Consider the following 57,671-nt stretch of genomic DNA (forward strand, 5'->3'; position numbering starts at 1 on the left):
GTTGCTGTTGCCCAGCTTGTCGCTGCTGAGCTTGTCGTCCTTGTGGACATTGTTCCAGAAATAGGCGCCTTCGAACGACATCTTGATGCGCGCATCGATGACCGCCGGGTCCGATGGTTGCGCCTCTCCGGCATGAGCCGTGGCCACGCCGATGGTTGTCACGGAGGCAGCCGATGCCGCCACCGTTGCTAAAAGTTTGCCCTGTACTTGAGCCCGCATGCTTATCCCCACCCCAGATTCTCGCGGCTGCCAATATTGCAGAGACTCGGATAACGGCCTATTGCCGAGAGGATGCCCCGACACTTTGCCGCGTCAGTGTAACATCTTTGCAACAGCAATAAAAAGCACAATGACTAGAGATAGTTAGCGCCAGACGATGACAAACGGGGGCTTCGTGGACAATCCAGCGCAAATTGAAGGCTTTCTGAACAATCTTGCCTACGCGCTCTTTGCCCAGAGCGGCCAGATCACCCCCGAGCCTCGTGAAATCGGCAATCTCGCGGTCTTCGACCACCCAGACGCGGTCGACAGGATCGCCAAGGCCCCCAACCTGTTTCGCAAGAACTTCTCGCTGATTTCCGCCCTCGGCTTCAGCCGCTTCAACACCAATGACGAGGAGTGGGCGACAAGGCGCTCAATCACGCAAGACAGTTACCTCGCTGCGGCGAAGCCCGCCCAGGTGCAAAGCGTGTCCGATATCTTCGCCTCGTGCTTCAGCGTCTGCGAAACGTCCCTGGCCGGCATCCAGGAGGCGCTGTTCGCTGGCGCCCTGACCATCTTCTATCAGGCGTTCAGACTTGTGGCTGAGCCCCGGCCGACGGCGGCATTGCTCGACCGGACCCGCGAGGTGCTGCGCCGCCTGCAATATTACTCCTGGGTCACGCCGACCGATGCTGAGCGCACCAGCGTCATCAGCGGCGCCCGCGCGGTCATAGCCGAGTTCGGAGCGCAGCTGATGGCGGACCCACGATCGGCGGCGCAAATGCGCCGCTTCTCCGAGAAATCGGGCGGGATCGACAGCTTCTCGCCCATCGAAGAGTTCGTGATGAACCTTTTCGCGGGCGTCGAAACCACCGTGACGACGGTGCTGTGGGTGATCGACAGGCTCGGCGCCAACCAGAAAGTACAGGAGCGTATCCACGACGAGATCGCCGGCGCCAAGGCCGACACGCCGTTCACCGACTGCTTCATCAACGAAACGATGCGGTATTTTCCGCCCATTCCGTTCCTGACGCGCGAGGTGAGCGCCGACACGGTAATCGACGGCGTGGCGCTGAGGGCCGGACAACTCATCATGCTTTCCATCGTTGGCGCGCACCAGCATCCCGAGTTCTGGGAGAACCCGCGGACATTCGATGCCAGCCGCAAGGAATTCATCGACAATAGTTTCGACCGTCGCGCCTTCATCCCGTTCCTGACCGGGCCGCGCATGTGCGGCGGCGCACGCCTTGGCCGGCTCGAGGTCGAGCAAGCGGTTCGCGCGGTGGTGCGGCAGTTCGCATTCGCCCGCACCGACGACATTATCCGCTTCGACTATGCGCTGGCATTGCGCCCGGCGAGCGGCATGGCGGTCGTGGTGTCAAGGCGCTGACAAGGGCCGGTCCGGTTCGCCAGGCATGTCGCGCCACAGGTCCCGGATCAGGCTTCCGAATTGCCTTGCGATGATCCTCTTCATGTCCGCATCGTGCTGATAGCGCGCGCTTGCCTCGATGGCGGCCTTGTCCAGATCATGGGCCGGAAACCAATTTCGCATCGTCGCTCGCACATTCTCGTACGGGCTGGCGACAAAATCCTCATAGACGACATCGACTACCCTCATGGGATCAATGGTCGAGAGGTAGTTCCGCCACATGACCTCAGAGTCGGCGATATGGCGAACCGTATCGATGACCGCCTTCTGGCTTATCGTCTTCAACTTCGGGATTCCCGGCAGCGTATCTCCGCCATCGAACGGTTGCCCGGTATAGAGCATCGCAAGCAGGCTGACGGTCTGTTCAACCTTGTTGCGTCGGGACAGGAACACATAAAATGACCTTGTATCGTCCTGGCCGATCGCGTTGCGCGCGAAGTTCAGATTGCCTGCGAACAGCTTTGCCGCGAACACGCCATTGACCGAGCGTCTTGCCAGAAGTTGCCGTCCGTATGACGCTGCCGCGCGATCGAGTGCCGGGACGTCGATGGCATCGTGGCCGGTCCAGCGGCGCAGGAGCGGCAGCGCAAACTGCCACTGGAAGTACTCGGTGGGCAGACCGAGCCCGAAATGCTTCAGCACCCGACAGTAGGAATGGCCGGCAGTTCGCGGCGTCGTGCAAATCAGGATCTTGATCGGATTGCCATCCGACCCAGCTTGATCGAAAGCAGCCGATAGCAGCTTGCCGTATGCTTCCTCGAAGTGCATTGCCGATCCCCAAAGGCAGCGCCAGTTCAAACGGCGGACAGGAAACCCAGGATCAAGAAAGCCTGATCAATCGTCATCAGCGAGGGCGGGCTGTCCGCATCAATGTTGTCGACGATACAGATGTCTGGCCGGACGCGACGCGTCCGCTCCAAGGCGCTCCTGTCGATGAATTCGCTCTTTCGCCCATACATTAGCAACATCCGCGCATCCAGCTTGGCCACCATGGGAAACAGATCGTATGCACGTCCGGTCATTGTCGCGAAATTTTCGGTCGCGGCCGGATCATAGGCCAGCCGAACGCCGTCGGTGCCGCTGGCGATGCGGTTCTCGATATAGCGGCTTAGAACCACTTCCTCGACGGAGCCCATCGCGGCGCTTGCGGCACGCAGATAGTCCCTCGCCGCGGCGCGCGTCTCGAAGGTCAGCGTGCTTTCCCGGATGACCCCGTCTCTCAGGGCGTCGACCTTCGGGCCGCCGATCATGGGAACATCATTGAGGACTATCCGATCGACACGGCCACGGTTTGCATGGAGGAACAGCGTCAGGATCAGCCCGCCCCATGATGTGCCGATGAAGTGGTTCTCCTTGCCGGCAAACCGACCGAGCGCGCGCAAGCACCTGGAATAGAGATCGATGTCGTAACCCGCACCAAGAAACGCGCTGCGCCCACGCCCAAGCAGATCGGGGCAGATCACCAGATAGCCGTTGCGGCAAAGAAAGGTCGCGAGATAATCGAAATCGGCGCCGTTCCCAGTAAAACCGTGGAGGCAATAGACAGTCCCACGAGACTGGCCGGCCGGCTGCCAAATGCGCACGAACATCGACGCATAACGGTCGCCGAGGCGGATCAGAATCTCCTGGGTGAGCCCCTCGCCGGGCGCGGCCTGGTCCATCATGCATCCCGCTTGCGCACGGCGCGTTTCATGGCGCCACGGGCATCGATGAAGTCGCGCTTCCAGTAGACCGACTTGTCGAGGTTGAGCAGTTTCGCCTCCTTGATCAGCGGCAGGATGTGCGAGGACGAGCGCGTGGCCATAACGGTTGCGGCAATTGCGCTGCCGCCAGGATCGGGATTGAGCGGGCCATTGTTCGCGACCCATGTTTCGGCGATCTCGCGGCTGGTCACGACCCAGCCGACGTAGGCGACGATCGCATCGTCAATGGCGCCGACGAGATGCGATTGCTGCTCGATCTGGTAGCGCAACGACTTCACCATCTGGCCAAATTCGTAGCCGTCGAAGGGCGGATGGTGCGCAATGAAGTTGCAGACCAGACCAAGCGAGAACGGGTTGAACGGAACGCGGGTGAAAAGAAGCTTGCTCATGCGGACTCAAGATGTTTCAAACGGGCGCGAGATTATGATGAGGAACCGGGGCGAGCTAGAGGGAAAAGAGCGAGGCGAATAGCTGTGTCGTCGCGATCTTGACTGCAAGAGTGGCTACTGCCGACGGGAGAGCATCATGAGAAAGCTCATCATCACGGAGTTCATCAGCGTCGACGGCATCGCCGAGGTCGAGAAGTTGCCGAACGTCACCTGGAACGACGAGATGAACGCGTTCAAGGAGGACGAACTCGCCGACAGCGGCGCCATGCTTCTCGGCCGCACGACCTACGAGATCTTTGCCGGTTCATGGCCCTCCGAAACCGGTGACTTCGCCGACCGCTTCAACGCGCTGCCGAAATATGTCGCCTCGACCAGCCTGCAGGCGATCGACTGGCAACCGGCGCAATTGCTCGCAGGCCCCCTGCCCGAAGCGGTCGCCAGCCTGAAGCAGACAAACGGCGGCAACATCTATGTGCATGGCAGCTTGAGCATTGCGCGGCAGTTGCTCAGCCATGGCCTCGTCGATCGCCTGAGGCTGCTCGTCTATCCGGGCGCCGTCGGCCAGGGCAAGCCGTTGTTCCCGACCGAGGAGCCGCTCGCGCTGGAGCTGATCTCGGCCGTCCCGTTCAGCAATGGCGTGGTGGCGCTGGAGTATGCGCCGGTCGCGAAGGGTTAGTAGCCTGCTCCAAAGGCTGGGCATCGCCGGGCCAGGAAGCAGCGCGGCGCCGCGGACGTGAAGGCTCCGCTCTGTCTATTGCTTTAGGAAAGCTGCCGTCATCGAACGATCGGGGGCAAGGAGCCCCCGATTGCTGTTCGGACGAGATTTACGCCAGCTCGTCAGATGAGGAAGACGCTGGCGTCCGGATGCGTCTGGTTGTTCATCGCATCGAAGGCGTTGGCGATATCGTTGATCCCCGGTTGACCGGTCAGGCCGAAATTGGAGGTCGGGGCGTTGGTGTCGTTAAGGACGTCCCGCACCGCGGCGATCACCTCGCCCGGTTGCAGCGTGTGGTCGTCGTTCGTGTCAATCTGATTGAGAATTGCGATGATGGCCGGGTTCGAACTGGTCGCCGCGGAGAAACTGAAATTGAGTTCCGGTTTACCGCCGGGGCCGTCGGGCACGGCAGTGACGGCAGCGGAGAGATACGCCGCCGCCGAGGAGCGTTCGAGGTGGTTCACCCCACCGCCCTTGGCTCCCAACGCATCCGCGATCGAGGGCGTTCCTGGAATCTTCGACAGGTTCTGGAACTCGAAGATGGTCTCGAAGGAAGTGTTGGAGTTCCAGCCCGAGTGGAACTCGCCTAGCTCCTGGGTCAAGATATCGAGGTGGTTCTTCCAGAAGCCCGGCGTCAGGCCCTGGCCGGCCGGCGGCAGGAAGTTTGTGAAGTCGTTGCCGGTGTCGGTGCCACCGCTGCCGGGATTGTCGACCGTCTGCACGAGGATCCCGGTCTGCTGCGAGCCGTCCGGCACGACCTCGTAGATGTTCTTGCCGACATCGGCCAGCGTCAGTCCGCCGATCGACCAGGCGCCGCCGGCCCCCGTCGTCGTCGAGCGGTCGCCGGCGCTGAGATCGCCGCTGTTGTCGTCGTCGATGAAGATGGTCACCGGATCATGCGACCAGGCGGTGTCGTCGGCGCTTGTGCCGTCGCCGGTCAGGTCCTCGTACTTGGTGCCACTGATCGAGAAGTCGAGGAAGTTGGTGAAGTCGTTGCCGCTGTCGGTGCCGCCGCTGCCGGGGTTGCCGACGGTCTGCACCAGGGTGCCGGTCTGCTGCGAGCCGTCCGGCACGACCTCGTAGATGTTCTTGCCGACATCGGCCAGCGTCAGACCGCCGATCGACCAGTTGCCGGAGGCGTCGGTCGTCGTCGAGCGGTCGCCGGCGCTGAGATCGCCGCTGTTGTCGTCGTCGATGAAGATCGTCACCGGATCATGCGACCAGGCGGTGTCGTCGGCGCTTGTGCCGTCGCCGGTCAGGTCCTCGTACTTGGTGCCACTGATCGAGAAGTCATGGAAATTGGCGAAGTCCATCCCCGACTGGTCCTCGCCTGACAGGCCATCGATCGTGTAGCCCGCTTGGCCGAGCGTCTGCACATAGCCGCCCGGCAGTTGTTCATAGACCTTCAACCCATCAAAGGTGGCGTCCAAGCCGGTGAACGACCACGTGCCGTTGGCCGCCGTTGTCGTCGTGAGATCATCGGCGCTCAAGTCGCCGCTATTGTCCTTGTCGATGAAGATCGTCACGCCGCCGAGGCCGGCATCGCCCGTCGTCTGGCTGTCGCCATTGGCATCCAGGTATTTCGTGCCCGAAATCCCGAACGTCACCAGGTTGTTGGGATTCGTGCCCCATTCCTCGAAGCCCGAGCCTGTCTGCCAGTCGCCAGCCTGGCCGCCAAACGCCGAGTAGACGTAAACATATTGATGATCGGCATCCTGGAGAAATTCGCTGTCTTTGATCAAGACGCGGATGTCGCTGTCGCCGCTGCCCGAAGACAGGCTGGAATTCAGCGCAACCCAAACATCGCCGCTGGCATCCAGATTGTAGACGAGATGCTCGCCGGTTACGCCGAAACCGCTGCCTGGAGTGTATGGGGTGTTCTCGGAAACCGGCACGTGCCCCATGCCCAGATTTCCAGAGGTCTCCTGGTAAATCTGCAGGCTGTCCAGCGAAATGAATTCGCCGTTGCTGCCATTTTGTTCGTTGGAGTCAAGCAGAAATTCCCGATAGGCCACGCCGTCGACTATGACGATAGGAATATCGCTTAAAAGCAAGGCCTTGTTGTGCTGCGCGCTCGTGTTCTCGTTGTACTGCGGGCTGAGAACATCGCCATAGGTGCCGCCGCGATCGTAGTTGTAGCCCTGCTCCGTAGGGGGATTGTTCGGGCCCTGAACTTGGACAAAGGCATCGAAGGTGCCAGTCCCTGACGATTGTCCGAAGTCTGTTTTGACTTGATAGACTTGGAACTTTGCGTCGCCGACATTGAAGCCAGCGAGTGTCGTGGCATTTCGCACCGTCAAGTCGGCTGCCGCGCCGGAAGCGTCTGGGGGAGGAGGAGGAGCATCGGTGAAGTTCACGGTCGCGACCCGGCCGTCTGCCTGGTCTGTCGCTGTGAGCACGAACGCCTGGTTCGCCGCGTCGCTGTTGACGTACCACGAGGTCTGGATCTTGCCGTTGACTGTACCATCGAGATCGCCGGCGCCGCCATCGGTGACGACCCAGGGCGTACCAGTCCCGGTCAGATCATAGGTGAGCACATCGTCCGCGGTGCCGAGAACGCCGTCGGCGCCGGCGCTGACATGGGCAACCGAAAATGTGAGCGAGCCGCCGTCCCCGACGTCGGTGGCGGTGATCCCCACGGTCTCGCCGGGCGCGTAGTCCGCGTCCGCCTGGTCTATCGTAACCGCAAGCGGCGGAACGGGGTCGGAAGAAGCCGGATCGGTGCTTCCGGTCTCGGTGGAATCAAGGGTTGCGAGCAGATCGTTGGTCAGATTGTCGCTGATATCGCTAGACGTCATTTCATTTCCCCTAGCTTCGTATTCGGTTGCTGATCGTGGCTGCTGTTTTCTCTTGGCTGCTGTTTTCCCGCCGTGGCGGGCTCACTCTCTGAAGGCTCGGGTGATCTGGTCCCGCAATGGCTTGACCAGGTAGGAGATCACCGAACGGTCCTCGGTCTTGATGAAGGATTCCACCGGCATGCCGGGCACCAGCTTGACCTCGCCGAGGCGCGCGACTTCCGCGGCGGTCGTCCTGATACGCACGGTGTAATAGCTGGCACCAGTGCGCTGATCGGTGGCGATGTCGGGCGAGGTCCTTTCGACCACGCCGTCGATTTGCGGCGTCGTGCGGGTGTTGAATGCCGAAAAGCGCAGCGAGGCCGACTGGCCGACCCATAGCTTGTCGATGTCGCTGGGGGCGATCTTGGCCTCCACCGCCAGGCTGTCATTGTCCGGTACGACCTGCATGATCGTCTGTCCGGGCGTGATCACGCCGCCGATCGTATAGGCGAGCGACTGCTGCACGACGCCGTCCTGCGGGGCGCGGATGTCGACACGCTTCAACTGGTCCTCGGCGGCGACCTTGCGCTCGATGAGCTCGCCCATCTTGCCGTCGATGTCGCGCAGGTCCCGGTTCACTTCGGTGCTGAGGTCGAGGTCGATCTGGATGATCTGCAGCTTGATCTCGGCGATGCGCCCTTGCGCCTGCGCCAGCGCGGCGATGAGCTGGCCGCGTTCGCCATCGAGGCGTGTCGCCTCGCGCTCGGTCGAGGTCAGGCGATCGATGGAGATGAGCTTCTTGCCCCAAAGCGTGCGCACGGAAGCGAGCTCCTTTTGCACCAGCTGGATTTCCTTGCTTTTGGCTTCCATCTGCGCGGTGTCGCCGGCGATCTCCTTCTCGAGCTGGACGATGCGTTCGCCGAGCTGGCCCTTCTGGCCGGCGCGGGAGGTGCGCCGCGTGTCGAAGTGCTGCGTCTCGCCGGAGATCGCCTCGGCGACGTCGGGATCGGCCGAGCGATCGAGGAGGTCCCGGGGAAACTCGATGCCGTCCGTGCCCCGGCGCTCGGCATCGAGACGGGCCTTGCGCGCCATGAGCTGGTCGAGCGCCTTGCTCACCACCGCAAGATTGGCGGCCGGCACGGTGCGGTCGAGACTCAGCAAAAGGTCACCGGCCTTCACGCGGTCACCGTCGCGAGCGTCGATCTCGGCCACGACGCCCCCGGTCGCATGCTGCACGTTCTTGACGTGCGAACCGACGACCAGCGTGCCTGGAGCGATCACCGCGCCGGCGATCTCGGTGACCGAGGCCCAGCCGCCCACACCACCTCCAAGCAGGAGCACGGCGCCGAGCCCAAGGCGAGTGTAGAAACGGATCGAAGCGTGGGCGTTGCCGGGCGCGGCCATGTCAGTTCCCTCCCCCGGTCCGGGCGGCGACCGCGGGGGTCGTTTCCGCGGATGCCCGCTGCGGCGGGTTGCTTGACGGGACCGAGCGCAGCATCGGGAACATCTTGGCGAAGACCTCCTCCTTCGGTCCGAATTCGTGCACGCGCCCCTGCTTCATCGCCATGATGAAATCGACGGCGGTCAGCACGTTCGGGCGATGGGCGACGATGACGACAACGCCGCCGCGCTCGCGAACGCCGAGCATCGCGCGGATCAAGGCCTGCTCGCCGTCCATGTCGAGGTTGGAATTCGGCTCGTCGAGCACGACCAGGAACGGATCGCGATAGAGCGCGCGAGCCAATGCGATGCGCTGGCGCTGGCCGGCCGAAAGCGCCTCGCCATGCTCACCGATCTCGGTTTCATAACCCTGGCGGAAGCCGACGATCAGGTCATGCGCGCCGGCGGCCTTGGCCGCGGCGATGATTGCTGCCGGGTCGGCGTCCATCTCGAAGCGGGAGATGTTTTCGGCGACCGTGCCGGCAAACAGCTCCACATCCTGCGGCAGGTAGCCGATATGGCGGCCGCGCGCCTGCGACGACCATTGGTCGAGGTCGGCGCCATCGAGCTTGACGCGGCCGCCGACGGATTGCCAGGCCCCGACCAGAGCCCGCACCAAGGTGGACTTGCCCGAGCCGCTCGGCCCGATGATGCCGAGCCCATGGCCGGCTTCCATGGCGAAGCTGGCGTCCTGCACCAGCAGCCGCTGCAGGCCCGGAGCCGTAATGGCGGCATTCTGCATCACCACGCTGGCGCTGGGGGCCGGCAGCAATAGGGGTTCGGTTTCGGCGGGCATGACCGCCAGCACCTTGGTCAGGCGTTGCCAGCCCTGGCGCGCGCCGACGAAACCTTTCCAGTTGGCGATCGCCAGATCGACCGGCGCCAGCGCCCGGCCGCTGAGGATGGAAGCGGCGATGATGACGCCCGCCGATGCCTCCTGCTCGATCACCAGCCAAGCGCCGATGCCGAGCATCGACGACTGCAGCAGCATGCGCAGCACTTTCGACACCGCGCCGAAGCTGCCGGCAACGTCGCTGACCTTGCGCTGGTCGGCGATGAATTCGACGTTGGCATCCTGCCAGCGCGACGCCAGCCCGCCAGCCATGCCCATGGCGGCGACCACTTCGGCATTGCGGGTGCCTGCAGCGATGAGCCCGCCGCGCCGGTTGCCGCTCAAGGTTGCGGCCGATACCGGTTGTCGCGTCAGCCGCTCGGCAAGCAGGGTCAGCACGACCAGCACGACCGCGCCGAGCAGCGCCGCGGCGCCAAGCACCCAGTGGAACATGAAGATGATGATCAGGTAGAGGGGCAGCCATGGCAGGTCGAAAAGCGCCGTCGGTCCCATGCCTGACAGGAAGCCGCGCACGCTGTCGAGATCGCGCATCGGCTGCAGGCTGTCAGCCCCGCGCGCGGCCTTCAGCGGCAATCTCAGCATCGAGGTATAGACGCGATGGCCAAGCGCCTCGTCGAGCGCCCCGCCGATGCGCACCAGCACCCGCGCCCGCACGAAATCGAGGAAACCCTGCCCACAATAAAGGATGACGAGCAATATCGAGATGCCGACAAGCGTCGGCAGGCTGCGGCTCGGCAGCACGCGATCATAGACCTCGAGCATGTAGAGCGAGCCGGCAAGCATCAGCACGTTGAGCATGCCGCTGAACAGTCCGACCGCAATGAAGGCCGACCGGCAACTGGCAAGCGCAGCGGCCAGTTCGGAGGGAGCGGGATTGGCCTTCCGCGCGGCCGGCCTCGCCGATGGCTTGCCCGGCGCGGCGGTCCGACCGGGTGGGTCGCCAACGGGTTTTTGCCTGCCGTCGCCGCGGGCGCGAAACATGGCCAGGCTGCCGATACCCGCCATCGCCACCGCGACGAGCGTCCAGCCCATCGACGCAAGCCCGCTGAAGCCGGACAGAAAGAAACCGGCGACGCAAACGACGACGGCGAAGCCGAAAAGCCTGACCTTCGCCTGCGCCGAAGCAAACGCTGCTTTGCTCAACAACCCGAGCGACGCCTTACTGAACCCCGCAGTCACGACTTGCCTCTCCCATCAGGGACGAGTCAGCTGCGCGCAACGGCGCGCAACGCGGCTGACTGGCCATGGCAACAGCGCCGAGATTCAGCGCTCAAGTCCGAGAGGGAGGAGGATCGGCGTTGCGTCTGGCAACCCGCGGCAGCGGCCGGCGAACTGCAAAACGCGACAGCGCCTCACGACGACTGGCGGCTCGATGGTGATGCGGCGGCGACTGATATGTCGCCGCGCGGTTCCCTTCCCTGTAGCGCCGTAACTCGTTGTTGCCGGTCGGGAGATTGTTTACGCTACTATATTAGAACATTATTAACTCTATCTGGGCGTGCGTCAACGGGCATTTCGACGAAGATTCGGCCCGGTGAAGTTGAAGTATATGGGAGTATAACGCCGGGCGAAGCGGACGGAGCTGATTCGCTCACACCACCTTCTTGCCGCGCTTGCCGCCGTGCTCTGCAACCGCCTTCTCGACGGCGCGTTTCAGTTCATCCTTGATCTCGACCGTCTCGGCCATCAGCGTCTCGATCTTCAGGAAATCGAGCACGCGGTATTTCGAGACGGCCGGGCGGATGAGGATGTCGGGCGGACACTGCCTCAGCTTGTTGGCGATGATCGACTGCATCATCAGTTGCGTGGCGCCGTACATCAAATCGACGGTGGTCGGGTGCCTGCGCTCGGCCTCGCTCGGCGCGCCGACGACGTCGATGGCGATGACGATGTCGGCGTCCTTTTCGATGAGGTCGAACGGCACCGGGTTGTAGATGCCGCCGTCGATCAGCACGCGGCCATCGCGGGTCACCGGCCGGAACACCGCCGGAATGGCCGCCGAGGCAGCCAATGCGGAATGCAGATCGCCGTCCTCGAAGACCGCAAGCTTGTGGCCGAAATAGTCGGTCGCCGTCACCTTGAGCGGGATCTTCAGTTCCGCGAAGGTTTCGGGGATGGCGTCGGGCAGGAATGCCTTCAGGATGCGCTCGACATTGAACTGGCTGACGCGGATGCCGCTCTCCATCGCCTCGGCGATGGTGCCCGGCCGCGCCCGCCACATGCGCGAGGCCACCTCGGCGCGGCGGCCGAGGATCGAGCGGGCATAGTCGTGGATGTCCTTGCCGGTCATGCCGGAGGCCATGCCGGCGCCCATGATGGCGCCGATCGAGGAGCCGGCGATGGCCACCGGCCTGATGCCGAGCTCGTCCAGCGCCTCGATGGCGTGGATGTGCGCCAGGCCCCGCGCGCCGCCGCCGCCGAAGGCAACGCCGAAGGTGGGGCCGCTGGTCATCCCTTGCCGCCTCCCGCAGCCTTGGCGAGTGGCGGCCCGACGACCATGATCGCCGGCGCGGGCGACAGCAGCTTCTTCGCCGCCGCCTTGACGTCATCCAGCGTCACCGCATTGATGAGGCCGGCGCGGCGCTGCAGATAGTCGATGCCCAGCCTGTCGAGCTGCAGTTCCACCAAGGTCGCCGCGATGGAGCCGGAGGAGTCCAGATTGTTGATGGCATAGGCGCCGATCATGTATTTCTTGGCGGCGTCGAGCTCAGCCTCTGTCGGACCTTGTTCGGCCAATGTCTTGACCACGTCGCGCACAATCGCAAGCGTCTCCGACGCGCGGTCGGAGCGAGTCGCGGTGGTGATGATCAGCGCGTTGGAATGCTGGTGGTCGACCAGGTTGGAATCGACGCCATAGGCAAGGCCGCGCTTCTCGCGCACCTCGTCATAGAGGCGCGAGGTGAAGGTGCCGCCGCCGAGGATCTCGTTCATCAGCACCGCGGCGAAGAAATCCGGCGCGCTGCGCTTCACGCCGGGATAGGCGAACTGCAGCGAGGTCTGCGGCAGGTCGTAGTCGACCTCCACCTGCTGGCCAAGCTTGGGTTGGGTGTCGGCGATGGCGGCGAGCGCCTGCCTCTGCGGCAGGTCGCCGAACAGTTGGTCGAGCTTCCGCTTCAATGACGCGGCGTCGATGTCGCCGACCACGGCGACATGCAGGCCGTCGCGGGCGAAGCTCGCCCTGTGGAAGGCGCCGAGATCCGCCGGCGCGATCGCTGCGATGCTCTCCCTGGTGCCTTCGTCCGGCCTGGAATAGGGATGCTCGCCATAGATGGCGCGCAGCCATTTGCGCTGGGCGATCGCATTGGGGTCGCGCTCATTGGCGACGATGCCCGCCAGCACCTGGGCGCGCACGCGGTCGAGCGGCGCCTGGTCGAAGCGGGGCTTGTTGACCGCGAGCGTCAAGAGATCGAAGGCGGCGTCCTTCTGTTCCGACAGCATGCGCATCGAGCCGTAAATGCCGTCTCGCTGCGGCTCGAAGCTCATCTCGGCGCCGGCATCGTCGAGCTTCACCTGGAAGGCGTCGCTGTCGAGGTCTCCGGCGCCCTCGTCGAACAGGCCGGTCATCAGATTGGCCAGCCCCTCCTTGCCCGCCGGATCCTGCGCGGTGCCGCCATCGAAGACGAAGCGGATGGCGATGATCGGCACCGTGTGGTCCTCGACCAGCCAGGCGGTGATGCCCTTGTCGGACTTCACCTCCTGGATGTTCATGCCGGCATGCGCGGCGAGCGCGGGCAGGATCAGGAAGAAGATCGCAAAGCAAAGGGTGGCGAGGGCGCGCAGCGCCTTTCCTTCTCCCCTTGTGGGAGAAGGTGTCGCCGAAGGCGACGGATGAGGGGTGTTGGAAGAAACGAACCGTGGGCGGTCCTGCCAGCACCCCTCATCCGTCTCGGCGCCACGCGCCGATCCACCTTCTCCCACAAGGGGAGAAGGAAAAGCACTCATCCGCCCGGCCACACAACTCATCATCAATTCCCCGCCTGTTGCTGCGGCAGGAGATAGCCTGTCGTCGAATGGTCGAGCACCAGATAACGGGCGGCGACCGCCTTGACCTCGTCGGCGGTGACCTTGCGGATGCGATCCGGCCATTCGAGCACGTCCTGCACATTGCCGCCGGTGGCCAGTGTCGAGCCATACATGTTGGCCATGTCGTCCTGCTTGTCGCGGGCGAAGATCATCGAGCGGACATAGCGCTGCTTGGCCTTCTCCAGCTCGTCATCGGTGACGCCGTCCCTGGCGATGCGGGCGACCTCGGCGTCGACCGCCGCCTCGACATCGCCGAGCTTGGCGTCGCCGCGCGGTGCGCCGTAGATGGTGAAGTTGGTGGCGTCGAGCATGGTGCCCTGGAAGTAGGCGCCGGCCTCCGCCGCGACGCCCTGCTTCACGACCAGCTGCTGGTAGAGCCGGCTGCGGTTGCCGCCGCCGAGGATTTCGGCGAGCAGGTCGAGCGCCTCGGCCTCGCCCGGCCGGGCCGTGTGATAGGACGGCACCACCCATTGCGTCGAGAAGGTCGGCACCGAAACGCGCGCGTCGGACAGCGTCACCGAGCGTTTGGTGTTCTGCTCGGGCTCGACTGGGCGGATGCGCGGCGGCAGGTCCGGCCCGCGCGCGACCTTGCCGTAGGTCTTCTCTGCCAGCGCCTTCACCGTGTCGGGCTCGACATCGCCAGCCACCACCAGCACGGCGTTGTTCGGCCGGTAATACTTGTCGTAGAAAGCGGTCGCGTCGGTGCGGTTCAGCTGTTCCATCTCCTGCATCCAGCCGATGACCGGAATGCGGTAGGGCTGGTTCTGCCACAGCGTGGCGTCGACCTCCTCCTCCAGCAGCGCCTGCGGGCTGCTGTCGATGCGCGAACGGCGCTCCTCCAGGATGACGTCGCGCTCGGTCTTGATGACGTCGTCGGTGAGGATGAGGTTGCGCATGCGGTCGGCCTCGAAGGCCATCATCTCGCCCAGCGCCGATGGCGCCACCGTCTCGTGGAAGGCGGTATAGTCGTAGGAGGTGAAGGCGTTGTTGGAGCCGCCGATCTCCGCGACGGCGCTGTCGAACTCGCCGGCGGCGTGGTTGGTCGTCGCCTTGAACATCAGGTGCTCGAAGAAATGCGCGATGCCGGATTTGCCGGCCGGCTCATCGGCGCTGCCGATCTTGTACCACACCATGTGGGTAACGATCGGGGCGCGATGATCGGGGATGACCACCACCTCCATGCCGTTGTCGAGCAGGAAATCCGTCACCTTGCCGTCGTCGCCGGCGAGCGCCGGGCCGGTGAGCGCAAGCGCCGAGGTAAGGAGCGCCGCGCGCAGCCGTCTGGTGCAAGATGTCATTAAACGCTCCGGTTTCGGTTGCGCGACGATAGGCAAGGTTGCTGGTCGAGGCAAAGTGAATTGTTCGTCATTTTCGAGGCGGCGCTTCTTCCTTCTCCACTTGTGGGAGAGGAGAGCTGCTCACCCCGCCTCGATGAACCGGATCACCGTCTCGCCATAACCGCGCTCGTCGACCACCGCGAATCCCTCCCCGGCGTCGAACGGCGCGGAGGCCGCTTCCTCGACGACGCAGAGCGCGCCGGGCAGCAGCCAGCCGCCTTGCCTGGCGGAACGCAGCGCACGCTCGCCAAGACCCTTGCCATAGGGCGGATCGGCGAAGACGAGGCCGAAAGCGGCCAGCGTGCCGGCATCGCCGAGCCCAGTGGCGTCGCGGCGGAAGATCTTGGTGCGGCCGGTCAGTCCGAAGGCCTCGACATTCTCGCGGATCAGGCCGCGTCCCTCGGCCGATTCCTCGATGAAGACGCCGTAGGAAGCGCCCCGCGACAGCGCTTCCAGACCGAGCGCGCCGGTGCCGGCGAACAGGTCGAGCACGCGCGCGCCATCGAGCTTGTCGGCGAAGCGATGCGCCAGCACGTTGAACAGCGCCTCGCGCGTGCGGTCGGTGGTCGGGCGGATGGCATTGCCGCGCGGCGTCGCCAGCGGACGCCCGCGGAACTCACCGCCGACGATTCTCATTTCAGTCCGGCCCTCATCTGGTCCTGGGACCCTTCGGGCGCGGCCGGTCGCCGCCATCCGGGCGCTCGCCACGCGGCTTGCCGTACGGCTTGGCGCCGCTTGGTTTGCCGGCAGCCTTGCCATAGGACGGCTTGAACGAAGCCTTGCGCGCCTTGGCTTCCGCCGCCTTTGCGGCATCGGCCTCCGCCCTGCCCTTGCCGATCGGCCGGGCACCCGGCGCCATCCAGACATTGGCCTTGCGCTGGCCGGGCGGCTCGATCGGCCGCTGCTCGCGCTCGGACTTCTTGCCGCCGAACCCCGCACGGGGCTTGTCGCCAAAACCACCGCGAGGTTTGTCGCCGAAACCGCCGCGCTCCGGCTTCGGACCGCGCTCGCCGAAGGCCCTGTCGGGCTTGGTCGAAAGCTTGCCCAGCGCCTCGTCGCGGCTGCCTTCGCGGCGCTTGCGGGCCTTGATCAGCCCGCCCTCGCCGATCGGCCGGCGATCGACGCCATCGCGCGGGAATTTTGGCCGTTCGGCCTCATCGCGTCGCGGTTCGGTGCGGCGCACCGGTTTGTTGGAAAAGGGCTTTTGGATCTCGGCGTCGAAATTGGCGCCGGATTCCTCGACCAGGCGCTCGCCGAGCTGGTCGCGCAGCACGCGGCCCTTGATCTCCAGCACGTGGCCCTCCGGCAGGTCCTCGAGCTGGAATGGGCCGTAGGAAATACGGATCAGCCGCGTCACGTCGAGGCCGAGCGCGCCAAGGATGTTCTTGACCTCGCGGTTCTTGCCTTCGCGCAGGCCGATCGTCAGCCAGGCATTGGTGCCCTGCTCCCGGTCGAGGCTGGCTTCGATCGCGCCATAAAAAACGCCGTCGACGGCGATGCCCTCGCGCAGGCCCGCGAGCGCGCTTTCCTCGACCTTGCCGTGCACGCGCACCCGGTAGCGCCTGAGCCAGCCGGTGGCCGGCAACTCGAGCACGCGCGACAGGCCGCCGTCATTGGTCAGCAGCAACAGCCCCTCGGTGTTGATGTCGAGGCGGCCGATGGTCATCAGCCGCGGCAGTTCCGCCGGCAGCACGTCGAAGACGGTCTTGCGGCCCTCGGGATCGCGGTTGGTGGTGACGACGCCGGCCGGCTTGTGGAACAGGAACAGCCGCGTGCGCTCGATCTTGGGGATTTCCATGCCGTCGAGATGGATGATGTCATCTGGCATGACGTTGAAGGCCGGCGAGGACAGGACCTTGCCGTTGACCTTGACGCGGCCGGCGGCGATCAGTTCCTCGGCGTCGCGGCGCGAGGCAAGACCGGCGCGTGCGAGCCGCTTGGCGATGCGCTCGCCCGCTTCCTCGGCGGCCTCCGTGGGGCGCGGGCGCGGCTTGAAACCACCCTGCGGCCGGTCGCCGGCAAAATCGCGCTTGGGGCGATCGGCGAAATCCCGTTTCGGGCGATCGGCAAAGTCACGCTTCGGACGATCGGCAAAATCACGTTTAGGCCGGTCGAAACGCTTTTCGCCGCCCGCGCCCTCGGCCGCCATCGGCCGGTCGCCGCGCGGCGTATAAGGCTTGCGCTCACGATTCTCGAACGGCTTGCCGTCCGGACGCGGGCCCTTGCGGAACGGCTTGTCGCCGCCTGGCGCGCCCTGCTCTAGATCGCGCGGCTTGTAGGCGCGCTTGAAATCGCGCGGAGGCCGCTCCCCTTCGGCAGCCATCGGCCGGTCGCCGCGCGGCGCGTAGGGCTTGCGTGGCCCCTCGCGCTTCTCGAAGGGCTTGCCTTCGGGACGCTTGCCCTTGCTGAACGGCCGGTCGCCGCTCTTGAAATCGCGCTTTGGCCGCTCGCCTTCGGCAGCCATCGGCCGGTCGCCACGCGGCGCGTAAGGCTTCTTGGCGCCGAAGCCCGGCTTGCCGCCCTTGCCGGCGGCGCCATCGCGGCCGCGCGGCCCCGCGGCTTTCGGACCGCCCCTGACCGGCCCCTTCTTGGGCCGGAATTTCTTGTCGTTGTCGTCCATGTGGCCTTTGCCTGTTTGCGCTGCTACAGCGTGGCGCATCCGTTCGGGCGCGCAAAGGACGCTGTCGCACTTTGATGTGGCGCATGATCGTTGCCGAAAACCGAGTCCGATTTTCGAGGTTAGGCGCTAGATAACAGGATCGCTGTCGGGTGGCGAGGAGATAATCGGAATGGAAAGCGCGTGAAGCGGCCGGATTTCATGGCATTGGCACTGGCGGAGGCCGAGGCGGCGGCGCGGCGCGGCGAAGTGCCGGTCGGCGCCGTCATCGCCAGCGGCGGCACGGTCGTCGCCAAGGCCGGCAACCGCACCCGCGAGCTTGCCGATCCGACGGCGCATGCGGAGATGCTGGCGATCCGCCAGGCTTGCGAAAAGCTCGCCAGCGAGCGGCTTACCGGCCACGATCTCTATGTCACGCTGGAGCCTTGCGCCATGTGCGCCGGCGCCATCTCGTTCGCGCGACTGCGCCGGCTCTATTTCGGCGCCGCCGACGAGAAGGGCGGCGCGGTGGTCAACGGCGTGCGCTTCTTCACCTCCGCCACCTGCCACCACACGCCGGACATCTATCCGGGCATGGGCGAGCGCGAGGCGTCCCTCATTCTCAAGGATTTTTTCCGGGAGCGGCGCGAGCCGTAGAAATCGGCCTAAGCCAAGAAGCCCAGGGCCGAAACCTTACCACCAGTCGAACCAGCCGCCACTCTTGCTCTTGGCGGCCGCCTCCTTCTTGAGGCGGCGTTCCTTCTTGTACTCGTCCTCGCCAAGCTCGCCCTGCGGCGCGGCGTCGGAGGCGACGCGATAGGCCAGCGGCGGCTCGCTCAGATATTTGCGGGTGTTGGGGTCGCCCTGCTTGCCCTCTGCCATGCGGCGCTGGATCTCGGCGGCGCGGCCCTTGTCCGAATCCGCCGGCGTCCAGCGCGGCGGGTGGCTCGAGGCCGAATCCGCCATCGCCTTCTTCACCGCCGCCGGATCGGTCTGCACGTCGTCGACGATCTGCGACTGGTAGGCCGGATCGTCCTGGTGGGCGGTGGCGTCAGCGCGAAGTCGGGCGCGGCGCTGCTCGGGCGATTCGGGCCAATCGGCGCTCGCCGTCTCGATGCTCTCCTGCGGCGGCGGCAGGTTTCCCTTCTGCCCCGGCGCCGGCTTCACCAGATCGGGGCGCGGCTTGTAGTCGATCTGTTCCTTGCGCTTCGGCGTGATCGAAAAGGCACTGGAGAGATCGTCGGCGAGCTGTGTGGCGGCCGGCTTGTCGGTGCCGTAGGTGGGCGAGCCCATGCAGCCGGACAGCGCAAGCCCCGATACGACGAGCGGCGCCAGCAGCGCGACGCGCGCATATGTTCTCTCGGTCATGCCAAAAAGTCCCACAATAAACAGCCTCTCGATCGCCACCGGCCAGAGGCGCGGTCCCCATCGGCCAAGCACTTGCGACGGAATTCCGGCGAGAATTTGTCGTCCGGAGTTTCGCGTGTTTACCTCAACCACCCGCTAAGGGCAACGCGCTGGCGGCAATCCGCCGCCCGGCGTGGCATTTGTGCACTCATTTTGGTGATGCATGTCGTTATCCCAAACCGCTTCACACTTTTGGGCGACATGCACTAGAGCCGCCCGAGCGCCTTGAGTTCGCGCAGTACATCGGCATCGCGGGCCGAGACGTCCGGAAATTCCGGATCTTCGCCGACATCAGCGGTGTAGCGCCAGGAGCGCGCGCATTTCACCAGGCCACGGTCTTCGGCCTTCTCGACGACCACCGCGACACCCCTGACCTCGTCCAGCGTGAAGGCGCCGTCTGGCGTCTTGCCGTGGGCGATGACCAGATCGCTGGTGATCGCCATCTCGGCCATGTCGACATCCGATATCGCCGCTTCAAGCGCGGCATCGTCGATCGTGACGACCGGCACCGCCTCCAGCGACGAGCCGATGACCTTCTGGGCGCGGGCGATCTCGAGCGCGCCGGTGACGACGCGGCGCACCTGCCTGACCTTGCGCCACTTCTCCGCCAGCGCCTCGTTCCTCCAATCCGCCGGGATTTGCGGGAACTGGTCGAGATGGACCGAGACGGCGTCGGGGTGACGATCGAGCCAGGCCTCCTCCATGGTGAAGGGCAGCATCGGCGACAGCCATTTGACCAGGCAGTCGAACAGATGGCGCACCACCTGCACGGCGGCCTTGCGCCGGACGCTGGAGGGCGCGTCGCAGTAGAGCGCGTCCTTGCGGATGTCGAAATAGAAGGCCGACAGCTCGACCACCATGAAGTCGACGAGCGCGCGGGTGATGCGCTTGAACTCGAAGGCGTCGTAGCCCTGGCGCACCAATTCGTCGAGCTCTGACAGCCGGTGCAGCATCAGCCGCTCCAGTTCCGGCATCTTGTCCAGCGCCACCTCCTCGCCATCGTCATGGGCAAGCGTGCCCAGCATCCAGCGGATGGTGTTCCTCAGCTTGCGGTAGGCGTCGATGTTGGTCTGCAGCACGTTCTTGCCGAGCCGCTGGTCTTCCCAGTAATCGGTCGTCACCACCCAGAGCCGCAGAATGTCGGCACCCGACTGCTTGATGACGTCCTGCGGCACCACGGTGTTGCCGAGCGACTTCGACATTTTCCGTCCCTCTTCGTCCATGGTGAAGCCATGGGTGACGACGGTGTCGTAGGGCGCCCTGCCCCGGGTGGCGCAGCTTTCGAGCAGCGAGGAGTGGAACCAGCCGCGATGCTGGTCGGAGCCTTCGAGATAGACGTCGGCCGGCCATTTCAGGTCCGGACGGTCCTCCAGCGTGAAGACATGCGTCGAGCCCGAATCGAACCAGACATCGAGGATGTCCATCACCTGATGCCATTTCGCGGCATCGTGATTGCCGAGGAAGCGCTCCTTGGCGCCGGGCGCGAACCAGGCGTCGGCGCCCTCGGCCTCGAAGGCCTCCATGATGCGCTGGTTGACCGCTTCGTCCTTCAGCACGTTGCCGTCCACGTCGGCGAAGACGGCGATCGGCACGCCCCAGGCGCGCTGGCGCGACAGCACCCAGTCGGGACGCTCCTCGATCATGGCGCGGATGCGGTTCTGGCCGGCGGCTGGCACGAAGCGGGTGTCGTCGATCGCCTTCAGCGCGCGGCTGCGCAACGTCGTGCCGTCGCCGAGGTCCTTGTCCATATAGACGAACCATTGCGGCGTGTTGCGGAAGATGATCGGCTTCTTGGAACGCCAGGAGTGCGGATAGGAATGCTTCAGGCGGCCGCGCGCGAACAGCGCATTGCGCTTGATCAGTTCCTCGATGACCGCCTGGTTGGCGTTGCCCTTCTTGCCATTGTCGTCGATGACGCGCGCGGCTCCACCCTCGCGGTCCGGGCCGAAGCCCGGCGCGTCCTTGGTGAAGAAGCCGGCATCGTCGACCGGGAACGGGATCGCGGTGTCGACGCCGCGCTTGAGCAGTTCCGCCACAGCGTCCATCCAGGCGTCGAAGTCCTCGCGGCCGTGGCTGGGCGCGGTGTGCACGAAGCCGGTGCCGGCATCGTCGGTGACATGCTCGCCGGCGATCATCGGCACCGGGAATTGGTAGCCGTCGGCCAGCCCCCTGAACGGATGCGACAGCGTCAGGCTTGCAAGCTGTTCGGCCGAAACATCGTGAAGGCGGTTCAAGGTGACCTTGGCCTTGGCCGAGGCATCCTCGGCAAGGGCGTCGGCGAAGATCAGCTTCTCGCCGGGCTGCGGGCCGAACGCGTTCTCGGCCGCCGTCACCTCGTAAAGCCCGTAGGCGACGCGCGGCGAATAGCTGACGGCACGGTTGCCGGGCAGCGTCCAGGGCGTCGTCGTCCAGATGACGACATGGGCCTCGATGAGGTCGAGCGAGGATTCCGACAGCACTGCCGCCTGCGCGTCATCGGCGCCGGCGACCGGGCGCGCCAAGCTCGCCACCGGGAATTTCACCCAGATCGTGTCGCTCTCATAGTCCTGGTACTCCACCTCGGCCTCGGCAAGCGCGGTGCGCTCGACGACGCTCCACATGACCGGCTTCGAGCCGCGGTAGAGCTGGCCCGACATGGCGAATTTCAACAGCTCGCCGGCGATGCGCGCCTCGGCGTGATAAGCCATCGTCGTATAGGGGTTGTCGAAATCGCCGACGACGCCGAGCCGCTGGAACTCTGAGCCCTGCAACTTGATCCAGTGCGCGGCGAAGTCGCGGCATTCCTTGCGGAACTCGTTGACCGGCACCTCGTCCTTGTTCTTGCCCTTGGCGCGGTACTGCTCCTCGATCTTCCACTCGATCGGCAGGCCGTGGCAGTCCCAGCCCGGCACGTAGTTGGCGTCGTAGCCGCGCATCTGGAAGGAGCGGTTGATGACGTCCTTGAGCACCTTGTTCAGCGCATGGCCGATATGGATGTTGCCATTGGCGTAGGGCGGGCCGTCATGCAGCACGAATTTCTCGCGCCCGGCGGCCTCCTCGCGCAGCTTGCGGTAGAGGTCCATGTCCTGCCAGCGCTTGACCAGCGCCGGCTCCTTTTCCGGCAAGCCGGCCCGCATCGGGAAATCCGTCTGCGGCAAATAGAGCGTTTTGGAATAGTCGATCGTTTCAGCGGTATCGGTCATTGGTCTGCCATGTGCATTGCCCGGCGACAAACAGGCTCGGGCGTTGAACTATCATGTTCTGAAAAGCGCGAAGCGCGCGCGCAACAGTCCCGGCGGCTCCGGCGGCGCTCAGGCCACCCGGAACACCGGGCTCGTAATTCGTATCGCGATCGCAAACAGGCGCGAAAAGCTCGTCATGGCCGGGCTTTTAGCGGATTAGTCAGCAGGAATAAAGCGCCGAGTTCAGGCGGCTACATCGAAAAGTCGAAGCGATAGGTGGTCGAGACGCCGACCGTGAACTGGTTGCGATCGCCGCGCTCCCGGACGAGGCTGGAATCGGCGGCCGGGCCCATCAGGCGCGAATATTCGCCGAACAGGCTGGCCGTCATCGGCTCGGTGACCTTCCAGGTGATCGCGCCGCCGAGGCCGGTCGACTTCAGGCCGCCTCCCGGATGGTATTCGCTGAGGCCGGAGGCCGCCGCTTCGGTGGCGTTGACGCCGTAATAGGCGTCGAAATAGCCCGACGAGGCGAAGGAGACGCGCGGCCCGCCGGAGATGCGGACCGTCGGCGTGACGTCGTAGAAGGCGTCGGCCGCGATATCGGCGACGAAGCCGTCATGGGCGCGGATGCCATGCCGAAGCTCGGCGCGGGCTCGCACCCAGTCAAGCGGATAGAATTCGAAGAAGCCGCCGACCTCGCCGCCCCAGCGCACCGGGTCGAGACCCGCCAGTTCATCCTTGCTGCTGCGGGAGAACAGGAACTTGCCGGTCAGGCCGGCGCGCACGCTGCCGTCGTCGATCAGCGCCAGCGAGATGTTGTCGTTGCGCGAGGTGAAGCGCGCTTCCGGACCCACCTTGCCGAGCGAGATGATCGGCTGGGCGCCGAGCATGTACTTCTTGCCGCCCTCGAAATTCGGCGCGATGAGGCCGGTTGCGCCGAGCGTCAGGTACCAGTCGCCCGAAATCCAGCTCCCCTCGCCGGCATGGGCCGAAGAGACGGCCATCAGGCCGGAGGCGAGAACCAGCTGAATCGTCCGGACAATACGCATCGTTACCCCATACGCGAAACAGGCCGGCAGGAACACCCCGGCAGCGCAAAAGCCATGGCGCCAGTTCGGTAAAATTTGACTTAAAATCCGTAACATCGGCAGCGGCGCCAACGCCGTGGCGCATGCCTGATATTGCGTGTGGGTGATCCATTAGGGCCGGTTCGCGTCAGATCTTTTCTATCGAGGAACAGGCTTTCGGAATTTCATTTCTGTCTAAGTCTATAAATTCAGTGGACTTTAATTCACGGCCGCTCCGATCGGCTGCAATCGAGGCTGTGCCTCTGTTCAAAGGATTAAAGCCCATGCGAAAATTGATTTCCGTCGCCCTTTTTGGACTTGCCCTGGCTTCAGCCCATACCGCGGCAAGCGCCGCGGACGACAAGAAAGTCGTCGTCGCCTACCAGACCGGCGCCAACCCTTACAATCTTGGCATCGCCAATGGCGACCTTGCCAAGAAGACGGGCTGGAACATCGAATTCCGCCGCTTCAACTCCGGCGCCGACATCTTCGCCGCCATCGCATCCGGTGACGTCCAGATCGGCGATGTCGGATCGAGCCCGTTCTCGGCCGCCATCAGCAAGGGCATCGACGTGAAGGCGTTCTACATCTCGTCGGTCTCCCGCGACGGCGAGGCGCTCGTGGTGCGACCCGAAATCAAGTCGCCGGCGGACCTGCGCGGCAAGAAGCTCGCCGCCGCACCGGTCTCGACCGACCACTACCAGCTTCTCGCCGTGCTCAAGCAGGAAGGCATTTCCGAGAAGGAAACCCAGGTCATAGCTATTCCGCAGCCCGAGATCGTCGCGGCCTGGAAGCGCGGCGACATTGACGGTGGCTTCGTCTGGGATCCGGCTCTTTCCGAGCTCAAGAAGAACGGCAAGATCCTGCTCACGGCCGGCCAGGTCGCCGATCGCGGCGCGCCGACCTTCGGCGCTCTGGTCGTCACCGGCGCGTTCGCCAAGGCCAATCCGGAGTTCCTCGGCCAGTATGTCCGGCTGATCGACGGCTATAACCAGGCTTACCTGAGCAATCCGGCCGCCTGGGGCCCGGATACCGAGAACGCGAAGCTGATCGCAAAATTGCAAGGCGGCACAGCGGCCGAGAATTCGGAGCAGTTGAAGACGACGGTCGTCCCGCCGCTCGACGAACAGGTCTCCGACAAATGGCTGGGCGGTGGCGAGAAGAGCGCGGTCGCGAAAATCCTCAAGGACACCGCGGGCTTCCTGAAGGACCAGCACAAGATCACCTCGGTCAAGGACAGCTACGCGGCCTTCGCCGATCCGCAATATGCCGAAGTGGCCAAGGCCTCGACTAGCAATCCCTGAAGGAACCCCGATTTGGCTGGCGCGCCAGCCAAATCGCCCGGAGGGCCACCATGCTTCGAATCCGAGATGCCAGCGTCACCTTTCCGGCTTCCGATGGACAGGACGTGCATGCGCTCGATCACGTCTCGCTCGATATCGCCCCCGCTTCCATCGTCGTCGCGGTCGGTGCTTCCGGGTGCGGCAAGTCGACGTTGCTGAACGCGATCGCCGGCTTCCTGCCGCTCACCGAAGGCACGATCACGCTGGACGGAAGGGAAATCGCGGCGCCAGGCGGCGATCGTGGCGTCGTGTTCCAGAAGGATACTCTGCTGCCATGGGCCAGCGTGCTGGACAACGTCGCGCTCGGCCTGAAGTACCGGGGGGTGCCCCGCGCAGAACGCCACGAGCTGTCAAGGCGCCTGTTGGAACTGGTCGGCCTCGCCGATTTCGCCGAAAAGCCGCCCTACGAACTGTCGGGCGGCATGCGCCAGCGGGTCGGCATCGCGCGGGCGCTGGCCACAGATCCGAAGATCCTCTTGATGGACGAGCCGTTCGGCGCGCTCGACAGCCTGACGCGCGAGACCATGCAGCAGCTTCTGGCCTCAGTCTGGGCCAAGACGGGCAAGCAGATCCTGTTCATCACCCATTCGATCGAGGAAGCCCTGACGCTCGGCACGACGATCGTTGTGATGTCGCCCCGGCCAGGTCGTATCGTCGCCCGGTTCGACGCCGACTTTGTGCGCGACTTCGCCGAAAGCGGCGACATCGGGCCGATCCAGTCCCATCCGCGCTTCATCGAACTGCGGAAGGAAATCCGCTCGCTCATCCATCAGCCGGAAGGCGCCCGCACAGGAACCTTGCAATGACGCTTACCGCCAATTCCCCAACCACATTTCAGACTTCGACCGCCCGGCGCGCGCCGCCGGCTCGGCCACGTCGATCCGCATCGACGAACACACTCGGCATCAGCCTGGTTACGCTTGCGTCGCTGATTGCATTGTGGTTCCTCGCCGCACGCTTCGGCTGGGCGTCACCGCTGTTCCTGCCCTCGCCGGCCGAGGTCCTGGCCCAGTTCAGCGCCGTCGCGGCCGACGGCTATGCCAACGACACGCTTCTCAACCACACGCTGGCAAGCCTTGGCCGCATCGCCGCGGCTCTGGGCGCAGGAATTGTGCTGGGTGTTCCCCTTGGCCTGTTGATGGGCCTCAACCGTTGGATCAAGGGGATCTTCAGCGTTCCGATCGACCTCTACTGGGGCTTGCCGCCCCTGGCCTACCTGCCGCTGCTGATCATCTGGCTCGGCATCGGCGAAACCTCCAAGATCACGCTCCTCACGCTATCGACCTTTGCCCCGATCTGCTTTGCCGCGCAGGCCGGAGTCCGTTCAGTGCCCGTTGAGCGGATCAATGCCGCGCTGTCCCTTGGCGCCAGCAGCCTGCAATTGTTCACGACCATTATCCTGCCATCCGCATTGCCGGAAATCCTGACCGGCCTGCGAATTGCCATCGGAGCCGGACTGTCCACCTTGGTCGCGGCCGAGTTGATCGCGGCGCAGTCGGGGCTCGGCTACATGATCATGTCCGCGGCCAACTTCCTCGCTACCGACGTTGTCTTCGTCGGCCTCATCGTCATTGCCGCCCTGGCGTTCGCTTTCACGAGCGGCATGCGCTGGCTGGAGCACCGCCTCGTCCCCTGGAAGGGCAAGCTCTGACAACTGCCCGTCAACACACCCCCTGTCACTGAAGGAACAATCCGATGTCCAGCAACATCCGCCCGCTCGATCTCTACTGGTATCTGCCGACCCATGGTGACGGCCCCTATCTCGGCACCGACGAGCGGCACCGGCCGGCAACCTTCCGCTACCTCAAGGAGATCGCCCAAGCCGCCGATCGACTTGGCTTCAAGGGCGTGCTCCTGCCTACCGGAACGCGGTGCGAGGACGCCTGGATCGTTGCAGCCGGCCTGATCCCGCTGACCGAACGGCTGAAATTCCTCGTGGCGCTCCGGCCGGGCAGCGGGACGCCGGCCCTGTTTGCGCGCCATGCCGCCACGCTGGACAGGATTTCCGGCGGCCGGGTGCTGCTCAATGTCGTCACCGGCGCGGATCCAGCCGACCTCGCCGGTGACGGCAACAAGCTCAACCATGACGACCGCTACGCGCAGACCGACGAGTTCCTGACCATCTGGCGGCGAATCCTTTCAGGTGAACCGGCGGATTTCGAGGGCAAGTATCTTTCCGCCCACGGCACCGACATTTCCTTCCCGCCGGTTCAACAGCCCCATCCTCCACTGTGGTTCGGAGGTTCGTCCGACGCCGGCATTGCGATCGCCGCCAAGCACGTGGACGCCTATCTGAGTTGGGGCGAACCGGTGGACCAGCTCGCCGAAAAGATCGGGCGGGTCAGGCAGGCCGCAGCGGCGCAAGGCCGAACGATCCGCTTCGGCCTTCGCATCCATTTGATCGTTCGCGAAACTGAGGATGAGGCCTGGGCCGCCGCAGACCGACTGATCAGCCGCGTCACCGACGACCTGATCGCCGAGGCCCAGAACGGATTCGTCAATATCTCGGAATCGGTTGGACAGAAGCGCATGTCGGCTCTGCATCAGGGTCGACGAGACCGGCTGGTTGTCGGTCCGAACCTGTGGGCCGGACCCGGGCTGGTGCGTGGGGGTGCTGGAACGGCCTTGGTCGGAAATCCCGACAACGTTGCCGCGCGCATCCGCGAGTATCAGGAGATCGGCATCGAAACGATCATCGCGTCCGCCTACCCGCATCTGGAAGAGGTCTTCAATGTCGCGGAACTGCTTTTCCCCAAGCTCGGGCTGAGCGGCGAAGCCGCACCGGCGGAACGCAGTTGGGACGTCGAGTTCGGACGCGTGCAACCGGGGGTCGTCGCGTCCGCCTCGTGACGTCTTTCGGGCGGAAACCGAGAGAAAGCCGGCTGCGCCAGGCCCTTGCGTGGCGTCGGCAATTTTGACCAGAAATCCCAAATGACGGCAGTGGCGGCCAGGCGGCGACGTCGCCTGGCTCAGCTGGCGCGCGTCGCGCTCGGCAGGTCGAGCAGCCTGGCCACGGCCCTGGCGCCCTTGCCGGCAACGCGTGCCGACCCGTCGTCACCCACCTCCACCGTGGCACCGTTGGCGAAGCTCAGCGACCAGCCATCGCCCTTGGCGTTGCGGCGGCGGTCAGTGAGTTCGATGCCGCCAGCAGTGACCAAGGCAACAACCCTGTCGACATCCATCGTTGTCCTCCAGATACGCGCCCTCAATTCAGGTCGAGCCCACCGGTGAGATCGCCGAGCGGCGGTTCGCCATGCGCGGCCACTGCCCTGTCGCGAACCACGATGCCATGCAGGACCGGCAATTCGAAACGCTCGGTGATGAAGCGCAGGATCGACGTCGTGTCATAGGGCGTTTGATCGACATAGCCATGCTTGGCAAAAGGCGAAACGATGATCGCGGGGATGCGCGTGCCCGGTCCCCAGCGGTCGCCTTTGGGCGGCGCGACGTGATCCCAGATGCCGCCGTTCTCGTCATAGGCGACAACGACCAGCATATGCGGCCATTGCGGGCTCTTCTCCAGATGGCTGATGACATCGGCGATATGGCGGTCTCCGGCCTGGATGTCGGCATAGCCGGAATGCTCGTTGAGATTGCCCTGCGGCTTGTAGAAGGAGACCTGAGGCAGGGCGCCGTCGTCGATCGCCTGAATGAAGCTCACGCCAGCCAGCCCGGCGTCGCGCAGGTGTTCCCGCCTGGCCTCGGTGCCCGGCGCGTAGTTGGCGTAATAGTTGAACGGCTGGTGATGGTACTGGAAATTCGGGATCGGCGTGTGATTGCCATGGTCGAGCGTGTACTGCCAGGCGCCCGAGTACCATGCCCAGCTGACCTGCTTGAGACTGAGCATATCGCCGATGGTCGGCTCCGTCTGCGGCGGCAGCGTTGTCGGCTTGGACGGGTCCGCGAGGAGCGGATCGCCGCCGGGCGCCGGATCATTGCCGCTCGGCTGGTATGGCGGCTGCATTGTGTTCACAGCGTAGAAATCCGGCGTCAGATTGCCGTCGGAGACGAATTTCGGGATACCGTCGCGCACCGATTTCGGCGAATTGTCGGCGAGCTTCAGCGCTGTGCCGCCATCGTCCGTCACCGAAATCGACGGCTTGGCCGGGTTCTTGTCGGCATCCGCGTAGTAAGGCGCGCAGGCGCAGATCAGCCACTGATGGTTGAAAAAGGAACCGCCGAAACCGCCCATGAAGAAATGGTCGGCCAGCACGTATTTCTGCGCCACCGCCCACATGTCGGTCTTGGAGGCGTCCCAGTTGCTCATCGGCATGGCGCCTGAATCGGCCCAGGCTACGAACATGTCGTTCTTGCCGCCGTTGATCTGCATCTGGTTCTGGTAGTAGCGGTGCCAGAGATCGTGCGTTGCGACGCTGAGCGGAACGTTGAACCCCTTGGGGTCGTTCACGGTGAACGGCGCGTTCGGAAGGTGCTCGGTCATCGCCTGCGTCACCGGCGGCGTGACGCCCTTGGCGGTCAGCCCGTCCCAGACAGGCGGCAGTTCGGACAGCACGGATCCGTCACGGTCACGCTGCTGCAGGCTTTCCTTGCTTGCCTGGTCGATGCCCTCGGCTCCAGGGAAGTGACCATAGAGATTGTCGAAGGCGCGGTTCTCGGCGAAGATAACGACCACCGTTCCTATCTTGGCGATGTTGGCTGGCGGATCGCCGGGCTGCGCTGCGGGCGCGGGAACCGAAGCCGCAGCGCACAGGACGAGAGTCGAGGAAAACAGGGCGAGCCCATGGGATCGCTTCATCGTCATACCTCCGTGGTGCAAATGGGATGACACCAGCTTCGCGGCATATTGGCAATAGCTGCCGCGTTGGACGGGCAACGCCATGGGCGGCGGTCCGCCAATGGCCGGGCTGTTCTACGGCTGCCCGAGAGGCTGCGCCTCGCATTCCGGCAGCCGCACAGGTTTGGCGAGTTTCGCCAGCGCCTCGGGCTTGGCGCAAGACGGAAAGCCGGCGAGCGGCATCGTTTCGATAAACCGGCTGCGCTCACTAGTGCTCAAGCCGACTTCATTGATCATGCTCTCGACGGTCAGGTCGGGGTACTGCTTGAGAGTTTCCCTAACCGAAGCCTTCGCCTCATCCATCCGACCCAGAGCCGCAAGGGTGCCGCTAAACACCACCCACCTCCACTTGTCGTAGTTGTCAGGCGCCATGCGCTCCAGCATCTTCAACGCGTCCTCATACCGGCCGGCCATAAAATAGGCAGGGCCGAAGAAGTTGGACGTCCACATCGGATGGTTCGGGTCGAGCCGCCTGACCTGGTCGACCATCTGAGCGCCGCGTTCGGGTTCACCGAAGCGTGCCGCATAGCCGGTATAGAATGTCAGGATTTCGGACGAACCGGGAGCAAGACGGAGAGCCGTATCCAGTTCAGCCTTGGCACGGGCGATGTCGCCCTTGTTGCTGAGACTCATCCCAAACACGGCGTGTGCCTCAGCGTCGCCTGGATCGAGCCGCACCGCGCGTTCGGCCACATCGGCGGCCGCCTTGGTCTCGCTCTCGGGATTGATACCGAAGCCAGCCAATATGACGTGAGCATGGTAAAGTTCTACCCAGGCGCGGGCCAGCCCGGGGTCCAGCTCAATCGCGCGGTTGAGAAGCGCGATTGCCTCCTGCTCATCGGCTACGGTGATCTCTTCAATCTTCTCGGTCCCGAGCAGATAGTAGTCATAAGCATTCAGATTTTCAGGTCGTTTGCGTTTGGCCGCGGCCCGCCCGGCCGTTTGAATCAACCCTACGCCGCCGCCCAGACGGTTGGAGACTTGCTCTGCGATCTCGGTCTGGACGGCGAACACGTCCTCAGCGGGCCGGTCCCAACGATCCGACCAAAGGTGGTTGCCGGTTTGTGCATCGATCAACTGCGCGGTGACCCGCACCCGCTCATCTTCCCGCTGGATGGAGCCTTCCAGTACGAAACCGACATGGAGCGCATGTGCGACCTGGCGGGCATCCACCGGCTTGCCCTTGTAGACTTCCGTCGAATTCCGGGCCACGACGTCAAGTTCGGGAAACCGCGCAAGGTCGGTGATGATATCCTCAGTCAAGCCATCGGCCAGACGCCCGCTGGCCTCGTCGCCATAATTATTGAAAGGCAGCACCGCGACCGACGGCTTGGCCCCCAGTGACGTGGGCTGAAAGAACCACCAGCTCCCCCCACCCACCAGAGCCAGCACCACGATCGCCGCCGCAGCCGTCCTGGTCCAGTGCGGCATCGCCTGGCGTAAGGTCCGGTGCACCCGCTTGCCATCGAGCCTCACCCGGTACATCCGCACCGGGCGGTTGATATTCTTGACCTGCTGCTCGCCGACGAAATCGAGTGGCCAATCAAGCTTGCCCTGCAAATGGTCGTAGGCCGTACCTGACACCATCACCCCGCCCGGATCGGCCAGTTGCTCTATGCGAGCGGCGACGTTGACGCCGTCGCCATACACATCGCCATCCACCAGCGCCACATCGCCAAGATTGATCCCGATGCGGAACACAATCCGCTCATGCTCCGGCAATCCGCCATTGCGAACGGCCACAGCTTTCTGAATTTCGGCTGCGCAGATCACCGCATCGACGACGCTGTCGAAGACGACAAGCGCGCCATCTCCCAACAGCTTGACAATTCGACCCTGATGCAGAGCGATCGCTGCATCGGTTACGTCGGCCCGGATAGCTCTCAGGCGCCCGATGGTGCCAGCTTCGTCAATCTCGGTCGCCTTTGAATAGCCGACCATATCCAACGCAAGGATCGCCAGCAGTTTCCGGTTCAATGGAGGGACATTCATCATCCTGCCCCGGACCCAAACTGGCCAAAATGGTACACCTAACCCAGCACGCTGACGAGAGGCCGCCCCGCCAGGCCAGGAACAGGCCGAGCATCCACAGGCTGTTGACCGACCAGCCCACGTTGCCGGCGGCATCCGGGACCTATCTGGCGTTTGGAGCGGCAATCGCTTAGATGCTTAGATGCGCATGAACCCATAAGGTGGCGTGATAAGTGCGACGTAACGACCTTGGCGATCTCAACGTTTTCCTCGCGGTCGCCGAGGAACGCAGCTTCACGCGTGCCGCAGCCAGGCTAGGCCAGTCCCAATCATCGCTGAGCCAAACGGTGCGCCGGCTCGAGGAGCGGCTCGGGATGAGGTTGCTGACCCGCACGACGCGCAGCGTCGCTCCGACACAGGCGGGTGCGCAACTCATCGAAACCCTGAAGCCGGCGCTTGCCGATGTCGAGGCGCGGCTGGCAACCTTGAGCGAGCTCCGGGACACGCCAAGCGGCCTCGTTCGGGTGACCGCCGAACTCCATGCAGCCCAGACCGTGCTGTGGCCGGCAGTCTCGCGATTGATGTACGCCTACCCTGACGTGCAGGTGGAAATCTCGGTCGATGCCTCCTTCACCGATATCGTTGCCGATCAGTTTGATGCCGGTATTCGGATGGGTGAGCAGGTCGCCAAGGACATGATTGCGGTTCGCATCGGACCCGATCTGCGCATGGTTGTTGTCGGCTCTCCGTCGTACCTCGCCAAGCACGGAACTCCTCACACCCCCCATGACCTGATTCAGCACCGCTGCATGAACTTGCGCCTCCCGACAGCCGGCGGTCTCTATGCCTGGGAGTTCCAGAAGGATGGCCGCGAGCTGCACGTCCGTGTCGAGGGACCGCTCATTCTGAACGACGAGCGTCTTGCCATCACCGCCGCGCTTGCGGGGCATGGTCTCGCAATGGTCACAGAGGACAGCACCGCGCAAGCTGTTGCCGACGGGGCATTGATACGCGTGCTCGATGATTGGTGCCGGACCTTCCAGGGATATCATCTCTATTACCCGGACCGTCGGCATCCCTCCCCGGCTTTCGCTGCTCTGCTCAAGGAGTTGCGGCACCAATTGGCATCGGGTGGCCGAGCAACGGCAGCTAGAAGGTCCAGGCGCTGACCGGTTCCTTCTCGTAATGCGACGCGGCCCGGCCATGCCGGATCCCGGCATGGTTGCGCTTGCTTCCCGTCTCCAGACTACTGTTTCGGCGGAGTGTCGGCCCCGACGACGTGCTCCTCTTCCTTGGGAAGACGGGCTCCGTGAATTTCCACGCTGGCGATATCGCTATTGATCTCCTGCAATTCGGCGGCCGAGAACGTTATCGATGCAGCACCCACGTTCTGTTCCATATGGGCAATCTTTGTGGTCCCTGGGATCGGAACGATCCAGGGCTTCTGCGCAAGCAGCCATGCAAGTGCGATCTGCGCGGGCGCAGCCTCCTTGCGTTGCGCCCATTTCAACACCACGGCGTAAAGGGCCATGTTGGATTTGAGGTTTTCCGGTTCGAAACGGGGAACAAGAGCACGGAAATCGAATGAGCCCGCACCGGGCTGAAGGTCGAAGGAAGCGCCGCTTCCAAACCGGGTATCGGCACTCATTTTTCCAGAAAGAAAGCCCATTCCGAGGGGGCTCCAGCAGACGAAGCCGATACCCAGTTCCTCGCATAGCGGAAGCACCTCCGCCTCCGCTCCTCGCCACAGCATCGAGTATTCGTTCTGGATGGCTGCGAGAGGCTGCTCCGCATGGGCGCGGCGGATGGTCTGGATTCCCGGCTCGGAAAGACCCCAGTTGAGGACTTTCCCTTCCGCCATCAAATCCTTGACCACACCGGCGACGTCCTCGATGGGGACGGTTGGATCGACACGATGCTGGTACAAGAGATCGATGCGGTCCGTTCGCAGTCGCTTCAGGCAGCCTTCGACCGCCCGGCGGACGTGCTCCGGCCGGCTGTTCATGCCGCGCTCGCCCATCTTGCCTGTGTCGGGATCGATATCGCCGCCGAATTTCGTCTCCAGTGCCACCTGATCACGAACAGCCTGGAGCGCTTCGCCGACAATGTCCTCGGATATGAAAGGCCCGTACATCTCGGCGGTATCGATAAGCGTCACACCTCGATCCACTGCGCTGCGAATGAGGCGGATCGCTTCGCCGCGGTCGAGCGTGCTGGTGTAAAAATCAGAAACGGTGCCCTCCTTTGGCCCAGGCAACCATTGGCAGCCAAGCCCGACCGGCGAGACTTCGAGGGAGCCCAGTCTCCTGCGGCCAGCGGCGGGAGCGGAACTCGATTGCGCTGCGGCGCCGGCCGCCTGCGCCGTGGCGGGCAGGCTCGGCATCAATGATGTCAATCCCAGCGCGCCGCCCGCTAGCAGAATATCGCGGCGATTCACGCGGGGAGATTGTGAGATAGCAGTACTGCTGTCGGTAGACATGACAGATCTCCGTTCGTATCGAAGTTGGGGCGACCCGCCTCAGGCGGGTGACTTCACATGCGTCGAATAGAAATCCGCGAACTTCGCCACGGCCCTGTCGACATATTCGGGCTTGTCATAGAGGTCGAAATGCGACGCTCCCTCGAAAACCAGCAGGTCTTTCTGGGCTGAGCCGACGCGTTCGTAGACTTCGTGCCCGTCCCGGTTGGAACCGAAAGCGCCTGGCTCGCTGCCGACGATGACCTGCAGCGGCTGGGTGAGAAGCATGTCGGCCAGATAGAAGGCATCGAACGCCAACACGGCGTCCATTCCCACGAAGCGGGATTTGTTTTGCCAGTTCGGATGCTGACCGCGGGGCGTACGGTAGTAGTCGTAAGCTTGGCGAAGATCGATGTCGCCGGATTCTTTGTATTCATCAGGGATCCACGGCAAGATCATCGGCTCGGCTCCACGAGCCTCGGCCGTGCGCTGCTCGGCAATTGTGCCAAGGGTCGCAATCGTCGCTTCCCTGCCGGCAGCCCTCATTTCTCTCCCGCCGTTGACGGGGACTGAGAGGCCGACGGCCTTGATGCGCCGCTCGGTCATCGCTGCACTGGCAGCGTAGCCGCCACCCGCACAGATACCGAGAACACCGATGCGTTTTTCATCGACGTAGGGAAGGCTTACAAGGTGATCGACCGCACCACGGACATCTTCCACGCGTGCTATCGGGTCTTCCTTGTACCGGGGCTCCCCACCGCTTTCGCCCTGGAATGACGCGTCGAAAGCGATTGTCACAAACCCCCTCTGCGCCATCTTTTTCGCATAAATGCCTGCGGTCTGTTCCTTTGCCCCGCCGGCGGGCGCAACAGTGATGATGGCCGCATATTTCCTGCTCGCGTCAAAGCCACCCGGATAATGGATGTTTCCAGCGACTTTGATGCCATTGTTGTTGATGAACGACGTGTTTTGCATGGCTGCTGCGCTTCCCGCATTGTGTTGATGGCCTGCAGCGGCGCCGGCCTCGGACGTTTCCGCCGCTGCCGGGAGGTCCGACATCAATGACGCCAGCCCGAGAGCCGTCGCCGACAGGAAAGCGGCGCGGCGGGTCATGTTGAGGGAACCTGACGTATCCCCATTGCGATCACTGTCGGCTGGCATGATGGATGCTCCAAGTAAGGCGGCCGGCTTTATCCAACCACTGTCTTTGAAGCTTCTATCGCCCCACATGCTCAGCGATTAGGTGCTTAATTGTGCTTGTGCCTATAAGCAGGCGTAATGAATTGCTTGGGTTTGGCTGTCACCTGAACAACATCCAGCCCGTTAATGCCGCGTCCGAACGTCCACTCTGTAGGCGTCTCCCGGAAGGATCTTCCGCGCGAGCCTGTGTCCGCCTGCTCGCTGGACGCGCAATGCCATCGGGATTACCCTCATTGCGGCATGACGCGCGGCGAATTCTGAAGGAGATGCAGCCATGACCCTGCAAGGCGATGCCCTGAAAGACGCAATCGGCCGGACACGGGACAAATGGGGATGGTTCTTGGCGCTTGGCGTGCTGCTCTTGATCTTCGGCGGTATCGCCTTCGGCAATCTGCTCATCGCCACCGTCGCCTCGGTCTATCTCGTCGGCTGGATGATGCTGATGGCAGGGGTGATCGAGATCATCCACGCCTTCGGGGTCAAGACCTGGGGGCGCTTCCTCTATTGGCTGGCGAGCGGCCTGCTCTACGCCGTGGCCGGCTTCTTCGCCTTCGACAATCCGGCGCTCGCCTCGGCGGTGCTGACCTTGCTGCTGGCGGCCTCGCTCGTCGCCTCGGGCGTGCTCAGGGCCTGGGTAGGCTTCCACCACCGGCCGGAGAAAGGCTGGGGCTGGCTGGTCGCGGCCGGCGTCATCAGCGCGCTCGCCGGCCTCGTCATCGCCATGGGCTGGCCGGTCAACAGCCTGTGGGTGCTCGGCCTGTTCCTGGCCATCGACCTCGTCTTCCAGGGATGGAGCTTCATCGCCATCGGACTGGCGCTGAAGAGATAGCTCAGTCCAAATTAAGCAGCGTCATCGAGACCAGCGCCAGCGCGATCCCGAGATACTGCATCGAGGAGACTTCCTCCTTGAAGACGAGCGCGCCGACCAGTACGGCGCCGGCAACGACGATCGTGTTGACCAGCGCCCCCGTCACGGCGAGGTTCAGCCTGGTGTTGATGAAGGCGAAGGCCCAGTAGGACAGCGGCGACAGCAGCATGACGACGGCAAGGCTGCGGCCGCTGCCCGTCTTGCCCCAATGCGCGCTCAACCCATCGCACAGGATGAACAGCGAAGCACAAAGGAGGACGACGCTCCAGACCGGGATGTCGATCTTCATCGGTACGTTCTGCCCGACCGGCTTCGGTGAGGCGCTTCACGCACGCGGCTCAGCCGTTTGGTCGAGTCCGCAACCCGCGTCTAAACACTTCTATCTAGTTATTTCGAGCTAGAACGCGATCGCGGCGTCGAGCTCCGACAGCGGGCGGACGCCTGCCAGCAGCGCCCTCGCCTCGGCCTCGTCGCGCTTCATCTGCGCGACCAACGAGTCGAGCCCGTCGAATTTCAGCTCCGGCCGCAGGTAGCCGAAGAACGACACTTCGCAGGTTTCGCCGTAGAGGTCGCCGGAGAAGTCGAAGACGAAGGTCTCGAGCAGCGGCGCGCCATTGTCGTCGACGGTCGGACGGCGGCCGAAGCTGGCGACGCCGTCATGCAGCGTGCCGTCGGCGCGGCGGAAGCGGACGGCATAAATCCCTTCCTTCAGGGCCGCTTCCGGCGAAAGCCTCATATTGGCGGTCGGAAAGCCCAGCGTGCGACCGAGCTGCTGGCCGCTGATCACCTGGGTCTCGACGGTGAAGCGGTAGCCGAGCAGGCCGGCGGCCTCGGCCACGGCGCCTTCGCCGAGAAGGGCGCGGATGCGGCTCGACGAGATCACCTCGGCGCCCTCGTCGCGAAAGGCATCGACCAACGTCACACCGAAACCATGGCGCTCGCCCGCCGCCATCAGGAAGGCGGGCCCGCCCTGGCGGTCCTTGCCGAAATGAAAGTCGAAGCCGGTGACGGTGTGCGCGATGCCGAGGTTCTTCTCCAGGACGTCGGTCACGAAGGCCTCGGCCGAGAGCGCGGCGAATTCGCGTGTGAAGGGCTGCTCGACCAGGGCGGCGAAACCGAGGAGCGACAAGAGGCGCGCCTTCATCGGCGGCGGCGTCAGCACGAAGAGCGGGATTTCGGGCCTGAACACTTTTCGCGGGTGCGGCTCGAAGCTCAGCACCAAGGCCGGCGCGCCGCGGCGCCCGGCCTCGGCGAGCGCGCGCTCCAGCACCGCCTGGTGGCCGCGATGGACGCCGTCGAAATTGCCGATCGCCACCACGCCGCCGCGCAAATGGGCGGGCAGCGGCGACGTCGCCGAGATGCGGTCAAAGGGTTTCGAGGTTTCCGTCATGGAACGCCCCTATTGCAGTCTCGGAATGACGGCGACCGGGCGGTAGCCATGCTTTTCCAGGAAGGCGGCCAGCCGCTCGCGGTCAGGCTGCAGCGGGTCGCCATAGTCGCGCGCATGGATGCCGCCCGAGACATAGAGCACTTCGAAGCCATTGTCGGCCGCGCCCTTGATATCGGTCATCATGCCGTCGCCGATCGCCAGCACCCGCGAACGCTCGACCGGGCGACCGATCAGGCTGGCAACCTCCTTCATCGCAACGTCGTAGATCGGCGCGTAGGGCTTGCCGGCGATGAGCGTTCGCCCACCGAGCTGGGCGTAGTCGCGGGCAAGCGCCCCGGCGCACCAGATCATGCGCTCGCCGCGCTCGACCACGATGTCGGGATTGGCGCAGATGAAGGGCAGATCGCGAGCGCGCAGCCGCCGCAGCAGCTCGGCATAGTCGGACGGTTTTTCAACCTCGTCGTCGAACAGGCCGGTGCAGACCACGCCCGAGGCCTCGAACTCCTCGACCAGATCGACGCCGAGCCCGTCATAAAGGGTGAAATCGCGGTCGGGACCGATATGGAAGATTTTCCTCGGCCCTTCGGCGATCAGGTCGCGGGTGACATCGCCGGAGGTGACGATGCGGTCATAGGCGTCAGTGGGGACGCCGATCGCGTTCATCTGCGCCACCACATCGGCACTGCGGCGGGGCGAGTTGGTGATCAGCACGACGGGCACGTTCGCCGCGCGTGCCGCGGCCAGCGCCTGCGCAGCCTGCGGAAAATGCCATTCGCCATTGTGCACCACGCCCCAGACATCGCACAGGATGGCCTCATACGAGCCCGACAGCTCCGCGAGCGAGCCGATGATGTCGGGCGAATCCGCCATGCCGTTTTCCCAAGGTGGTTGTTGCGAGAGCCGCCGCCGACGGTCCGCCGCGGCCGGTCCCGCATTAACCGAAGCGCCTCATCCTGTCACCAGCTTTCGACAGGCACCGGCCGCAGCGGCGGGACGGATGCTGAAGACCGGACCTGCGTCGCGGTGGAATTCCCGGGGGCATCCACGCAGCTGGCCCGATAGTTAACGAGCCTTGAAAACGCAGGTTGATGTTGGATGCATTCGCGCAACCTGAAATTTAATGATCTGTGGGCATGGTCGCAGATCAACTACGACTTTGGTCGTACATTAGCGGGGGCTAAAGGCGATGATCCGCAGATTCGAAGCGACGATGCGCAGGTTCGCGCGCGACAGGCGCGGCAACTATGCCTTGATCGCCGCCATCGCCATGGTGCCCCTGATGGGCGCGGTTGCGCTTGCGGTCGACTATACGGACCTGGTGCGCCAAAAGCAGGAAACGCTGAACGCGCTGGATGCCGCGGGCGTCGCCACCGCGCAGCAGATCGTCGCCAATGTAAGCGACGCCGACGCCAAAGCCTATGCGAAGAACTTCTTCGAAGCCAATCTGTCGCATGTCAGCCCGGCTGACACGGCGCTGAGCGTCACCTTGCCCAGCAACAATGCCGGCGGCGGCACGCTGAAGCTTTGCGCGACCCTGCGCTACCATCCTTATTTCCTGCCAGCCGCGGCGATGCTGATCGGCAGGACTGCCGGCGACACGACTTTGACCGCGTGCTCGGAAGTTCGCCTCAAGAACACTCTCGAGGTTGCCCTGGTGCTCGACAATTCCGGCTCGATGAGCACGAATGGATCCGGTACAGGCCAGCAGCGCATAGAGCTGCTCAAGACCGCCGCGACCGAACTCGTCAACACGTTGGCCCTGCAGGCAGGGCAAATGAAGCAGGTCACCAAGCCGGTGCAGTTCGCCCTGGTACCCTTTTCGGCCTCGGTCAATGTCGGCTCAGCCAACAAGGACAAGACCTGGATGGATCTCGACGGCATCTCGCCGATACATCATGAGGATTTCGACTGGACCCAGATGTACAAGAACGTCTCCGGCGTCGATCCGAACAAATACATCGAGAAAGTCGGTGCCGCCTACTACCAGAGGGGCACCGGCTGGGGAGCGGACGCGGGCAAGGCAATGACCCGCTTCACCCTCTACCAGGATATGATGGCCACGACGCGAACCTGCACCAAGAAGAACCACGGCACGTGTCAGACTTATGTCGACACGACCGCCCAATACCAAGCCTGGAAAGGCTGCTTGGAAGCAAGGCCGTATCCTTACAATGCCGACGACACGACGCCGACAACGTCCACACCCGCCAGCCTGTTCGTGCCGATGTTCGCTCCGGACGAGGCCGGCAATTTCTGGACCGACTCCACCCACGTCAGCACGACGTCATGGGGTTACCCGAACAATTGGTGGGTGGACTCGGCCGACAGCCTGGCCGTCGCGAAACGCCAGTCGGACATGCGAAAGTATTTCGTCACAAAGCCCTACAATGCGGCGGCGGAGCCGGCTGACGGCGGCCCCAACTCCGGGTGCACGACTTCCGCCATCACACCGTTGCAGGACATAACCACGACCACAGGCAAGAGCACCATCACAAACGCCATCAGCGCAATGACGCCGACGGGCAACACCAACGTGCCGGAAGGGCTTGCCTGGGGCTGGCGGGTGCTGTCGAGCAATGAGCCTTTCACGGACGGTCGGGCCAACAGCGAAAAAGGCAACGACAAGGTCGTCATCGTGCTGACCGACGGCGCAAACACCTACAGCCCGATCGCCGACGCCACCTATGCCAAGAACATGTCGACTTACGCCGCGTACGGCTACACGGGCCTGACCTATCCAGGCTCCGGTACGGTGACCCGGCTGTTCATGAACACCAGCGCTTCCGTTGGCAAGACGACCTACACCGGCGCCAACTACACGACGGCGCTCGACGAGCAGATGCAGACGCTTTGCGCCAATGCAAAGAATTCGAACATCATCGTGATGACGGTTTCGCTTGACCTCGTGGACACCAAATCCGCGGAAAAGGCCGCAATGACCGCGCTGAAGACGTGTTCCTCGGACTCGAGATTCCGAAAAGACCCGGCCGACCCGACCGGCAAGACTGCGGCCAAATTGTACTGGAACGCGACCGGCGCCACGCTGTCGAAAAGCTTCAAGGAAATCGCCGACGAACTGTCGAACCTGCGCATTGTCGGCTGATCAAGGGGCAATCGACGCGGCGAAACGCGCTGCCTTCGCGGGCCGTTTCCTTGAACGATGCGGCCTTGCCCCGGCGCGATTGGTTAGCGTTCGGTGAAACACCGAGGCTGCAATCGAGCGGTTTCCCACACCCGTCCTTCAGCGTTTTGTGAAACGGTGGCCTGGGCAAAAGATCCGCAGGCGGGGCCGCTTACAACACATGCGTGGATTCTGGCGTGACTTCTGCCGCGACCGGCGCGGCAACTATGCTCTCTTGACCGCGGTCGCCATGGTGCCGCTGATGGGCGCGGTGGCGCTGAGCGTCGACTATTCGGGCGTGGTCAACGAGAAGCAGAGGGTGGTGAACGCGCTCGACGCCGCCAACTTCGCCACCGCCCGTCGCCTTGCCGAAGGCGCCACCGACGACCAGTTGAGGGCCTATGCGCTGGAGTTCTTCAGGGCCAACCTCGGCGACAGCATCGATCCGGCCAACACCACGCTCAGCGTCACGCTGCCCAGCAGCACGACCGGCGGCGGCCTGGTCAAGCTCTGCGCGGCGCTGGTGTACAAGCCCTATTTCCTGCCGGCAGCGGCGCTGCTGGTCGATAAGGAGTCTTCGGACGTCAACTACTCCGTCTGCTCGGAAGTGCGCCTTAAGAACACGCTCGAAGTCGCCATGGTGCTCGACAATTCCGGCTCGATGAGCAACCTCGGCACCGGTGCGGGGCAGAAGCGCATCGACCTGCTCAAGCAGGCCGCCAAGCAGCTCGTCGACACGCTGGCGCAGCAGGCGGCCGCGATCAAGCAGATCGACAAGCCGGTCCAGTTCAGCATCGTGCCCTTCGCCGCCTCGGTGAATGTCGGGACGCAGAACGACAATGCTTCCTGGATGGACACCTACGGGCTGTCACCGATCCACCATGAGAATTTCGACTGGACGACGCTGAACGCCACCAACAAATACGCGCAGAAGATCAACGGCATCTGGTACAAGAAGGGCTCAGACTGGGGCGAGCAGGAAGGCCAGATGCTCACTCGCTTCTCGCTCTATCGCGACATGAAGGTGGTCACCAGCCACGAGCGCATCGTCGGCTCCAAGCGTGTCGTCTGCGACGAATACCGCTCCAACCACACCTGCAAGCGCAGCCACGACGAATACGACTACAACGACACCTATGGCCCGTTCGCCAGCTGGCAGGGCTGCGTCGAGGTCAGGCCCTACCCCTACAACGTCAATGACGCGGCGGCCTCCGGCGGCCCCAACAACACCGGCACCGGCGTCGGCGACCCGGCGACCATGTTCGTGCCGATGTTCGCGCCGGACGAGCCTGGCAACCACTGGTATTTGACGCAGGATCCCGACGAGGCGAAGCCGGTGACCTACGGCGCTGCCAACAGCTGGTGGAACGACGATCCGTCGAGCACCACCGGCAAGACGCGGCAATCCAACATGGCCAAGTATTTCCAGCCGCGGCCGATCAATGCGCCGGTGCTGTCGACCGGCGCCGGTCCCAACTACAGCTGCACCACGACGCCGATCACGCCGCTGACCGATGTCACCCAGGCGGCGGGGCTGACCGCGATCAAGGCGGCGATCGACCTGATGCAGCCGAACGGCAACACCAATGTCCCGGAAGGCATGGCCTGGGGCTGGCGCACCGTGTCGAGCACCGAGCCCTTCACCGAAGGGCGGCTGGAGAGCGAGCGCGGCAACGACAAGGTCGTCATCGTGCTCACCGACGGCGAGAACACCTATTCGACGGTCAGCAGCGACCCGGCCGGCAACAAGTCGACCTATGCCGCCTATGGCTACACCGGCCTCGCCTATTACGACACCGCCGTGACCCGGCTGTTCACCGGCACGTCGAACGCCATCGGCCAGTTCAACTATTCGTCCAGCAACTACACCGCCGCGCTCAACGAACAGATGGCGAGCCTGTGCGACAACGCCAAGGCGGCCAACATCATGGTCATGACCGTCGCGCTCGACATGTCCGCGACCGATGCCGGCGACAAGAAGGCGATGGACGCGCTGAAGGCATGCTCTTCCGACTCGCGCTTCCGCAAGGATCCGACCGACCCCAGCAAGCCGGCCAAGCTGTTCTGGAACGCGACGGGCGCCACGCTGTCCGACAATTTCAAGGAAATCGCCAACGAGCTGTCGAATTTGCGCGTCGTCGGGTAAACCACCCGGCGTTGGAGGCGCCGGCGCGGACGCTGCCAATTTTCAACGCTGGAGTAAGAACTCCCGCCGGCATGCCCTTGCGATCGATGAAAGCGCGTGGTGAATGGGCCCGCCACCCCCCGGAGACGCATCGATGCCCGACACCGCAAACCACTTCGCTTTCGCGCTGGTCTGCCTCGGTATGGTGCTGACGCCCGGGCCGAACATGATCTACCTGATCTCGCGTTCGCTGTCGCAAGGGCCGAAGGCCGGGCTGATCTCGCTCGGCGGCGTCGCCTGCGGCTTCCTGTTCTACGTGGTCTCGGCGGCCTTCGGCATCACCGCGCTGCTGCTCGCCGTGCCCTTCGCCTATGATGCGCTACGCATCGCCGGCGCGCTCTATCTTCTGTGGCTCGCCTGGCAAGCGGTGAGGCCCGGCGGGCGCTCGCCGTTCGAGGTTCGCGAATTGCCGAAGGACGGACCGCGCAGGCTGTTCGCCATGGGGCTGATGACCAATCTGCTCAACCCCAAGGTGGCGGTGCTCTACCTTTCGCTGCTGCCGCAATTCATCAACCCGGCCAAGGGCCATGTGCTGTCGCAACTGCTGGTGCTTGGAGTCACCCAGATCTCGATCAGCCTCACCGTCAACGCCATCATCGCGGTGACCGCCGGTTCGATCGCGACGTTCCTCGCCGGACGGCCGTTGTGGATGGTCATCCAGCGCTGGATGATGGGCACCGTGCTGGCGGCGCTGGCGCTGAGGATGGCGACCGAAGCGCAACGCTGACGGCGAAAGCGTCCAGCCGTTCGGCGCCGCCAAGTTACACGGCCTCCAGCATGGAGGACACCTTTCAGGCACCTTTCGTCCTGGCTCTGGTGAAATAGGTCCTATTCGGGCGGCGCCAGCCACGCTGGCGCCGCCCGTTGACCAAAGGCGCGTCGCGTATCAGGCCGCGAAGCGGTCGATCACCTCGGCCAGCGGGACATGCCCCAGGCAGGCGCCCGAGCCGACAGGCATTTCGCCATTCTCGACGGCAAGCGCGTAGCGCACCTCCGGCACGGCCTCGATGCGGCGGCGCAGGGCGGCAAGCCTGGGGTAATCGGCGCCCTCGATGGCCTGGTGAAATTCGGCCCAGCGCGCCACGCCGATCAGCGTGGTATCGGCCAGCGTCAGCCGGTCCCCGGCCAGGAACTCGGTTCCGTTGATCATCGCCTCAAGCTTGTCGTGACGCTCGGCGACGGCCTTGCGGCCGAAGTCGCGCAAGGTCGCCTGCAGCACCGGATCGGGCGACGCCATTTCCAACGCCGCCCAGAGCGGCATGAACGCGGCGGTGAAGCCGGTGTTCACGAAAGCCACCAGCTGGTGCATCCGATCGGCTTCCGGCGTGCGCGGATCGAAGCTGATGCGGCGCTGCGTATCGCGGGCCTCGAGCCATGCGGCGATCGCCATGGTCTCGGTCAGCACCTTGCCCTCGTCGGTGATCAGCACCGGCGTTTCCTGCCGGCCGTTGATGCCGGCATAGGCTTCGTTCTTCATGTCGGCCAGCATGTCCACCCGGCACAGCCGGTAGGGCAGCCCGAGGCGTTCGAAGGCAGCGACGAGCCCCATCGAGCTTCCCGCCGGGAAGCCGTAAAGGAGGATAGGTTCCATGTGTTGTCTCTTCCATGTTCGAGGGTCACGCCGCGCAGCGAAACTTGACCCTAAACACCGGTCGCCCCATGTAAATTACGCACTATTCTGTAACCACGCGTCCAGGTCCCTCCCCATGAAAGATGTCGTCTCGCGCTGCCCGATCGAAGAGACCATGCGCGTGCTCAGCGGCCGCTGGCCGACCTTGCTGCTCTACTATCTGAAGGACGGCACCAAACGCTTCAGCGAACTCAGGCGCGACAATCCGACCGTTTCGCACCGCATCCTGGCGCTGGAACTGCGCAAGCTGGAGGACGCCGGGATTGTGCGGCGGACCGCGCATCAAGGCTATCCGCTGCGCGTCGACTACGACCTTACGGAACCCGGCCGCAGGCTTGTGCCGCTGATCGATGCGCTCGGCGCTTGGTGGGTGCATACGCAGGACGACCGGACCGGCGGCTCGGAAGCAAATCTCGAAACCGCAGCCTAGGGCCGTCTACCGAGATTTTCGCCGCCCTGCCCGGCAAAAGCCATGATCACCATTATTTCAGGCGGGTATGACCGTTGCGCGACTCGAAAACCACCCGATCCCGAACCCGAACAGGCGCCTGCTGCTGAAGGGCGCTGCTCTTGCCGCGCTGGCCGGGCTTGCCGCCTGCTCGACCGCCGTGCTGCCGACCGGCGAAGGCGCAGGCGTCTCCTCCTCAGCCACGACGACGCTCGCCGGCATCCGGTCCTCCGCCGGGCTTCCGGCGCTGGTTCCAGACACGCAGCTCGAGCAGGCAGCCTTGCAGCAAGCCGGCTACATGGCGTCACGTGCCCGGATGAGCCACACCACCGGCTGGGGCAAGGACTTCGCCTCGCGCATGAAGGACAATGGCGTGCGCGGCGCCGCAGGCGAGAACATCGCCGAGGGCCGATTCGACCTGCAGAAGCTGTTCGACATCTGGATGCATTCGGACGGCCACCGCCGCAACATGCTCGACCCGGACTTCTCCCGCTTCGGCCTCGCCTATGTGCGCGACGGCCGCGATCCGAGCCTGCGCTACTGGAGCCTCGTGCTCGGGAGATAGGCCTCGCCTATCCCTGTTTTGTCGTCAGGGTTCCCGACGCCGGAACGCCTTGGCCGTCATCCGCCACGCTCGCCGTGTGGAGCAGCTTCTCGATGCCCTGGGCAGAGACCGGCTTGCTGAAATGATAGCCCTGCATTTCATCGCAATTGTTCTTGCGCAGGAAGGCCACCTGGTCGTCCGTCTCGACGCCCTCGGCAATGACCCTCAGATGCAGATTCTGACCCAGCGAAATCACGGCGCTGGCGACAGCCTGATCGTTCTCGTCGGCGGCGAGATCCTTGATGAATGACTTGTCGATCTTCAGCCGCGCCACGGGAAAGGTCTTGAGCGCGCTAAGGCTGGAATAGCCTGTTCCGAAATCGTCGATCGATATCTGAACCCCCAGGCTCTGCAAGGCGTCCATCGTCGCGACCGCCAATTCGACGTCCTGCATGATAAGGCTCTCGGTTACCTCGAGCTCGAGATATCTGGCCTCCAGGTCGCTGTCCGTCAGCGCGTTCACGACACGGCCAATCAGGTTCGGTTCCCTGAATTGCCGCGCCGAGACGTTTACGCAGACCGTCAGGGGCGGCAGACCGGCATCCTGCCAGGCCTTGTTCTGCCGACAGGCTTCGTGCAGGACCCAGTCGCCGATCGGCACGATCAGCCCGGTCTCCTCGGCGGTCGGAATGAACGTGTCCGGCGCCACCATGCCTCGTGTCGGATGCTTCCAGCGCAGCAAGGCTTCGACTGCAAAGACCTCTCCTGAGCGAAGATCCACCTGCGGCTGGTAGAGCAGAATGAACTCCGAGCGCGCCAGGGCATTTCGCAATTCCTCCTGAAGCAGGAATTTCTCATGCGCCCTGGTGTTGAACTCGGGAGCGTAGAACTGGAAATTGTCGCGGCCGAATTCCTTCGCGCGGTACATTGCGGCATCGGCATTGGCCAGCAGCTGATCCGGACTCGTCCCGTCCTTGGGATAGTTGGCGATGCCGATGCTGGCCGTCGCCCTCAGCCGATGCCTTCCCAGATGAACCGGCTCCGCGATCGCCGCCCGGATCTTTTGCAGGGTCTCGGAGATCAGATCGACGTTCGTCGGCTGGTCGAACAGGACTATGACGAACTCGTCGCCGCCAAGCCGCACGACTGTGTCGGTCGGCCTTACGCAGTCGACCATGCGGTTGGCAACGGTCTTCAGCAGCACGTCGCCGGCATTGTGGCCGAGCGTATCGTTGACGAGTTTGAAATTGTCGAGGTCGATGAACACCACCGTCACCCAGCGATCGTATCGCTGCGCATAGAGCAGTGCCTGCGAGAGCCGGTCCTCGAGCAGAGCGCGATTTGGAAGCCCTGTCAGCACATCATGGTTGGCCATGAAATGAATCTGGTCTTCAGCCAGTTTGCGCTCGATGGCGATCCCCGCAATCCGCGTCGTGAAGTCGATCAGCCGCGTTTCGGCCTCGGTCGGTTCGCGCACCGTCATCGAATACATCGCAAAGACACCGAGCACGGCGCCTTGATGCGACAGGATCGGGGTCGACCAGCAGGAACGATACCCGAAGGGCGCCACCACCTGACGGTATTCTTCCCAAAGCGGGTCCTGCATGATGTCCGCGACGATGACCGGCTCCCGCCGATAGACGGCGGTGCCACATGACCCAACCTTGGGGCCGATGGCGATCCCGTCGATGGCAGCGGTGTATTCCTTCGCCAGGCTCGGCGCGCCGCCGTGCCGCAAATGGCTGCCGTCCTTGTCCAGCAGCAGGACGGAACCGAAGATCCCGGTCAGCTGCGACTCGACGAGGCGCATCAGACGGTCGAGCACGTCTTCGAGCAGGGCGCTCATCGCGATCATTTCCAGGATGTGCGCCTGCCCCTCGCGAAGGACGTCCGCCTGCTTGCGTGCGGTGACATCGTGCGCGATGCCGACCAGACCGATGATGTCATTGTGGGCATTGCGCAACGGCACCTTTGTCGATGACACCCACTTGCCGGCGCCCGACGCGTCGACAATGAACTCTTCCTTGTCGATCATGGGTTGGCCGCTGCTGAGCACGGTCTGTTCCACCGCGCGAAATTTCTGCGCAAGTTCCGGGGCATGGAGATCAAAATCGGTCAAGCCGATCATGTCACTCGTCTTCTCCCGCCCGCTGTCGACCGCAAGCGCCCTGTTGGCCACGACGAAGCGGCTCTCCGTGTCCTTGACCCAGAGATAATCGGGCACCCAGTCGATCAGCGTTTGCAACGAGATGCGCTCGTCGACGATCTGTCGGTTGGCAACGAGCGCGGTAATGTCCTCATGCGTGGCCACCCAGCTGCCGTCGGCCATGGGCTGATGGCAGACCTGAACCGTCCGACCGTCGGCGAGGTTGGCGGTCCATATCCTTGGAGCCATGCCCGAATTGACGGAGCGGGCCAATGCAAGATAGGCGTCGGCATCGGTCACAGATGTCCCGGCGGCGACGCGATGTTCGACGATTTCCCGGAGCGTCACACCCGGCTGCAATTGCTCTGGCGCAATGTGGTAGATTTCAGCGTAGCGGCGGTTGCACAGGATCAATCGTTCGGCGGCGTCGAAAAAGCAGATGCCTTGCGAAACGTTGTCGATCGCCGTCTCAAATCGCAGCGCCTGCCCTTCGAGCGTTGCGATCCTGGCTCGCAGATCGCGCTCGAGCGTTTCGTATGAAGCGATGGTCAGCTTCGCCAGCGCCGCCAGATTGGCCGACTCGGGTGTCTCGGCGGCTTTCCTGGATGATTTCTCGCCCAAACAGAGTTCCTCCAGTTTGGTGCCGGCGCAAAGCAACACGGCTCGCTTTCAACCCAAAAGCGACGACATCGTGATCGATATATACTAATGGTAGATGAACCAGGCGCAGTCGGTTGTAGATATCCGAGAATCCTTGCGCTGTTCCCCCGCCACGATTTCAGTCCCGGATGCAGGCGCGGCGGCTCCGCCTCGCGATCAGAGCAGTTCAGCGTCTGGTAGAACCGCTGAACTGCTCTGACTATTTTGTACGCAATTCCGGACGGAAAACCGTTTCACACTTTTCCTGGAATTGCTTCAGCAACCGTCAGTCCATGTGTGCGGCAGGGGCGCCGGCGGCCGGCGCCGCCTTCGGCTTGCGCAGCAGGAAGACGAACGGGATGGCGAGCAGCGTCATCACCATCAGGATCTTGAAGTCGTTGACGTAGGAAATCATCATCGCCTGGATGTTGACCAGCCGATCGACCTGCGACAGCGCCGTCGGATCGCCGCTCGCCGCCGCCGGCGAGGCCGCCCACAAATTGGGGTTGAACGGGTTGATGAAGGCCGCAAGCTCGGTGTGGTTGATCTGCGTGTTGCGCACCATCAGAACCGTCACCACCGACACGCCGATCGAGGAGCCGAGATTGCGCACCAGGCTGAACAGCGCGGTGGCATCGGTGCGGTAGCGCGCGTCGAGCGTGGCGAAAGCGATCGTCGACAGCGGCACGAACACCATGCCCATGCCCAGGCCCTGGATCACGCCGGAGGTCAGGATGAGCCAATTGTCCATCTGCGGCGAGAAGCTGGACATGGTGTAGAGCGACTGCGCGGTCAACAGGAAGCCGATGACCACGAGGATCCTGGCGTCGACCCTGTGCATGATGCGGCCGACCAGGAGCATCGAGATCATCGTGCCGATACCGCGCGGACCGATGACGACGCCGATGGTCATGGTCGGATAGCCGAAAATGTTCGCCAGCATGGGCGGCAGGAGCGACATCGAGGCCAGGATGAGCACGCCCATGACGAAGATGAACGCCAGGCCGGTCACGAAATTGCGGTCGAGGAATATCTTGGGGTCGATGAAGGGGTGCTCCGCCGTCACCGTGTGGATGGTGAACACCCAGAAGCCGGTAATGGCAAGGCCGAGCTCGATCCAGATCTCGACGGAGGAAAACCAGTCGACCTCGCCGCCGCGATCCAGCATCAGCTGCAGCGCGCCGACGCCGAGCGAGATCATGGCGAAGCCGAAGAAATCGAAGCTGCGCACGCGCTTGGCGACCGCAGGCAGATAGGCGGCCATGCCGAGGAAGGCGAGGATGCCGACCGGCAGGTTGATGAAGAACACCCAGCGCCAGTTGAAATTCTCGGTCAGCCAGCCGCCGAGCGTCGGGCCCAGGATCGGCCCCAGCATGATGCCGGCGCCCCAGATGGCCATCGCCTGGCCGTGGCGCTCCCTCGGGTTGATGTCGAGCAGGAAGGTCTGCGACAGCGGCACGATCGCGGCGCCGAATACGCCTTGCAGCAGCCGGAACAGCACGATGGTCTCGAGGCTCCACGCCAGGCCGCACAGCATGGAGAAGATGGTGAAACCGACAACGGCCGTCAGGAACAGCTCCTTGCGGCCGAGCCGGTCGGCAAGCCAGCCGGTGACCGGCGTCATGATCGCCGCCGCGACGATGTAGGAAGTCAGCACCCAGTTGATGTTGTCCGGAGAAGCGCCGAGATCGCCGGTCATGGTCGGCAGCGCGACGTTGGCGATCGTCGTGTCTAGCGCCTGCATGACGGTGGCCAGCATCAGCGCGACGGTGATCAGGCCGCGGTGCGGTACTTCCTTGAAGGGTTCTGGCGTGCTCATGATGCGGAACTTCCAGCAGGTAACAAAAACGTGTACACGACGGTTTCCGGGCGGCGAGGCCTTCCGTTTGGAGACCCTCATCGCGGTGGGACGCGACTATCGATGTGGGGGTTACATCGAACGAAAGTCTCTTTTGATCGGACGCCTGCCGCCCGGAAACCTGAGGACCGAAGAGGTCTGTGTCGAAGGCTTCAGATTTCGATCAGGCCGCGACGCGGCCCCGGTTCAAATCCCGCTCCTTCCCACTCCTCCCATCGGACCAATCCCCTGCCGTTTTGCTTCCACCCGCCGGGTCCCCGGCAGGCTTCCGCCACTTGTCCATTCCGGCCGCCAATCCGGGATCGTCGCCTACTCGGCCGCCTCGCCGGCCGTGGCGCGGCCGAAGATCTTCGGCAGGCCGCGCGCCACGCCGGTGTCGACGGTGACGGTGGCGCTCATGCCGGTGCGCAGCGCCATTTTGGCGTCGGGATCGGTCAGCTCCAGGCGCACGGGAATGCGCTGCGTGACCTTGACCCAGTTGCCGGTGGCGTTCTGCGCCGGCAGCAGCGAGAACTCCGCCCCGGTGCCGGCGCCGATCGCCTTGACCGTGGCCTCGAAGGTCTTGCCCGGATAGGTGTCGACGACGATCTCCGCCTTCTGGCCCGGCTTCATGTGGGTGAGCTGGGTTTCCTTGAAATTGGCGTCGATCCACGTGTCGCCGGTCTCGACCAGCGAGAACAGCGGCGTGCCGGTGGCGACATACTGGCCGACCTTGAACGAGGAGGCCTGGCTGACGACACCGTCGGCCGGCGCCGTGACCGTCGTCTGCGCCAGGTCATAGGCGGCCTTGTCGCGCGCGGCGAGCGCCGCCATCACCGTCGGGTGCTTGTCGGTCTCGATGTCGGGATTGCCGCCGAGCGCCGCCTTGGCGCTGATGATGCCCTGCTCGGCCACCGCCAGCTGCTGCCTGGCCTTGTCGAGGTCGTTCCTGGCCTCGTCCAGCGACGACTTGGCGTTGATGCCCTTCTGTGCAAGGTCGGCGGCGCGGTCGTATTGCGACTGCGCGTAGGCGACTTCGCTGGTGTCGGACTTCTCCTGCGCCATCGCCTGGCTGTAGGCGGCGCGCAGCTGCTCGACATTGAGGCGGGCGGTGGCGACCGCCGCATCGGCCTGGGCGAGCGCGATCCGGTAGGATTCGGGGTCGACGGCGAACAGCACGTCACCCTGCTTGACGAGCTGGTTGTCGGCGATGCCGACCTTGACGATGCGACCCGCCGTGTCGGAAGCGATCGACACCTTGGCCTGCTGCAGATTGGCGTTCTCGGTCTCCTGGTAGCGGCCGCCGGTGACCCAGACGTAGGCGCCGCCGGCGAGCAGTGCCGCGGGCAGCGCGACCATCAGGAGAAAGCGGCCGGCGCGGCGCTGCTTCTTCGGCGCCGGTTGCGGCGAGGGAGCGAGCTCCGCCGGGGCGACCGCCGGTTGCGCCGGCGCCTCGGCGACCGGCTGCGCCGGCGCTTCCCGTTCCAGCCTGGTGACCTTCTCGTCCACCTTTGCTACCGCGTTCATGCTGCTGTGCCTTCCGTAGTCTTCATTTTTTCCAGCGACGGCGCTTCGCCGTCGGCCAGGTTCTGCACGATCGTATCCAGCGCCCGGATCAGGACGCGGCGATCTTCCGGCGACACGCCGACCAGCGATTCCTCATAAACCTCGCCGGCGAGGCTCTTGACGTGGGCATAGGCCTCGCTCGCCTTGGCGGTCGGGAAGATCATGCGCACGCGCCGGTCCGCTGCGTCGGGGCGACGTTCGATCCAGCCGCCCTCCTCCATCCGGTCGACGAGGCGCGAGACGCTGATCGGCTCGATTTCGAGAAGCTCGGCCAGTCGCGCCTGGGCGACACCCGCCTCCTTGGCGACACGGACCAGAAGCCGCCACTGCGCCGAGGAAAGGCCGAAGCCGCTGGCGCGCGCCTCGAAGCGCTTGCGCATCAGGCGCTGCACGTCGTGGATCAGGAAGCCCAGTCTGTCGATGCCGTCGGAAACCATGAGCGGCATATATAATAAGCGTGCTTAGTATTCAAGGGGACGTCGTTGATCCAGAAGCCGGCAACTGTGCATGGCAGACCCGCGACGCCAGCGTGGTTAGCGGTTGGTGAACACCGAACCTGGCCTGACACAGGCTGTTTCCGCGGCGTGGTTTGCTGCATAAATGCCGGGGCTCGACGCGGGGACTACGGGGAATGGCCGACATCTGGCAGGTGGGGATCGTTCCAGTGCCGATCCAGGGCGTTCTTGCCGCCGACGGCCTCGACAGGCGCCGTGTGATCTGGCTGCCGCCGCAAGGCTCGTTCCGCTTCATCGCCGACCCGTTCGGCCTTCCCCACGGCGATCGCTTCACCGTGCTGGTCGAAGCCTATGACTACCGGGTGAAGCGCGGCGATATCCACTACTACAGCTACGACCGGGGCTGGACGCTGAGGGAGCGCGGCATTGCGCTGAAGGAACATTTCCACCTTTCCTATCCGCAACTGATCCGGTCGGGCGAGGACATCTTCATGCTGCCGGAGGCCTACCAGAGCGGCCGGCTGACGCTTTATCGGGCGGTCGATTTCCCGACAAGGTGGGAGCCGGTCGCCGTGCTGCTGGAAGAGCCGGCGGTCGACTCGACGGTCTTTCACCATCAGCAGCGCTGGTGGATGTTTCATGCGCTCTTCGGACCGGACGGCAGGGACACGCGCGAACTGCATGTCGCCTTTGCCGACAGCCTGACCGGCCCGTGGCACAAGCACAAGCAAAACCCGGTGCGCACGGGTCACGCATCGTCGCGGCCTGCCGGCTCGCCGTTCCTGGACGGTGACAAGCTTTATTTCCCGACACAGGACTGCACGACCGGCTACGGCCGCGCCATCAATCTGCTCGGCATCGACCGTCTCACGCCTGAGGAGTTTTCGGCCGATATCGTCAGGCGCCTGTCGCCCGAAGGCTGGCACGACGGTTTCGACCAGGGATTTCACACGCTTTCGGACGGCGGCGGCGTCACCTTGATCGACGTCAAGCGCATCGACCGCTCGCCTATGCGCCACCTGATCAAGCTGCAGCACTGGCTGCGCAGGCAGGCACGCCGGGTTTAAACGACGCCTGAAGCCGGGAGACCGACGCCCGCCAGGGAATCGTCTCAGCCAAACATCGGAAAATTTTCAGAAACCGTTCGGGATTTCGCGGACCCGGAGTCGCAAAAAGATCGGGCTGGCAAAAGACAGGCCGCAACGCCCGATCGTCCCCAGCCAAACGCATTTTCCGGTCGCCCGCATCCTCCCAGCGCGGCCGCAACCTTGGTCATGGAGACAACATGATTGCCGAACTTCTTCACAACAGGCCGCTGAGACGCCGCCTTGTCGCCGGATCGATCGCCGTCCTTGCCTGCGGCGCCGCGATCGTCTGGCATGGCGCCAGAAGCGAAGCCTCGAGCGCAAAGCCTGACGCGCCGGAGACGAAGCTGGTCAAGGCCGTCGAGGTGACGCCGGTTGCCAATGCCGAGGTCCGCACCGCCATTGGCGAGATCCGCCCAAGGCTCGAGAGCGACCTCGGTTTTCGCGTTTCCGGAAAGCTCATCGAACGCATGGCCGAGATCGGCTCGACGGTGAAGAAGGGCGAGGTGCTTGCCCGCATCGACGACCAGGATTACCGCAACCGGCTGCTCAGCGCCGAGGCGGATGTCGCGGCGGCGCAAGCCGTGCTGGTCGAGGCGAGCGCAGCCGAGGCCCGCATCGGCGCGCTGCTCGCCAAGGGCTTCACGACACGCGCCAGCTACGATGCGACGCTGAAGAACTTGCGTTCAGCCGAGGCCAAGCTGAAGTCGGCGAATATCGCCTTCCAGATGGCGAAAGACCAGCTCGGCTATACCGAGCTGCATGCCGATTTCGACGGCATCGTCACCGCCACCGGCGCCGAAGCCGGCCAGTCCGTCAATGTCGGGCAGATGGTGGCGCGCGTCGCCGATCCGAGCAGCCGCGACGCGGTGTTCTCGATCGCCGAAGCCGCCTTCGCCAACACGCCCGACACAAGGCGGCCGCCGAAGGTCACGGTCTCGCTGCTCAGCAATCCGGCGATCACGGCAACCGGTACTGTGCGCGAGATCGCGCCGGTTGCCGACGCCGCGACCCGCACCTTCCAGGTCAAGGTCTCGCTCGAGAATGCGCCCGCCGAAATGCGCTTCGGCGCCAGCGTCGGCGGCCGCGCCGAGATCGCCAGCGTGCCGGTTGTGGTGCTGCCCGGCAGCGCGCTGTTCGACAAGGACGGCGAGCCGGCGGTCTGGGTCGTCACCGCGACATCCGCCGTCGAGCTCAGGCCCGTCGCCGTCGCCCGCTACGAGACCGACCGCGTCGTCGTCAGCGACGGCCTCGCCAAGGGCGACATCGTCGTCACCGCCGGCGTCAACCGGCTGCGGGAACATGAAAAAGTCCGCACCGCTGAAGGGGAAGAGAAATGAACATGTCAAAGACCAAGGTCCTGATTGCCGGCGCCGGTCCGACCGGCCTGACGCTGGCGCTGTGGCTGACCAGGCTCGGCGTGCCGGTGCGCATCTTCGACAAGGCCGCCGCTCCCGGCGAGACCTCGCGGGCGCTCGCCGTCCAGGCCCGCACGCTGGAGTTCCACCGCCAGATCGGCATCGTCGACGACGTGCTCGCCGCAGGCGTGCGGCTGGAGCGGCTGACCCTGCACACGCCGGCTGGCGTCGCGGCAAGGCTGCCGCTGTCGGATTTCGGCCGCGGCATCAGCCCCTACTCCTTCGCCTTCGCGCTGCCGCAGGACATCCACGAACGCCTGCTGATCACGCATCTCGAGCGCGCCGGCGTCGAGGTCGAGCGCGACACCGAGCTTGTCGCCTTCCAGGACAAGGGCGAAGCGGTCATTGCGACGCTGAGCAGGAACGGCCGCACCGAGACCGTCAGCACGGCCTATCTCGCCGGCTGCGACGGCGCCCGCAGCGCCGTTCGCCATGGGCTGAACATCGGCTTCCCCGGCGGCACCTACGAGCAGTCCTTCTACGTCGCCGACGTGAAGGGCAGCGGCGAAATCACGCCCAACGGCATGGACACGACGATCAGCAGTTATGGCTTCGCCATCGTCATGCCGGTCCGGCAGTCGGGTTCGGTCAGGCTGATCGGCATCGTGCCGAAGGCGCACGAGGCGGACGAGACGATCACCTTCGAGGCGATCCGCGCCGATGTCGAACGCGACACGGGCGTCAAGGTCCATGAGGTCAACTGGTTCTCGACCTACCGCGTCCATCACCGCGTCGCCGAGCGCTTCCGCGCCGGCCGCGTGTTCCTGTGCGGCGATGCCGGCCACATCCACAGCCCGGCCGGCGGCCAGGGCATGAACACCGGCATGGGCGATGCGGTAAACCTCGCCTGGAAGCTCGCCGCCGTGGTCCAGGGCCGCGCCGATGCGCGCCTGCTCGACAGCTACGAGCCGGAGCGCATCGCCTTCGCCCATAAGCTGATCGAAAGCACCGACAAGGTGTTCCGCTTCGTCACCAGCCGCTCGCGGCTGGTCGGCCTGTTCCGGCGCTATCTGATGCCGAAGATCATGAACGCCGCGCTGCACACGTCGTTCGGCTCGCGCGCCTTCTTCGGCGTGATCTCGCAGGCGGCGATCGAGTACCGCGCCGGGCCGATCAGCGCGGGCACGGCCGGCAAGGTCGGCGGCGGCGACCGCCTGCCCTATGTGGTCGGCGCGAGGGGCGACAATTTCGAACCGCTGCGCTCGCTCGACTGGCAGATCCATGTCTATGGCGAGGTCAACGCCGAATTCCGGGCGATGCTCGCGCCGGCCGGCATCCCGGTCCATGCCTTCGCCTGGTCGGAAGCGGCCGGCAAAGCCGGCCTGCAGCGTGACGGCGCCTATCTGGTGAGACCGGACGGCCATGTCGCGCTCGCCTCGCCCGTCCAGGAGGCGGCGACTTTCCAGCGCTACCTCGCCGGCCTCGCCATCAGGCCGAGGACCGCCGAGCGCGCGCCCTACCGTGTGCCGGGCACCATGCACAGCCTGGCCTGACTTGCGACGGCGCCCGCCACGCGGCGGGCGCTGTCCGAACCCAACCATCATTTTTCGCTGGCCGGCAAACGCCGGCGGAACGCGCCTTCACGCGCGCTGAGAGGGATTGCATCATGACCAGCTTCAACCTTTCCGAATGGGCGCTGCGCCACCGGAGCTTCGTCATCTACCTGATGATCGCGGCGGCGCTTGCCGGCCTCTACGCCTATCAAGGCCTCGGCCGCGAGGAGGACCCGCCCTTCACCATCAAGACCATGGTGGTGAAGACGATGTGGCCGGGCGCCACGACCAGCGACACGGTGGAGCAGATCACCGACCGCATCGAGAAGAAGCTCGAGGAGCTTCCCGACCTCGACTACGTCAAGAGCTACACCAAGCCCGGCGAATCCGTCGTCTTCGTCAACCTCAAGGACACGGTCGCCGGCGACCAGGTGCAGCCGCTCTGGTACCAGGTGCGCAAGAAGCTCGACGACATCAAGCCGACCTTGCCGTCCGGCGTCCAGGGCCCGTTCTACAATGACGAGTTCGGCGACACCTATTCGCTGATCTACGGGCTGACCTCCGACAGTCTCAGCCATCGCGAGCTGAAGGACCTGGCCAGCAGCCTGCGCGCCGGGCTGCTCACCGTGAAGGATGTCGCCAAGGTCGATCTGGTCGGCCAGCAGGACGAGAAGATCTACCTCGAATTCTCGACGCAGAAGGTGGCGGCGCTCGGCCTCGACGTCGGCACGCTGTCGCAGGCGCTGCAGGCGCAGAACGCGCTGACGCCGAGCGGCACCGTCGATGCCGGCCCGGAGCGCATCGCCATCCGCGTTTCCGGTTCCTTCACCTCCGAGGAGAGTCTGAAGGCGATCAACTTCTACGCCAACGGCCATTATTTCCGGCTGGGCGACGTCGCCGAGGTCAAGCGCGCCTATTCCGATCCGCCGCAGCCGATGTTCCGCTTCAACGGCAAGCCGGCCGTCGGCATCGCGGTCTCGATGACCGCTGGCGGCGACGCGCTGGCGCTGGGCGAGAACGTCAAGGAGAAGATGCACGAGATGGAGGCCGAGTTGCCGCTCGGCGCCGAGCTCGGCCTGGTCGCCGACCAGTCGCATGTGGTGGAAGAGTCCGTCGGCGAGTTCACCAAGAGTCTCGGCGAAGCGATCGCCATCGTGCTTGCCGTCTCGCTGCTGGCGCTCGGCTGGCGCCCCGGCATCGTGGTGGCGGTCGCCATCCCGTTGGTGCTGGCGATCACCTTCGTCACCATGGAGTATTTCGGCATCTCGCTGCAGCGTATCTCGCTCGGCGCGCTGATCATCGCGCTCGGCCTTCTGGTCGACGACGCCATGATCGCGGTCGAGATGATGATCTCGCGCATGGAGGAAGGCCACGACAAGATCTCGGCCGCCACCTATGCCTATACCTCGACCGCCTTCCCGATGCTCACCGGCACGGTGGTGACGATCGCCGGCTTCGTGCCGGTCGGCTTCGCCAAGAGCGGCGCCGGCGAATACTGCTTCTCGCTGTTCGCGGTCGTCGGCATCGCGCTGGTCGTCTCCTGGATCGTTGCGGTGCTGTTCACGCCGCTCACCGGCGTCTTCCTGCTGCCGGAGCGCATCAAGGGCCATGACAGCCATCAGCCGTCGCGCATAGCCCGCGGCTTCGAGGCGCTGCTCGAAATGGCGATGCGGGCGAAGTGGCTGGTGTTGTCGGCGACCGCCGGGCTGTTCGCGCTGTCGGTCGTGGCCATGGGCTTCGTCGGCCAGGAGTTCTTCCCGAAGTCCGACCGGCCGGAGGTCATGGTCGATCTCACCCTGCCGCGCACCGCCTCGATCAAGGCGACCGACGCGGTGGTGGAGCGCGTCGAGAAGCTGCTCGCGGCCGACCCGGACATCGACCACTGGAGCTTCTACGTCGGTCAGGGCGCGGTGCGCTTCTACCTGCCGCTCGACGCGCAGCTCGCCAACGACTTCTTCGCCCAGGCGGTGGTGGTGACCAA

46 protein-coding genes (2 of these 46 running past the window's edge) are annotated in these 57,671 nt (G+C 64.3%); 18 read left to right on the forward strand and 28 right to left on the reverse strand.

The window, feature by feature from the left end; all coding sequences use genetic code 11:
* Positions 1-219, reverse strand: the start of a protein-coding gene (locus EN857_RS25110; RefSeq protein WP_127393194.1) for an Lpg1974 family pore-forming outer membrane protein. 705 nt of this gene lie to the left of the window's left edge; 219 of the gene's 924 nt are visible here — the first part of the coding sequence; it begins with the start codon at positions 217-219; its stop codon lies beyond the left edge, outside the window.
* A gap of 175 nt (positions 220-394) precedes the next feature.
* Here EN857_RS25110 and EN857_RS25115 point away from each other — a divergent pair, with 175 nt between their 5' ends.
* Positions 395-1,591 (forward strand): cytochrome P450, encoded by a 1,197-nt coding sequence (locus tag EN857_RS25115; RefSeq protein WP_189379573.1) that lies wholly within the window; start codon positions 395-397, stop codon positions 1,589-1,591.
* On the opposite strand, the gene EN857_RS25120 is transcribed toward EN857_RS25115, so the two are convergent.
* The 3 genes from EN857_RS25120 to EN857_RS34890 are packed head-to-tail and all read right to left on the reverse strand — an operon-like array spanning position 1,580 to position 3,722.
* Positions 1,580-2,398 (reverse strand): Stf0 family sulfotransferase, encoded by an 819-nt coding sequence (locus EN857_RS25120; protein ID WP_127393196.1) that lies wholly within the window; start codon positions 2,396-2,398, stop codon positions 1,580-1,582. The genes EN857_RS25115 and EN857_RS25120 overlap by 12 nt on opposite strands.
* A gap of 26 nt (positions 2,399-2,424) precedes the next feature.
* Positions 2,425-3,294, reverse strand: a complete 870-nt coding sequence (locus EN857_RS25125) for an alpha/beta hydrolase (protein ID WP_187331450.1) — start codon at positions 3,292-3,294, stop codon at positions 2,425-2,427.
* Positions 3,291-3,722: a hypothetical protein gene (locus tag EN857_RS34890; RefSeq protein WP_187331451.1), complete on the reverse strand. Its 432-nt coding sequence runs from the start codon at positions 3,720-3,722 to the stop codon at positions 3,291-3,293. Before EN857_RS34890 ends, EN857_RS25125 begins: the two co-directional genes overlap by 4 nt.
* Positions 3,723-3,858: 136 nt before the next feature.
* Here EN857_RS34890 and EN857_RS25130 point away from each other — a divergent pair, with 136 nt between their 5' ends.
* Positions 3,859-4,398 carry a dihydrofolate reductase family protein gene (locus EN857_RS25130; RefSeq protein WP_127393198.1) on the forward strand — a complete coding sequence of 180 codons (540 nt, stop codon included), beginning with the start codon at positions 3,859-3,861 and terminating at the stop codon, positions 4,396-4,398.
* A gap of 161 nt (positions 4,399-4,559) precedes the next feature.
* Here EN857_RS25130 and EN857_RS25135 read toward each other — a convergent pair whose 3' ends face one another.
* From EN857_RS25135 to EN857_RS25170, 8 genes are all read right to left on the reverse strand, one after another.
* On the reverse strand, positions 4,560-6,974 hold the full coding sequence (locus EN857_RS25135) for a hypothetical protein (RefSeq protein ID WP_210235147.1): 2,415 nt from the start codon (positions 6,972-6,974) through the stop codon (positions 4,560-4,562).
* A 342-nt stretch (positions 6,975-7,316) separates the two neighbouring features.
* Entirely contained in the window at positions 7,317-8,618 is a 1,302-nt protein-coding gene (locus tag EN857_RS25140; protein WP_127394011.1) for an HlyD family type I secretion periplasmic adaptor subunit, read from the reverse strand.
* Between the two features lies 1 nt (position 8,619).
* Positions 8,620-10,650, reverse strand: coding sequence for a type I secretion system permease/ATPase (locus tag EN857_RS25145; protein WP_281015752.1), 2,031 nt, complete (start codon positions 10,648-10,650; stop codon positions 8,620-8,622).
* A gap of 448 nt (positions 10,651-11,098) precedes the next feature.
* Positions 11,099-11,959 (reverse strand): patatin-like phospholipase family protein, encoded by an 861-nt coding sequence (locus EN857_RS25150; RefSeq protein WP_127392267.1) that lies wholly within the window; start codon positions 11,957-11,959, stop codon positions 11,099-11,101.
* Positions 11,956-13,287, reverse strand: coding sequence for a pitrilysin family protein (locus tag EN857_RS25155; RefSeq protein ID WP_189523012.1), 1,332 nt, complete (start codon positions 13,285-13,287; stop codon positions 11,956-11,958). The genes EN857_RS25150 and EN857_RS25155 overlap by 4 nt, the downstream gene beginning before the upstream one ends.
* Positions 13,288-13,472: 185 nt before the next feature.
* Entirely contained in the window at positions 13,473-14,828 is a 1,356-nt protein-coding gene (locus EN857_RS25160; protein WP_127392265.1) for a pitrilysin family protein, read from the reverse strand.
* A 120-nt stretch (positions 14,829-14,948) separates the two neighbouring features.
* Positions 14,949-15,503, reverse strand: coding sequence for a 16S rRNA (guanine(966)-N(2))-methyltransferase RsmD (gene rsmD / locus EN857_RS25165; RefSeq protein ID WP_127392264.1), 555 nt, complete (start codon positions 15,501-15,503; stop codon positions 14,949-14,951).
* Positions 15,504-15,516: 13 nt separating this feature from the next.
* A complete protein-coding gene (locus tag EN857_RS25170; RefSeq protein ID WP_128346166.1) occupies positions 15,517-17,487 on the reverse strand; it encodes a pseudouridine synthase in 1,971 nt (656 codons plus the stop codon).
* 180 nt (positions 17,488-17,667) lie between these two features.
* Here EN857_RS25170 and EN857_RS25175 point away from each other — a divergent pair, with 180 nt between their 5' ends.
* Positions 17,668-18,120 carry a nucleoside deaminase gene (locus tag EN857_RS25175; RefSeq protein WP_127286670.1) on the forward strand — a complete coding sequence of 151 codons (453 nt, stop codon included), beginning with the start codon at positions 17,668-17,670 and terminating at the stop codon, positions 18,118-18,120.
* A 36-nt stretch (positions 18,121-18,156) separates the two neighbouring features.
* Here EN857_RS25175 and EN857_RS25180 read toward each other — a convergent pair whose 3' ends face one another.
* From EN857_RS25180 to EN857_RS25190, 3 genes are all read right to left on the reverse strand, one after another.
* On the reverse strand, positions 18,157-18,831 hold the full coding sequence (locus EN857_RS25180) for a hypothetical protein (protein ID WP_127286669.1): 675 nt from the start codon (positions 18,829-18,831) through the stop codon (positions 18,157-18,159).
* A gap of 245 nt (positions 18,832-19,076) precedes the next feature.
* Complete coding sequence (gene ileS / locus EN857_RS25185) at positions 19,077-22,052, reverse strand: isoleucine--tRNA ligase (RefSeq protein WP_127392262.1); 2,976 nt, start codon at positions 22,050-22,052, stop codon at positions 19,077-19,079.
* 230 nt (positions 22,053-22,282) lie between these two features.
* A complete protein-coding gene (locus EN857_RS25190; RefSeq protein ID WP_127286400.1) occupies positions 22,283-23,080 on the reverse strand; it encodes a MipA/OmpV family protein in 798 nt (265 codons plus the stop codon).
* A 302-nt stretch (positions 23,081-23,382) separates the two neighbouring features.
* On the opposite strand from EN857_RS25190, the gene tauA reads away from it, so the two are divergent.
* Genes tauA through ssuD form a run of 4 tightly spaced genes read left to right on the forward strand, consistent with a single transcriptional unit; the run spans position 23,383 to position 27,291 of the window.
* Positions 23,383-24,402 (forward strand): taurine ABC transporter substrate-binding protein, encoded by a 1,020-nt coding sequence (tauA, locus tag EN857_RS25195; RefSeq protein WP_135859299.1) that lies wholly within the window; start codon positions 23,383-23,385, stop codon positions 24,400-24,402.
* Between the two features lie 50 nt (positions 24,403-24,452).
* On the forward strand, positions 24,453-25,247 hold the full coding sequence (locus EN857_RS25200) for an ABC transporter ATP-binding protein (RefSeq protein ID WP_127393741.1): 795 nt from the start codon (positions 24,453-24,455) through the stop codon (positions 25,245-25,247).
* Positions 25,244-26,092 carry an ABC transporter permease subunit gene (locus EN857_RS25205; protein ID WP_127393742.1) on the forward strand — a complete coding sequence of 283 codons (849 nt, stop codon included), beginning with the start codon at positions 25,244-25,246 and terminating at the stop codon, positions 26,090-26,092. Before EN857_RS25200 ends, EN857_RS25205 begins: the two co-directional genes overlap by 4 nt.
* Before the next feature lie 44 nt (positions 26,093-26,136).
* Positions 26,137-27,291, forward strand: a complete 1,155-nt coding sequence (ssuD, locus tag EN857_RS25210) for an FMNH2-dependent alkanesulfonate monooxygenase (protein WP_127393743.1) — start codon at positions 26,137-26,139, stop codon at positions 27,289-27,291.
* A gap of 119 nt (positions 27,292-27,410) precedes the next feature.
* Here ssuD and EN857_RS25215 read toward each other — a convergent pair whose 3' ends face one another.
* The 3 genes from EN857_RS25215 to EN857_RS25225 form a co-directional block, all read right to left on the reverse strand.
* Positions 27,411-27,623: a hypothetical protein gene (locus EN857_RS25215; RefSeq protein ID WP_127286395.1), complete on the reverse strand. Its 213-nt coding sequence runs from the start codon at positions 27,621-27,623 to the stop codon at positions 27,411-27,413.
* A 23-nt stretch (positions 27,624-27,646) separates the two neighbouring features.
* Entirely contained in the window at positions 27,647-29,197 is a 1,551-nt protein-coding gene (locus EN857_RS25220) for an acid phosphatase (RefSeq protein WP_245493486.1), read from the reverse strand.
* A 114-nt stretch (positions 29,198-29,311) separates the two neighbouring features.
* Positions 29,312-31,228, reverse strand: coding sequence for an adenylate/guanylate cyclase domain-containing protein (locus EN857_RS25225; protein ID WP_127393387.1), 1,917 nt, complete (start codon positions 31,226-31,228; stop codon positions 29,312-29,314).
* Between the two features lie 212 nt (positions 31,229-31,440).
* Here EN857_RS25225 and EN857_RS25230 point away from each other — a divergent pair, with 212 nt between their 5' ends.
* A complete protein-coding gene (locus EN857_RS25230; RefSeq protein ID WP_127309923.1) occupies positions 31,441-32,376 on the forward strand; it encodes a LysR family transcriptional regulator in 936 nt (311 codons plus the stop codon).
* 77 nt (positions 32,377-32,453) lie between these two features.
* Here EN857_RS25230 and EN857_RS25235 read toward each other — a convergent pair whose 3' ends face one another.
* Both EN857_RS25235 and EN857_RS25240 read right to left on the reverse strand, forming a co-directional pair.
* Positions 32,454-33,686, reverse strand: a complete 1,233-nt coding sequence (locus tag EN857_RS25235) for an aldo/keto reductase (protein ID WP_127393385.1) — start codon at positions 33,684-33,686, stop codon at positions 32,454-32,456.
* Between the two features lie 39 nt (positions 33,687-33,725).
* Positions 33,726-34,640, reverse strand: coding sequence for an alpha/beta hydrolase (locus EN857_RS25240; protein WP_135859313.1), 915 nt, complete (start codon positions 34,638-34,640; stop codon positions 33,726-33,728).
* Between the two features lie 499 nt (positions 34,641-35,139).
* Between EN857_RS25240 and EN857_RS25245 the strand changes: the two genes are divergently transcribed.
* Complete coding sequence (locus tag EN857_RS25245; RefSeq protein ID WP_135859300.1) at positions 35,140-35,694, forward strand: HdeD family acid-resistance protein; 555 nt, start codon at positions 35,140-35,142, stop codon at positions 35,692-35,694.
* 1 nt (position 35,695) lies between these two features.
* Here the strand turns inward: EN857_RS25245 and EN857_RS25250 are convergent, their stop codons facing one another.
* The 3 genes from EN857_RS25250 to EN857_RS25260 all read right to left on the reverse strand — a co-directional run bounded on the left by EN857_RS25250 (position 35,696) and on the right by EN857_RS25260 (position 37,993).
* Positions 35,696-36,022 (reverse strand): hypothetical protein, encoded by a 327-nt coding sequence (locus EN857_RS25250; protein ID WP_127394026.1) that lies wholly within the window; start codon positions 36,020-36,022, stop codon positions 35,696-35,698.
* Between the two features lie 108 nt (positions 36,023-36,130).
* Positions 36,131-37,123: a bifunctional riboflavin kinase/FAD synthetase gene (locus tag EN857_RS25255; RefSeq protein WP_128347045.1), complete on the reverse strand. Its 993-nt coding sequence runs from the start codon at positions 37,121-37,123 to the stop codon at positions 36,131-36,133.
* Between the two features lie 9 nt (positions 37,124-37,132).
* Positions 37,133-37,993 (reverse strand): TIGR01459 family HAD-type hydrolase, encoded by an 861-nt coding sequence (locus tag EN857_RS25260; RefSeq protein ID WP_135859301.1) that lies wholly within the window; start codon positions 37,991-37,993, stop codon positions 37,133-37,135.
* Between the two features lie 316 nt (positions 37,994-38,309).
* On the opposite strand from EN857_RS25260, the gene EN857_RS25265 reads away from it, so the two are divergent.
* From EN857_RS25265 to EN857_RS25275, 3 genes are all read left to right on the forward strand, one after another.
* The gene (locus tag EN857_RS25265; protein WP_245493419.1) at positions 38,310-40,226 is read left to right on the forward strand and encodes a TadE/TadG family type IV pilus assembly protein; all 1,917 of its coding nucleotides are present in this window, start codon (positions 38,310-38,312) and stop codon (positions 40,224-40,226) included.
* 199 nt (positions 40,227-40,425) lie between these two features.
* Positions 40,426-42,390, forward strand: a complete 1,965-nt coding sequence (locus tag EN857_RS25270) for a pilus assembly protein (RefSeq protein WP_189379684.1) — start codon at positions 40,426-40,428, stop codon at positions 42,388-42,390.
* Positions 42,391-42,523: 133 nt separating this feature from the next.
* Positions 42,524-43,156 carry a LysE family translocator gene (locus EN857_RS25275; RefSeq protein WP_127392259.1) on the forward strand — a complete coding sequence of 211 codons (633 nt, stop codon included), beginning with the start codon at positions 42,524-42,526 and terminating at the stop codon, positions 43,154-43,156.
* 159 nt (positions 43,157-43,315) lie between these two features.
* Here EN857_RS25275 and EN857_RS25280 read toward each other — a convergent pair whose 3' ends face one another.
* On the reverse strand, positions 43,316-44,020 hold the full coding sequence (locus EN857_RS25280) for a glutathione S-transferase family protein (RefSeq protein WP_127392258.1): 705 nt from the start codon (positions 44,018-44,020) through the stop codon (positions 43,316-43,318).
* 115 nt (positions 44,021-44,135) lie between these two features.
* On the opposite strand from EN857_RS25280, the gene EN857_RS25285 reads away from it, so the two are divergent.
* Together EN857_RS25285 and EN857_RS25290 are read left to right on the forward strand one after the other, a co-directional pair.
* A complete protein-coding gene (locus EN857_RS25285; protein ID WP_127392257.1) occupies positions 44,136-44,489 on the forward strand; it encodes a helix-turn-helix domain-containing protein in 354 nt (117 codons plus the stop codon).
* Between the two features lie 67 nt (positions 44,490-44,556).
* Positions 44,557-45,072 carry a CAP domain-containing protein gene (locus EN857_RS25290; protein WP_127392256.1) on the forward strand — a complete coding sequence of 172 codons (516 nt, stop codon included), beginning with the start codon at positions 44,557-44,559 and terminating at the stop codon, positions 45,070-45,072.
* 7 nt (positions 45,073-45,079) lie between these two features.
* Here EN857_RS25290 and EN857_RS25295 read toward each other — a convergent pair whose 3' ends face one another.
* The 4 genes from EN857_RS25295 to EN857_RS25310 all read right to left on the reverse strand — a co-directional run bounded on the left by EN857_RS25295 (position 45,080) and on the right by EN857_RS25310 (position 51,676).
* Entirely contained in the window at positions 45,080-47,818 is a 2,739-nt protein-coding gene (locus tag EN857_RS25295; protein ID WP_245511344.1) for an EAL domain-containing protein, read from the reverse strand.
* 304 nt (positions 47,819-48,122) lie between these two features.
* Positions 48,123-49,655 (reverse strand): DHA2 family efflux MFS transporter permease subunit, encoded by a 1,533-nt coding sequence (locus EN857_RS25300; protein WP_127392255.1) that lies wholly within the window; start codon positions 49,653-49,655, stop codon positions 48,123-48,125.
* Between the two features lie 348 nt (positions 49,656-50,003).
* The gene (locus EN857_RS25305) at positions 50,004-51,200 is read right to left on the reverse strand and encodes an HlyD family secretion protein (protein WP_128346827.1); all 1,197 of its coding nucleotides are present in this window, start codon (positions 51,198-51,200) and stop codon (positions 50,004-50,006) included.
* Positions 51,197-51,676, reverse strand: a complete 480-nt coding sequence (locus tag EN857_RS25310; protein WP_127393926.1) for a MarR family transcriptional regulator — start codon at positions 51,674-51,676, stop codon at positions 51,197-51,199. The genes EN857_RS25305 and EN857_RS25310 overlap by 4 nt, the downstream gene beginning before the upstream one ends.
* 194 nt (positions 51,677-51,870) lie before the next feature.
* Between EN857_RS25310 and EN857_RS25315 the strand changes: the two genes are divergently transcribed.
* From EN857_RS25315 to EN857_RS25330, 4 genes are all read left to right on the forward strand, one after another.
* Positions 51,871-52,761 carry a hypothetical protein gene (locus tag EN857_RS25315; protein ID WP_127393925.1) on the forward strand — a complete coding sequence of 297 codons (891 nt, stop codon included), beginning with the start codon at positions 51,871-51,873 and terminating at the stop codon, positions 52,759-52,761.
* Between the two features lie 218 nt (positions 52,762-52,979).
* A complete protein-coding gene (locus tag EN857_RS25320) occupies positions 52,980-54,119 on the forward strand; it encodes an efflux RND transporter periplasmic adaptor subunit (protein WP_135859302.1) in 1,140 nt (379 codons plus the stop codon).
* Positions 54,116-55,690: an FAD-dependent monooxygenase gene (locus EN857_RS25325; protein ID WP_210235148.1), complete on the forward strand. Its 1,575-nt coding sequence runs from the start codon at positions 54,116-54,118 to the stop codon at positions 55,688-55,690. The genes EN857_RS25320 and EN857_RS25325 overlap by 4 nt, the downstream gene beginning before the upstream one ends.
* 113 nt (positions 55,691-55,803) lie before the next feature.
* Positions 55,804-57,671 carry the 5' portion of an efflux RND transporter permease subunit gene (locus tag EN857_RS25330; protein WP_281015753.1) on the forward strand. Its footprint extends 1,234 nt past the window's final position, so only the first 1,868 of its 3,102 coding nucleotides appear in the window; the start codon lies at positions 55,804-55,806; its stop codon lies off the right edge, out of view.

Origin of the sequence: Mesorhizobium sp. M4B.F.Ca.ET.214.01.1.1, assembly GCF_004791545.1 — a bacterium.
Taxonomy (GTDB): Bacteria; Pseudomonadota; Alphaproteobacteria; order Rhizobiales; family Rhizobiaceae; genus Mesorhizobium; species Mesorhizobium abyssinicae.

Bases quoted from the DNA above. Each gene is read 5' to 3' on its own strand.
- EN857_RS25240 (WP_135859313.1), bottom strand. From the start codon at position 34,640: ATGCAAAACACGTCGTTCATCAACAACAATGGCATCAAAGTCGCTGGA.
- EN857_RS25310 (WP_127393926.1), bottom strand. From the start codon at position 51,676: ATGGTTTCCGACGGCATCGACAGACTGGGCTTCCTGATCCACGACGTG.
- EN857_RS25260 (WP_135859301.1), bottom strand. From the start codon at position 37,993: ATGGCGGATTCGCCCGACATCATCGGCTCGCTCGCGGAGCTGTCGGGC.
- EN857_RS25235 (WP_127393385.1), bottom strand. From the start codon at position 33,686: ATGTCTACCGACAGCAGTACTGCTATCTCACAATCTCCCCGCGTGAAT.
- tauA (WP_135859299.1), top strand. From the start codon at position 23,383: ATGCGAAAATTGATTTCCGTCGCCCTTTTTGGACTTGCCCTGGCTTCA.
- EN857_RS25125 (WP_187331450.1), bottom strand. From the start codon at position 3,294: ATGATGGACCAGGCCGCGCCCGGCGAGGGGCTCACCCAGGAGATTCTG.
- EN857_RS25200 (WP_127393741.1), top strand. From the start codon at position 24,453: ATGCTTCGAATCCGAGATGCCAGCGTCACCTTTCCGGCTTCCGATGGA.
- EN857_RS25150 (WP_127392267.1), bottom strand. From the start codon at position 11,959: ATGACCAGCGGCCCCACCTTCGGCGTTGCCTTCGGCGGCGGCGGCGCG.
- EN857_RS25120 (WP_127393196.1), bottom strand. From the start codon at position 2,398: ATGCACTTCGAGGAAGCATACGGCAAGCTGCTATCGGCTGCTTTCGAT.
- EN857_RS25130 (WP_127393198.1), top strand. From the start codon at position 3,859: ATGAGAAAGCTCATCATCACGGAGTTCATCAGCGTCGACGGCATCGCC.
- rsmD (WP_127392264.1), bottom strand. From the start codon at position 15,503: ATGAGAATCGTCGGCGGTGAGTTCCGCGGGCGTCCGCTGGCGACGCCG.
- ileS (WP_127392262.1), bottom strand. From the start codon at position 22,052: ATGACCGATACCGCTGAAACGATCGACTATTCCAAAACGCTCTATTTG.
- EN857_RS25265 (WP_245493419.1), top strand. From the start codon at position 38,310: ATGATCCGCAGATTCGAAGCGACGATGCGCAGGTTCGCGCGCGACAGG.
- EN857_RS25160 (WP_127392265.1), bottom strand. From the start codon at position 14,828: ATGACATCTTGCACCAGACGGCTGCGCGCGGCGCTCCTTACCTCGGCG.
- EN857_RS25300 (WP_127392255.1), bottom strand. From the start codon at position 49,655: ATGAGCACGCCAGAACCCTTCAAGGAAGTACCGCACCGCGGCCTGATC.
- EN857_RS25225 (WP_127393387.1), bottom strand. From the start codon at position 31,228: ATGAATGTCCCTCCATTGAACCGGAAACTGCTGGCGATCCTTGCGTTG.
- EN857_RS25285 (WP_127392257.1), top strand. From the start codon at position 44,136: ATGAAAGATGTCGTCTCGCGCTGCCCGATCGAAGAGACCATGCGCGTG.
- EN857_RS25220 (WP_245493486.1), bottom strand. From the start codon at position 29,197: ATGAAGCGATCCCATGGGCTCGCCCTGTTTTCCTCGACTCTCGTCCTG.
- EN857_RS25190 (WP_127286400.1), bottom strand. From the start codon at position 23,080: ATGCGTATTGTCCGGACGATTCAGCTGGTTCTCGCCTCCGGCCTGATG.
- EN857_RS25140 (WP_127394011.1), bottom strand. From the start codon at position 8,618: ATGGCCGCGCCCGGCAACGCCCACGCTTCGATCCGTTTCTACACTCGC.
- EN857_RS34890 (WP_187331451.1), bottom strand. From the start codon at position 3,722: ATGAGCAAGCTTCTTTTCACCCGCGTTCCGTTCAACCCGTTCTCGCTT.
- EN857_RS25245 (WP_135859300.1), top strand. From the start codon at position 35,140: ATGACCCTGCAAGGCGATGCCCTGAAAGACGCAATCGGCCGGACACGG.
- ssuD (WP_127393743.1), top strand. From the start codon at position 26,137: ATGTCCAGCAACATCCGCCCGCTCGATCTCTACTGGTATCTGCCGACC.
- EN857_RS25255 (WP_128347045.1), bottom strand. From the start codon at position 37,123: ATGACGGAAACCTCGAAACCCTTTGACCGCATCTCGGCGACGTCGCCG.
- EN857_RS25305 (WP_128346827.1), bottom strand. From the start codon at position 51,200: ATGAACGCGGTAGCAAAGGTGGACGAGAAGGTCACCAGGCTGGAACGG.
- EN857_RS25205 (WP_127393742.1), top strand. From the start codon at position 25,244: ATGACGCTTACCGCCAATTCCCCAACCACATTTCAGACTTCGACCGCC.
- EN857_RS25290 (WP_127392256.1), top strand. From the start codon at position 44,557: ATGACCGTTGCGCGACTCGAAAACCACCCGATCCCGAACCCGAACAGG.
- EN857_RS25275 (WP_127392259.1), top strand. From the start codon at position 42,524: ATGCCCGACACCGCAAACCACTTCGCTTTCGCGCTGGTCTGCCTCGGT.
- EN857_RS25315 (WP_127393925.1), top strand. From the start codon at position 51,871: ATGGCCGACATCTGGCAGGTGGGGATCGTTCCAGTGCCGATCCAGGGC.
- EN857_RS25250 (WP_127394026.1), bottom strand. From the start codon at position 36,022: ATGAAGATCGACATCCCGGTCTGGAGCGTCGTCCTCCTTTGTGCTTCG.
- EN857_RS25215 (WP_127286395.1), bottom strand. From the start codon at position 27,623: ATGGATGTCGACAGGGTTGTTGCCTTGGTCACTGCTGGCGGCATCGAA.
- EN857_RS25320 (WP_135859302.1), top strand. From the start codon at position 52,980: ATGATTGCCGAACTTCTTCACAACAGGCCGCTGAGACGCCGCCTTGTC.
- EN857_RS25280 (WP_127392258.1), bottom strand. From the start codon at position 44,020: ATGGAACCTATCCTCCTTTACGGCTTCCCGGCGGGAAGCTCGATGGGG.
- EN857_RS25270 (WP_189379684.1), top strand. From the start codon at position 40,426: ATGCGTGGATTCTGGCGTGACTTCTGCCGCGACCGGCGCGGCAACTAT.
- EN857_RS25180 (WP_127286669.1), bottom strand. From the start codon at position 18,831: ATGACCGAGAGAACATATGCGCGCGTCGCGCTGCTGGCGCCGCTCGTC.
- EN857_RS25325 (WP_210235148.1), top strand. From the start codon at position 54,116: ATGAACATGTCAAAGACCAAGGTCCTGATTGCCGGCGCCGGTCCGACC.
- EN857_RS25170 (WP_128346166.1), bottom strand. From the start codon at position 17,487: ATGGACGACAACGACAAGAAATTCCGGCCCAAGAAGGGGCCGGTCAGG.